Raw genomic sequence first — 56,095 nt, forward strand, 5'->3', positions numbered from 1 at the left:
CTCACCTTCCCGGTCTCGGCGGCGCAGCGCGCCGACGAGAAGGCCCGGGCGGCCCGTTACGGCACGGCCACCGGCCCCGACAGCCTTCCGCTGTCCGCGGAGGTCGTCAGCGCCGATCAGGGAGCGTCCCTCGCCCCCAACCGGCCCGCGCCTGGCAGAGGGCGGGTGGTCGACGCCTCCGAAGGCACGAAGCTCGACCCCCTGCTCGACAAGAGCTACGACCTGATGTCGGCCAAGACCGTGCCGAGCTTCGCGCCCCCGCCCGGGGCCGCCCCGGCGCGCCGCGCCGCCGCGGTCCGCTGACATGCCGGGACACGGCGGGACCCGGCAGGCGCGCCTGTCCAGCATGACGGGCTATGCGCGCAGCTCCGGCCAGGTCGGGGCCGCGAGCTGGAGCTGGGAACTCAAGTCCGTCAACGGCAAGGGACTGGAACTGCGGCTGCGGCTGCCGCCCGGTCTGGACGCGCTCGACGCGCCCTCGCGCGCCCGGCTGGCCGGCCGGCTGACGCGCGGCACCATCCAGGTGGGCCTCACCCTCCAGCGCCCCCGCCCCGAGCAATCCATCCGCATCGACGAGGCCAAGCTCGCCGCCCTGGTCGCCGCCGTGGCGGGCCTCGCCCTGCCGCCCAGCATTGCGCCGGCCACGCTCGACGGCCTGCTGGCCCTGCCCGGGATCGTGGAGGTGACGGAACGCGCCGAGGAGACCGGCGACACGCTGGTGCCGGCCGTGCTGGCGGGTCTCGACGCGGCGCTGGACTCGCTCTGCGCCATGCGGGCCGGTGAGGGGGAGGCGCTGGGCGGCATCCTGTCGGATCGCCTGTCCGGCATCGCCCGGCTGATCGCGTCCGCCGATGCCGTGCCCGGCCGCATGCCCGAAGCCGTCCGCGGGCGCCTCGCCCGCCGCGTGGCGGAGCTGTCCGGCGCCGTCCCGGGGCTGGACCCGGTGCGCCTGCACCAGGAAGCCGTGCTGCTCGCCGCCAAGGCCGACGTGCGCGAGGAGCTCGACCGCCTCGCCCTGCACCGGTCCGCCGCGGCGGCGCTGCTGGCGGAGGGCGGTGCCGTCGGGCGCCGGCTCGACTTCCTCGCCCAGGAGCTCGGGCGGGAAGCCGGGACGCTCTGCGCCAAGTCGAACGACGCTGACCTCACCGCCATCGGTCTCGCGCTGCGGACCGAGATCGAGCAATTCCGAGAGCAGGTGCAGAACCTGGAATGAGCGTGACCATGCCCATCGACGGGACCTCCGCCGCCTTGCCGCCGCGGCGCGGTCTGATGCTGATCCTGTCGTCGCCGTCCGGAGCCGGCAAGACGACGCTGACCCGCATGCTGCTGCAGATGGCCGACATCGACCTCACCCTGTCGGTCTCGGTGACGACGCGGCCGCGGCGACAGAGCGAGGTGGACGGCGTCCACTACCACTTCCTCACCCAGGACCGGTTCCGCGAACTGCGGGACGCGGGCGAACTGCTCGAATGGGCCGAAGTCCACGGCAATTTCTACGGCACGCCCAAGGGGCCGGTCGACGCGCTGCTGCGTGACGGGCGCGACGTCCTCTTCGACATCGACTACCAGGGCACGCAGCAGATCCGCGGACGGGCCCGCGACGACGTGGCGACCATCTTCATCCTGCCGCCCTCCATGCGCGAGCTGCGCGCCCGGCTGGAGCGGCGCGCCGAGGACAAGCCCGACGTCATCGCCCGGCGCCTCGAGGCGGCCCGCAACGAGATCACGCGCTGGACGCTCTACGATTACGTCCTCGTCAACGACGACCTGCAGCGCACGCTGCGGGACGTGGTCGCCATCCTGTCGGCCGAGCGCCTGCGGCGGCTGCGGACCGAACCCGCCGTGGCGGGCTTCGTGGCGGCGCTGGCCGCCGAAGGCTGACGGCGCCGCTCGCCGAAGCGTCAATCGTTCGGGGTGGCGGGCGGCAGGGGCTCGGCCCCGTCGGCCAGGCGGGCCAGGGTCACGAAGTCCGCCACCGTCAGGGTTTCGGCCCGGGCCGTGCCGGCGATGCCGGCCCGCTCCAGCAGGGCGGCCGCGTCCACGCTGCCGGCCGGCGTCGCCAGCCCCTTCAGCGACTGGCGCAGCATCTTGCGGCGCTGTCCGAAGGCCGCGGCCGTGACGCGCGACAGGCTCGCCACGCTGCAGGGCAGGGGCACCGGCCGGGGCACGAGCTCGACGATGCTCGACAGGACCTTGGGCGGCGGCACGAAGTTGGACGGCGCCACGTCGAACAGGATGCGGGCGCGGGTGCGCCAGCCGCAGAGCACGCCGAGGCGGCCGTAGTCGGCCCGCTCCTGCGGCGTCGCCACGATGCGTTCGGCGACCTCGCGCTGGAACATCAGCACCATCCGGTCGAACCAGGGCGGCCAGGGCTCGGCCTCGATCCACCCCGTCAGTAGCGGCGTTGCGACGTTGTAGGGCAGGTTGGCGACGATGCGCCAGGGCCGCCCGTCTGCCCGCACCGGCAGGCCGGACGGCAGCACGGCGAGCGCGTCGCCGGCGATGACGGTGAGGCGGCCGGGATAGCGCTCCGCGATGGCGGCCAGGGCCGGCAGGCAGCGCGGGTCGCGCTCCACCGCCACGACCTCGGCGCCTTCGGCCAGCAAGGCGCGGGTGAGGCCGCCGGGTCCCGGCCCGACCTCCACCACCGGGACCCCGGCGAGGGGACCGGCCGCCCGGGCGATGCGGCCCGTGAGGTTGAGGTCGAAGAGAAAGTTCTGGCCCAGCGCCCGGCTGGGCTCGATCCCGCAGGCCTCGACGACATCGCGGAGCGGCGGCAGTCCATCATCGGTCAAGGGGCTGGCGGCTCCCGCGCGGCCGGCGAAGCGCCGCTCAGTTCTTGCTGATCACGGCGGACTTGCGCAGGTCCCGGTACATCTGGGCCGATACCGCGACCAGCTTCTCGGCGATGAGGTTCTTCTGCACCTGCTCGTGCAGCGTCGTGTCGTCCTTGGCGTCGTCCTTGTCGCAGACCGCCACCATCTCGACGCCGTTGGTGCTGCGGTCGGGCACCGTCAGCATGCCCCGCTGCGTTTCGGCCAGGACCTTGCGCAGGCCGGGGCTGAGCGCGTCGGAACTGCGGTTCATCGGCTCTTTCACGGCGACGTTGGGCAGCGAGCGGGCCAGCTGCAGGCCGGTCTCGCACCCGTCGAAGCGGTTGCGCAGCGCCTTGGCCTCGGCGATCCGGCTTTCCACGATGGCCGGCGTCGGGTTGACGGGCAGGACGAAGATCACCTGCTGGAGCCGGTAGTTGGTGACCTTGTCGGTGCCGCCCCTGGCGATGGCGGCGGCGACCTCTTCTTCGGTGACGCCCACGCCCTTGTTGCGGGCCCGCACGAGGTTGTCCCACGCCGCCATGGACCGGAAATGCGATCGGATGGTTTCGAGGTCGATCTTGGCCTTGGCGGCACCCTGCGAGAAGGCCTGGGTGTCCATCTTCACCGCGGCGGAGGTCTTCTGCAGCACGGACGTGATGTCGCCGTCCGCCGCGTCGATGCCCCAGTGCCGGGCCTCGTCGTAGCGCAGGCGATCCGCCACCACGGCTTCCAACGCGTCGGCATGGGAGGCCGGCTTGTGCTCGAGCCGCAGGATCTTCTCGTATTCGGCGACGTCGAAGCTCGTGATCGGGTCGCCGTTGACGGCCGTGACGACGGCCTGAGCCGCCGCGGGCGACGCGCCGAGGCCGGCGCAGGCGCCCGCGGCGGCGAGAAGGATGGCGGCGCCGCGGACGGCGGCCGCGACGGAAGGATGGCGGTTCTGTTTCACGAGGTTCGTCCGTCGCCCTTGGGTCCTGATGGAAACCGAGCCGCCACCCATCTCAAAAGAATGGCGATTATTTGAACACGCCGTCCTGCACCGTGGAGGTCGAGCCGAGGTTCTGGTTGAGCTTGAAGTCCGCGAGGCTGCGGAGCGTCACGCTGAGCAGCACCGTCTGGTTGACGTTCTGGTCCGCCGCGGCGCCGGCGATGGAATCCGTGTAGGAGCGCGTGTAGCTCAGGCTCACCGTCGTGCAATCGTCCTGGTAGCCCAGGCCCGCCCCCAGGACGGCGATCTCCGGGTGGCCCGTCTTCAGGTCGTACTGGCGCGTGGTCAGGTCGTATTTGTAGGGATCGAGCTCCAGCGTCGCGCTGCCGTTGACGTAGTAGTGGTCGAGGAAGTCGAACCGTTCGCTGACCAGCACGCCGGACCGGTCGTGGACGTAGCCGATGTCGGGCTGAGCGGCGTACTGGGAATATTGCAGGTTGGTGGTGGTGCCGAAGAACCGGGCATTGCCGATGAGATCGATGACCTTGGTGTCGAAGGTCTTGCTGTCGAAGCGCCCCTTGGCCTCCACGGAGAAGTTCGACGTCGGCGCGACGAGCACGCGGCCGACGTAGTCCGACCGGTCGGTTTCGAGCCCGGACTGCAGGCCCGTGTTCGACACGTCGGGGATCGCGAAGGAGTTGCGGCCCGCGATGGCATAGGACTGGCCGAACAGGGCGTTGACGTAGCCGCCCGTCGGGAACGTCATGGTGTATTGCGCGCCGGCATTGGCCCGCACGCCGCCTTCGACGCGGTCGTATCCCGAATATTTGTTCCACTCGAACAGCGTCGTGTCGTCGAAGACGAGGCTTTGCGCGTCCTCGTTCGGCGTCTGCCCGGCCTTGGCGACATTGGGCCGGACGACCAGCTGGGCGATGGGCTCGAAGACCTGTCTCGACCAGCTCGTCGTGGCGAGGAACGGATAGCGGTATTCGAGGCCGACGCCCGGCACGATGTCGCCGCTGAGGTTCTCGTTATGCGTGCCGAAGAAGTTGGCCTGGTCGGCGTTGGCGATGGTGGACTGGCCGGACGCGCTGGTGAAGGTGAAGCTGTTCGACTCGTTGAGGTTCAGCCAGCGACCGTCGGCCCGCACGAAGGCGAAGGGCTTCCACACTTCCCCGATCGGATCGATGAACTTGCGCTCCCACGAGACCTGGGTCGAGGCGCGCGTGTAGTCGCCGGCGATGCCGCGCATGAAGCAGGACGGCGGCTTGTAGTTCGGCAGGGCCGCGACCGGCGTCGAGGAGGACGGGCACACGTCGTAGAGCGAGAAGGCCGAGTCGAGCAGTCGCGTGCCGGTGGCCTGGTAGGCCGCCGCCGTGCGCGTCAGGCTGGTCAGGTTGACGTCGACCTTCACCTCGCCGCCCACGCCCGCCGTGGCATCGGGGGCGAGGCCGAAGGTGCGGTTGTAGTCGAGCGTCGGCAGCACCAGCGGCTGCTGCTTGTTGAAGTCGAACTGCGACAGGCCGACGATGCGGTAGCCCTGCAGGTTGAAGTAGCTGCGGTCGCCCTGGCCGGTCAGGTAGGCGGTGGAGATCGACTCCTTGATGTAGTCCGAGCCGAGGCTGGACGAGCGCACGTTGTAGTCCTGGACGAAATACTTGTCGCTGAAGAGCGCGACGTCCCAGCCGTACTTCCAGTTCTGGTTGATGAAGAACTGGCCGTTGGATTCGACGGAGCCGCGGAACTGCCGGTTGCCGGTGCCGAAGGGCTGGGCGGCATAGGCTTTGGGGTCGAGTTGGTCGATGCCCGTCGCCAGCACCGAGTAGGATCCCGTGTCGAGGCGGTGACGCCACTCCGCCTCGCCGAAGAAGCCCTGCCGCGACAGGACGGTCGGCGTCAGGGTGAGGTCGTAGTTGGGCGCGATGTTCCAGAAGAAGGGCTGGGCGGCCCCGACGCCGAGGCGCGATTCCGTGATGTAGCGCGGCGGCAGGAAGCCGGTCTTGCGCGCCACGGTGGGGTCGGGTGCCGAGAAGTACGGCACGTAGGCGATCGGCAGGCCGTAGAGTTCGAGGGTCGCATCCTCGAAGTAGATCATCTGCTCGTCCGCCTTGTGGACGATCTTCATGGCCTTCACCTGCCACAGCGGCGGGCGCTCGGGGTGGGCCGCGCAGGGCGCGCAGGCCGTGTAGGTGCCCTTCTCGAACGTGGTGGTCTCGCCCTCGCTGCGCTCGGCGCGCGGCGCCGTGAAGAAGGTCTTGTCCTTCGAGACGGTCGACAGGCTGTCGACGAAGCCGGTCTTGAAGTCGTCCGTCAGCTCGAACTTGTCGCTGTAGGTCGTGGAGCCGTCGGCCTCCGTCATCTTGGCGCGGCCGCTCGCGAAGACGCGATTGGAATTGCGGTCGTAGATGACCTTGTCGGCTTCGAGGACGCGGCCCTGGTAGTAGAGCTGCACGTTGCCGTCCGCCGACACGATGTTGGTGTCGCGGTTGTAGACCAGCTGCTTGGCCTCGACGAGCAGGCGGTCCTTCTTGGCCTCGGGCTGGGCGGCGGCCGCCGCGACCTGACCGGCGGGCGCGCCTTTGGGCGCACCTTGGGCTGCCGCGGGCTGCGGCGCCGTGCCCATGAAGGTCAGGGCCAGGATCGTGCAGGCGCAGGCCCGCAACGCCGATCCGCCCCGCACCGTCGCCATGCTCGTCTCGATCAGGTGATCCACCACTGTCAGCTTCGTAAACCGAATCGACGCCTGCGGCAGGGTGGTCCCCCGCAGGCGCCGACGCCGGGAAGGATTGGCCTCACACACGTCGGGGCCAGAACGCCGCCCCATCAGCCATCCTCCTGGTACAGCAGCGCGAGCGAGCCCAGCATGCTCCCCACGACGGCGGGAGACCACGCCGCCACCGGGGCGCTGAGGAGGCCTGCGCCGCCGAGATCGCCGACAAGTTTCGTCGCGACGTAGAGCACGAAGCCCGCCGTCACTCCACCCGCCACCATGCGGGCGATCCCACCAAAGCGGAAGAATCTTAAGGAAAACGCCGCGGCCACGAGGATCATGGCCATGAACAGGAGCGGCCGGGCCAGAAGCTTCTGGTATTGCAGCTCGTAGCCGGTGGCGTTCAACCCGGCCTTCTCGGTGCTGTCGCGGATCTGCGGCAGGCTCCAGAAGGGGACGGCATCGGGGGCGGTGAACTTCTGCTGCACCTGCTGGGGCGTGATGTTGGTGGCGACGATCTCGGTCTTGACGTCCCGCGGCGGCTCGCCGGGGGCCATGATCTTGGCGTCGTCGAGCTGCCAATAGCCCTCGTGGAGCTCGCCGCGCTCGGCCTCGACGCGCTCCATGAAGCTGCCGTCGCGGTCGTAGACGAAGGCCGTGATGCCGCTGAGCACCGAGCCGCCGTCGCTGGCCCGGTCGGCGCGCAGGATCGTCTGCCCGTCGACCCCGTCCTGCTGGATCCAGAAGGCGGTGTCGACCTGCTCGGACCCCGTCTTGCCGAACATGCGCGTCTCGAGCCGCTCCGCGCGCTGCTTCGAGACCGCCGCCACGGGGTTGTAGACCGTGGTGGTGACGATGCCGAGCACCAGGGCCACGCCGAGCGGGGGCAGGATGAACTGCCACACCGACAGGCCCGCCGCCCGCGCCACCACGAGCTCGAGTTTCCGGGTCAGGTTCAGGAAGGCGAACATGGCCCCGAACAGGACCGAGAAGGGGAAGATCTGCTCCGTGATGGTGGGCACGCGCAGCAGGGACAGGAAGGCGACGCCCGCCGTGGTGGCGCCCTTCGCGTCGCCCGAGCGGCGCAGGAGTTCGACGAAGTCGCTGAGGTAGATGATGGCGAACAGCAGGCCGAAGACCATCAGGATGGACTTAGTGAAGTTGCGCGACAGGTAGAGGATGAAAGTGCGGCCGACCACGGCAGGCTCACGCGGCCTGCGGCACCGGCATGCGCGCCGGCTTGAGGCGCGGCAGGGTGATGCCGCTGCCGAAGATGTAGGCCAGCGCGCCGAGCAGGCCGGCGAGCGGCACCGCATATTCCGCCGGGACCCAGGCCGCCGACTTCGCCACGAAGCCCGAGGCCGCGAAGCCGGCGCCCCGCACGGCCGCCACCGCCAGGACGGCCGACACCATCGCCTTCCAGTTGCCCGACCGCGTGGTGCGGGGCTGCGACAGGGCCGCGAAGGCGATCATGCCGAAGGCCAGGGCGTAGAGCGGGTTGGAGAACCGGTCGTGCAGCTCGGACCGGTAGCGGCCCTCCTGGAACTTCACGGCGGGGTCGTTGAGGTCCGGATGCATCAGCTCGCGCGTTGAGCGTTCCCGCGGCCGCAGCGGCGCGCCTTCGCCTTCCGACCCGAACTGCGCGAGGTCGAGCGCATAGCGCTGGAACGCCACGATGGCGGCGTCCTTGCTGCCCGGCTGGTGGCGCTGGATGGAGCCGTTGTTGAGCACGAGGTAGTTGTTGTCGTCGCTCGACCAGGTCTGGCCGCTGTCGGCGACGTAGGACGAGATGTGGTTCGGGTCGCGCCGGTCCTCCATGAGGATGCCGTGCAGCGCCCCGTCCTGGCCGCGCTCGCGGTAATGGAAGATGAAGCCCTGGTCGAGGGTGGTGAACGTGCCCTCGCGCACCACGTGGGTGATGAAATCCGCCCGGATCTTCATGACGAGTTCGCGCAGCTCGCGGAAGCTCCAGGGCATGATGTAGAGCGACATGGCGCCGACGAGCAGCGTCACCACCACCGTGACGGTGGCGAAGGGACGCAACAGACGCAGCGGCGACACGCCCGCCGCGCTCATGACGATGAGTTCGCTGTCGCCGTTGAGCTTGTTCAGCGCGTAGAGCACCGCGATGAACAGCGCGATGGGGGCGATGACCATCACCAGCGCCGGCAGGCCCAGCGCCGTCACGCCGAGGAACACCAGCAGCGACTGACCCTTGGTGGTGAGGAGGTCGAATTCCTTGAGGGCCTGCGTCACCCAGATCACGGCCGTCAACACGCCCAGAGCGACCAGGAAGGACGAGCGCACGATGCGCAGGATGTAGGCCTCGACGAGCGACATGCTGCTCCGGTCAGTCTGGGACCCGGACGGGTCCGTGAGGGACGTCCCCCGCTCGTCCTGACCCCGAGGGGTAGAAGGGGCGGGGCGGCCGCGCAAGCCTTCCCGCCCACCCGGGGGAAGCCCCGGGGAATTTCGCCGGGCGCCGTTGCCGCGGGATCACTCTTGGCGGCCCGAGACGGTCATTTTGGGGCGAAAAAACGGAGCCGCGGGCCCATGCCCCTTGGCGCCCGGGATCGAACCGATATCTTCCGGGGCAAGAGCGCGGCCGCCCGCACCCCACCCGGGCCGCGCCGAGAGTCCGTCCGATGTCCGATTTCGTCACCATCGCATTCACCCCGTTGGAGGAGGCGCGAAGCGCGGCTCGACGGCCCGCCGCGGCCGGCGGGACCGAGACGCTCGTGGTCTTCGTGGGGGCCGACCTCCGTCCCGCGGCGGCCGTCGCGGAGATCCTGGGCGCCGCGTCGGCGTCGCTCGCCGCCGGGGCCGCCGCCGCCGCGTTCAAGGGCAAGGCCAAGACCGCGCTGGACCTCTTGGCACCTCCCGGCCTCGGCTTCGGCCGGCTCCTCGTCGTGGGGACGGAGGCCAAGCCCGGCGCCGCGCCCGACGGCACCGAGATGGTGTCGCTCGGCGGCTTCGTGATGGGCAAGCTGCGGGACGGTGCCAAGGCGACGGTCGTGCTCGACCTGCCGGGCGGCACCACGCCCCAGGCGGCGGCGGACTTCGCCCAGGGCCTGCAGCTCCGGGCTTACCGCTTCGACCGCTACAAGACCAAGAAGAAGGACGACGAGGAGAAGCGCGAGCCGGCTGCCGTGACGCTGGCGGTGGCCGATGTCGCGGCCGTGCGCGAGCGCGCCGCCGCGAGCGCGGGCGTCGCCGACGGCGTCGAGCTCGCCCGCACGCTCGTCAACGAGCCTCCGAACGTGCTCTACCCGGTCGAGTTCGCCCGCCGGGCCGCGGAGCTTTCCCGGCTCGGCGTCGAGGTCGAGATCCTCGACATCCCGGCGCTGGAGCGCCTCAAGATGGGGGCGCTGCTCGGCGTCGGGCAGGGGTCGGCGCATGAATCGCGGGTGGTCGTGATGCGCTGGAACGGCGGCGGCGGCGGCCGGCCTCCGGTCGCCTTCGTGGGCAAGGGCGTCACCTTCGACACGGGCGGCATCTCCATCAAGGGTGCCGCCGGCATGGAGGACATGAAGGGCGACATGGCGGGCGCCGCCTGCGTGGTCGGCCTCATGCATGCGCTCGCGGCCCGCAAGGCGAAGGTCGACGCCGTGGGGGTGATCGGCCTCGTCGAGAACATGCCCGACGGCAAGGCGCAGCGGCCCGGCGACATCGTCACCTCCATGTCGGGCCAGACGATCGAGATCATCAACACCGACGCCGAGGGCCGGCTCGTGCTGGCCGACGCGCTCTGGTACGTGCAGGAGCGCTTCAAGCCGCGCTTCATGATCGACCTCGCGACCCTCACCGGCGCCATCCTGGTGGCGCTGGCCAGCGAACATGCCGGCCTGTTCTCCAACGACGACGAACTCGCCGAGCGGCTGGGGGCGGCCGGCCGGGCGACGGGCGAGAAGGTGTGGCGCCTGCCGTTGACGCCCAACTACGACAAGCTCATCGACTCCAAGTTCGCCGACATGAAGAACACCGGCGGTCGCCACGCCGGCTCGATCACGGCGGCGCAGTTCCTGCAGCGCTTCACCAACGACACGCCCTGGGTCCACCTCGACATCGCCGGGACCGGCATGGGAGCGCCCTCCGACGACGTCAACCAGAGCTGGGGCTCGGGCTGGGGCGTGCGGCTGCTCGACCGGCTCGTGGCGGACCATTACGAAGGCTGAGGCGGCCGTGGCCGAGGTGTGGTTCTACCATCTCGACCGCTGGCCGCTGGACCGGGCGCTGCCGGCGCTGCTCGAGAAATCGGTGCAGCGGGGCTGGCGCGCCGCCGTCCAGGCGGCCAGCACCGAGCGGATGGACGCGCTCGACCAGGCGCTCTGGACCTACGACGAGGCGAGCTTCCTGGCCCACGGCACGGTGCGCGACGGCGACGCCGCGCTCCAGCCCATCGTGTTGACGACCGGCTCCGACAACCCGAACGGCGCCGCCATCCGCTTCATGGTGGACGGCACCGATGTCGTCGCGGCGCTCGAGGCCGGACCCTACGAGCGGGTCGTGCTCATGTTCGACGGCAACGACGCCGAGGAGCGGGCCGGCGCCCGGCTGCAGTGGTCCGCCTTGAAAAAGGCCGGCCACGACGTAGCCTATTGGCAGCAGAACGAGGACGGCCGGTGGGAAAAGCGCGGGTGAGTCGGGGGGCGGCGGGGCTCGCGGTGGCGGGGATGCTGCTCGCCGGGGGCGCCGAAGCGGCCGGACCCAGCCGCTTCGCCTCCTACGACACCGAGGCCGATTGCGTGGCGGCCCGCACGCTCGCGCCCGCCGTCTGCCACACCGCCTTCGCCAACGCGCGGGCCGAATACGAGGGCAAGACCCCGTCCTTCCCGAGTGCGGCCCTGTGCGTCCGGCGCTACGCCGCCTGCATGGCCTGGCCGCCCGGCGCCGCGGGGGCGGCGAGCTACCGGCCGCGCTGGGACGGCGTCGATATCGTCGATACGCCGACCGAGCACAGCGTCACGCCGTCGCCCGGCAGCACGGGACGCGCCGTGCGCTTCGCCGCCCGCCCGCTCGACGAGACGGCCGCCCCCCTCGTGATCCGCGGCGCCTCCATCCCGGTCCCGCCGCAGCGCTCCGCCCCGCGTGCCGCGGGGCGGCCGGGCCCGACGCCGGCCGTGGCGGAGCGGGCGCCTGCGCCGCCGCCGCCCGGATCGGGCTTCAAGCTGGAGGACGGCGTCCTCACCTATCCGGCGCCGGCCCGCTTCCAGCCCCGGAACCTGCCGAAGCCCTGACGCCCGCCGCCGGGCGCCCGCCCTGTGCTTCGGCGGCGAGCCGCTCGGTGAACCAGCGCCCGGCCGGGCCGGGCGGGGCTTCGGTGCGGTGGACGGCGAAGATCCGGTAGTCCTCCGGGCCGCGCCCGTCGATGTCGAGGGCGACGAGGCGCCCCGCCGCGACATCGTCCCCCAGCATGGGCTCCGGCATGCTGCCCCAGCCCAGGCCGGCGAGCAGCAGGGCGTGTTTGGCGCCGAGGTCCCCGAGCCGCCAGGTTTCGGGGGACAGGACGTTGAAGTCCTGCCCCTCGGTCAGGTCGGAGCGGTCGGTCAGCACCAGCTGGACATGGTCGCGCAGCGCGGAGAGCGGGATGGGGCCGCGCCAGCTCCCGAGAGGGTGGGCCGGCGCCGCGACCGGGATCATCCGCACCCCGGCGACCTGCCGCTGGCTCAGCCCCACGAGGGCGCGCGCCAGCGGCCCGCTGACCCCCACCGCGCAGGTGCCGTCGAGCACCAGCTTGGCGACGGCCCCGAGCGCCTCGACCGACAGCCGCAGCGTCACGGTCGGGAAGGTCGCCCGGAAGGCGACCAGGACGGCGACCAGCGTCGCGGTCGGCAGCATGACGTCCACCACCACCGTCAGCTCCGGCTCGAGCCCGGCCAGCAGGCCCGCCGCCCGGGCCCGCAGGCCGTCCACGCCGAGCGACACCTTGCGGGCCTCGGCCAGCAGCGTGATCCCGGCCTCGGTGAGGACGGGGCGGCGGCCCGTGCGGTCGAAGAGCGTCAGGCCGCCGAGCTGTTCCTCGAGGTTGGCGATCGTGTAGCTGACGACCGACTGCGTGCGGTTGAGCGAGCGGGCCGCGGCGGAGAAGCTCCCGTCCCGCGCCACGGCGAGAAAGGTGCGGAGCTGGTCGAGGGACGGGGACCCCAGGGCGGGCATGCGGGCGTGACATCCTCGGCGCAGGGGCGAAGTATCGGCGCGGCGCGGCCGCACCACGCCCGAACCTTAAAGCTTTCTGCCGTGAAGGTCGCTATGTGTGGCAGGCCTGCGAGCAGGCTCGCACGGTCGATCGGCGCGTGTCGGCGACAGCCTGCCACGCGCGAGTGCCCGCGTTCCTTCGGAGATGATCTTGGCGCGTCCCAGTCCCATTCCGGCCGTTCGGGCCCTCGTCCTGGTGCTGGCCGTCGGCGTGGCCCTGGCGGGATGCGGCCGGCGCGGCCGCCTCGAGCCCCCGCCGACGCCCGAATCGATCGCGGCGGCCCAGAAGGCGAAGGACTCGAAATCGGGCATCCACAAGCGGGTGCCCAACCCGGCGATCCGCGCCCCGAACCAGCCCTTCGTGCTCGACCCCATCCTGTAGAAGACCTCGCCGTGACGCCCTTCCCCTACCGCGACGGTGCCCTCCACGCCGAAGGCGTGGCCCTGGCCGAGATCGCCGCCGCCGTCGGCACCCCGTTCTACTGCTATTCCCGCGCCGCCATGGAGGCGCAGTACCGCGGCTTCGCCGACGCCTTCGCGCCGCTGCCCAGCATGGTCTGCTACGCCATGAAGGCCAATTCCAACCAGGCGGTGCTGCGGCTCTTCGCCGGGCTGGGCGCCGGCATGGACGTGGTGTCGGGCGGCGAACTGCGCCGTGCCCGCGCCGCCGGCGTGCCGGGCCGCCGCATCACCTTCTCGGGCGTCGGCAAGACCGAGGGCGAACTGGCGCTGGCGCTCGACGAGGACATCCACGGCTTCAACGTCGAATCGGAGCCCGAACTGCTGACGCTGTCGCGGATCGCGGCCGCCAAGGGCACGGTCGCCCGGATCGCCCTGCGGCTCAACCCGGACATCGACGCCGGCACCCACGCCAAGATCTCGACGGGCAGGGCGGAGAACAAGTTCGGCATCCCGATCGGGCGCGCCCGCGACGTCTATGCCGAGGCGGCGCGCCTGCCCGGCATCGCCGTCACCGGCATCGACATGCACATCGGCTCCCAGATCACCGACCTCGGCCCCTTCGACCGCACCTTCGCCGTCATGGCCGACACGCTGGCGATGCTGCGGGCCGAGGGACACGCCATCAACCACGTCGATCTCGGGGGCGGCCTCGGCATCCCCTACCGCGCGGGCCAGGACGCGGAAGCCTTCGGGCCCGAGCGCTACGCGGCCCTGGCGAAGGCGCATTTCGCCGGCGCCGGCGTCACGGTGGTGCTGGAGCCGGGCCGCTACCTCGTGGGCAATGCCGGCGTGCTGGTGGCGGGCGTCATCCTGGTCAAGCAGGGGGGCGACAAGCGCTTCGTGGTGGTGGACGCCGCCATGAACGACCTGATCCGCCCGACCCTCTACGAGGCGCATCACGACATCGTGCCGGTGCGGGAACCCCGGCCGGGCGAGCCGGACGAGCCGGCCGACATCGTCGGGCCGGTCTGCGAAACGGGCGACTACCTGGCCCGGGCGCGCCTCTTCCCGGCCGTCGTGGCCGGCGACCTCCTCGCCGTGAAGTCGGCGGGCGCCTACGGCGCCGTCCAGGCCGGCACCTACAATTCCCGCCTGCTGGTCCCCGAGGTGATGGTGGACGGGGACCGGTTCGCCGTGATCCGCCCGCGGACCGGCTACGACGACCTCATCGGGCTCGACCGGGTCCCCGACTGGCTGGCTTGAACTCTGCGAAGCACAACCGCTTTCCCTGGGAACCGAGAGGGCGGCATTTCCGGAGGCCGTGCCGGCACAGGTTCGGTGGAGCCACGGAGTTCGACGCGGCGGCGCCGGCGCGACGCCAGGGCGCAATGCATCCGCCACAATGGCGACTCGACGCCGTCCTAGCGTCCTGGCGTCGGCGGCGTCGGGACCGCCGCGGAAGGCCACGATGCGAGCGGCTTCGGGAACGGGATGGCGGGCACTGGTTCTCGCGTCGCTCTGCGTCGCGGGATGCGCCGGCCTGCCGGCCCGGGCCGCGGAGGGCGCCGCACCGGCCGACGACGCCCTGGCGGCGCGGCGCCACGACCTCGACGCCGCCAGCGCCGCCGCCGCCGCAGCGGAAGCCGACCGGCGCCGGGCCGAGGACCTCGTCGAAACGATCAGGGCCGACCGGGTCCGCCTCAACGCCGCCCTGATCGACACCACGGCCCGCGTCCGCGCCGCCGAAGCCAAAGCATCGGACACCGAGACGCGGCTCGACCTCCTCACCGGCAGCGCCGACGCCATCCGGGGGTCGCTGCTGTCGCGCCGGGCCGCCATCGCCGAGATCCTGGCGGCGCTGGAACGCATGGGCCTGCATCCTCTTCCGGCCCTGCTCGCCAACCCGGCCGACGTGCTGCGCGCCATCCGCACCTCCATGGTGCTGGGCGCGGCCGTGCCGGGCATGCGCGCCGCCGCCGAGTCGCTGGCGTCCGACCTCGCCGAACTGACCCGGCTCCGGGCCGCCATCGTGGACCAGCGCGACGCCCTCGCCGGCGAGGTGGCGTCGCTCGGCGCCGAGCGCACGCGCCTCGCCGCCCTCGTGGCGGCGCGGCAGGCCGCCCAGACGGCCGCCGAGGGGACGCTGGACCAGGACAGCCAGCGCTCGGCCGAACTCGCCCGCCAGGCCACGAGCCTGAAGGACCTCGTGTCCCGGCTCGAAAGCGACGTCGCCGCCGCGCGGCGCGCCGCCGATGCCGCGCGGGCCGCCGATGCGGCGCGGCGGAGCGCCGCGGTCGCCGATGCCGCCGGCGTCGAGGCCAAGGCTGCGGCGGCATCGCACGATCCCGCGCGCCTCGCCCCCGCCGTGGCCTTCGGCGACAGCAGGGGCCATTTGCCGCTGCCGGTCGCCGGCCGCGCCATCAAGAGCTTCGGCGCCGCGGACAGCTACGGTGGCCAGGAGCGGGGCCTCACCCTGGCGACGCGGCCCGGCGCCCTGGTGACGGCGCCGGCGGACGGCTGGGTGGCCTTCGCCGGAGCCTACCGCTCCTACGGCCAGCTCCTCATCCTCAACGCCGGCGACGGCTACTACATCGTCCTCGCCGGCCTGGTCCGGGTCGACGTGGTGCCGGGGCAGTTCGTCCTCATGGGGGAGCCGCTCGGCACCATGGGGGACGGATCGGTGAAGACGGCAGCGGCGATCGCCCTTGGCGCGGCCCAGCCCGTTCTTTATGTTGAGTTCCGAAAAGACGGGGCGGCGATCGACCCGAGCCCATGGTGGGCGAAAGCCGAGTTGGAAAAGGTCCGCGGATGATGCGCAAGGTTTCCATGGTCGTGGCGGGCGCGGCGCTCGGCGCGACGGCTGCGACGGTCGCCCTCCAGACGACGCTCCTGTCGGGGAGCCCGGCCCAGGCCGCCAATTCCGACACGTACCGCAACCTGAACCTGTTCGGTGACGTGTTCGAGAAGATCCGCACCGACTATGTCGAGAAGCCCGACGAGGGGAAGCTGGTCGAGGCGGCCATCAACGGCATGCTGACCTCGCTCGATCCCCATTCGAGCTACATGGACGCCAAGGCCTACCGCGACATGCAGGTGCAGACGCGCGGCGAGTTCGGCGGCCTCGGCATCGAGGTCAGCCAGGAGGACGGCAGCATCAAGGTCGTCACGCCGATCGACGACACGCCCGCATCCAAGGCCGGCATCCTGTCGGGCGACCTCATCACGGCGATCGACGGCGACGCCGTCTCGGGCATGACGCTGAACCAGGCCGTCGACAAGATGCGCGGCGCCGTCGGTACCCCGGTGACGCTGAAGATCGTCCGCGGCAAGGACAAGGACGGCACGGACTACAAGTTGAACCGTGCCGTCATCACCATCAAGTCGGTGAAGTTCGAGCAGAAGGACGATGTCGGCTACATCCGCATCACCCAGTTCAACGAGCAGACGTTCGACGGCCTGAAGCAGGCCATGGCCAAGTTCGCGACGGACATCCCGAACGACAAGTTCAAGGGCTACATCGTCGACCTGCGCAACAACCCGGGCGGGCTGCTCGACCAGTCGATCGAGGTATCGAACGCCTTCATCGACCACGGCGAGATCGTGTCGACGCGCGGCCGCAACGCCGACGAGACGCAGCGCTACAACGCCCGGCCGGGCTACGACCTCAGCCACGGCAAGCCCATGGTGGTGCTGATCAACGGCGGCTCCGCCTCGGCCTCCGAGATCGTCGCCGGCGCCCTCCAGGACCACAAGCGCGCCACCATCATGGGCACGCGCTCCTTCGGCAAGGGCTCGGTGCAGACCATCATCCCGCTCGGCCAGAACGGCGCCCTGCGCCTGACCACGGCGCGCTACTACACGCCCTCCGGCCGGTCCATCCAGGCCAAGGGGATCGAGCCCGAGCAGGTGGTGCTCGAGGACGTGCCGGACGACCTCAAGGGCAAGGACGACACGAAGGGCGAGGCGTCGCTCAAGGGGCACCTGATGAACGGCGCCACCTCTGACGAGAAGCAGGGTTCGCAGGCCTATGTGCCGCCGGACGCCAAGAACGACAAGCAGCTGATCGCGGCCCTGAACCTGCTGCGCGGCGTCACCACCAAAGCATCGACGGCGGAGGACGCCGCCAAGGCCGCCGCCATGACCAAGCCGGGTTCGGCACAGAGCGAAGCCGCCAAGGTCGAGGCCCCCAAGGTCGAGGCCCCCAAGGGCGACGCGCCCAAGACCGACGCGCCGAAGGCCGATATGCCCAAGCCGGACATGCCCAAGCCGGACATGCCCAAGACCGACGCGCCGAAGAACTGACCGGGACCGGGCCGGCGTTTCCGGCCCGGGTCCGGATCCCTTCACGACACCTCTTGCAGCCGCGGCCCGGAGCCTTCCGGGCCACGGCCATACCGACGGGAGATCGGATGGCGGGCGACGGACTCTTCGACCCGCTGGGGGTGAACCGCGCCGAGCCCGCCCGCTCCGTCCCGATCCTGTCACCACCGCTCGCCGTGGCGCTCCTGGCCGCCCTCGGCGTGGCGGCCCTGATCGGGGTCGCCTGGCTGCGCGACGACGGCGACCGGGGCCGCCCCCGGGCCGTCTCGCCGATCGAGCGCATCGCGCCGCCGCCCGCCCCGCCGCCGCCCGCCCCGCCGCCGCCCGCTGCTGTCCCGCCCGCCGCCGTGCCGCCGGTCGCGCTGCCGCCCGGCTTCCCCGACATCGCCGACCAGGACGTCGAGATCCAGAACGGCGTTCGGATCATCCGGCCGAGGCGCGATCGCGGCCCGCCGGTCTCCGGCCAATCGATCCCAGTGCCGCCCCCCACCACGTTCGGGGTGCCGGCCGCGAACCGCTGATTGAGGCGCCGCCCGCCGGCGGGCGGTCTGCTCTGGGCGCATGGCGGTCCGCCGTGAGTTGTTCCCGGCGCATGAACAAGTTTTTACTCGATGCCGCGTCGCGCCCGCCCTACCTATGATGACGAGAAGGATCGCCGAGCCCCGTGACGGCGGCTCGCGCCGTGCGGACCGGTGGTGGCCGCGACCGGGCGGGACGATCCACCCCTTCCCGGGCGCCACCGGTCCTGCCAGGCCCCATGGGGCCGCGGAGGAGCGGCGGGCCGATCGGGCTGCCGCCGTCGACGTCCACGCCGTTGCTGAGGAAAGCCCATGTCCGAGCGCCCGCGGCGCACCGCCCTGCGCCTTGTCCTGATCGCCGTGGCCTGCGTCGGCGTCGGCATGGCCGTCGCGTGGGACAGGGTCCGGCCCTATGTCGAGCCCGCCCTGGCGCGCCTCGGCCCGGTGGCCCAGGCCGCCATGGACCGGGTCGGGCCGCGGCACGAGGTGGCGAAGGCGGCCCCCAAGGAGGCTCCCGCCGTGCCGGTGAGCGCCGTCGACGCCCGCATCGGCGATTTCCCGCAGATCCTCACCAGCCTGGGCACCGTCCAGCCCTACAACACCGTCCTGGTCCGCAGCCGCGTCGACGGGCAGGTGATGACCATCAACTTCAACGAGGGGCAGATCGTCCACCAGGGCGACCTCCTCGTGCAGATCGACCCGCGGCCCTACCAGGCCGCGCTCGACCAGGCCAAGGCCAAGAAGCAGCAGGATGCTGCCAACCTCGACAATACCAAGCGGGACCTCGCCCGATCGCAGTCCCTGATCGGCAACAACTACGTGACGCGGCAGACGCTCGACACCCAGACGGCATCGGTGGCGCAGCTGACCGCGCAGGTCGCCTCCGACGATGCCGCCATCGAGAACGCCTCGGTGCAGCTCGGCTATGCCACCATCAAGGCGCCGATCACGGGGCGGGTCGGCTTCCGCCTCGTCGACCAGGGCAATATCGTCAACGCGTCGAGCGCCACCGGCATCGTCTCGATCGCCCAGATCGAGCCGATCTCGGTCGTCTTCACCGAGCCCGAGAATGCGCTGACCGACATCACCGAAGGCCGCAAGGCGGGACCGCTCGACGTCGGCGCGCTGTCCTCGGACGGCTCGAAGCCGCTCGCCGACGGCATGCTCGAGACGTTCAACAACGAGATCGACACGTCGAGCGGCACCATCCGGCTGAAGGGCACCTTCGCCAACACCGACCACAAGCTCTGGCCCGGCCTGTCGGTGTCGACGCGCCTCAAGGTCAAGACGTTGAAGGGCGTCGTGCTGGTGCCGTTCTCGGCCGTGCAGCACGGGCCGGACGGGCTCTACGCCTTCGTGATCGGTCCCGACAGCAAGGTCGAGATCCGCCGCATCAAGGTCAGCCTGTCGGACGACAGCACGGCAGTGGTGGCCGAAGGCATCAAGGGCGGCGAGAAGGTGGTGACGGCGGGCCAGTACCGGCTGCAGGCCAAGACGCCCGTTCGCGTGGTGCCCGACGCCGCCGCCCAGACCGCGCAACGGGATTCCTGAGCATGAGCGGCGACACCCGCGTGACCGCTCCCGGTGCCACCCGCGAGCCGCCCGCCCCCGCGGCGCCCATCAGCGGCGGAATCTCGGCCCCCTTCATCAGGCACCCGATCGCCACGACGCTGTTGATGCTGGCTGTGTTCTGCGTCGGCCTCGTCGCCTATCCGCTCCTGCCGGTCGCGCCGCTGCCTCAGGTCGACTTCCCGACCATCCAGGTGTCGGCGAGCCTGCCGGGCGGCAGCCCGGACACGATGGCCTCCTCCGTGGCGCAGCCGCTCGAGCGTCAGTTCGCCCAAATCCCCGGCGTGTCGCAGCTCACCTCGACGTCCTCGCTCGGCTCCTCCGCCATCACCATCCAGTTCGACCTCGACCGCAACATCGACGGCGCCGCCAACGACGTGCAGGCCGCCATCAACGCGGCCTCGGGGCAATTGCCCAAGAACCTGCCGAGCCCGCCCACCTGGCGCAAGGTCAACCCGGCCGACTCGCCAATCATGCTGCTGTCGGCGACGTCCGACATCCTGCCGCTGACGGTTGTGGACGACAACGCCGACACCAAGATCGCCCAGCAGATCAGCCAGATCGCCGGCGTCTCGCAGGTGTCCATCGGCGGCGAGCAGAAGCCGTCGATCCGGGTGCAGATCGACCCCGCCAAGCTCGTCACCAAGGGGCTGTCGCTCGAGGACGTGCGTAACGTCCTGTCCGTCACCACCGTCAATTCCGCCAAGGGCAACATCGACGGCGCGCGCCAGTCCTTCACCATCTATGCCAACGACCAGCTGCTCGACGCCAAGAGCTGGGACAACACCATCGTCGCCTACCGCAACGGCGGTCCCGTGCGGATCAGCGACATCGGCACGGCGGTGCCGGCGGCCGAGAACGCCAAGGAAGCGGCCTGGGCCAACGGCAAGCGCGGCGTCTTCCTCATCATCTTCAAGCAGCCCGGCGCGAACGTCATCGACATCGTCGACAAGATCAAGCACGAGCTGCCCCGCCTGCAGGCCTCCATCCCGGCCGGCATCCAGATCGGGATCCTGTCCGACCGGACGACGACGATCCGCGCCTCCGTCGACGACGTGCAGTTCACGCTGGCCCTCACCATCGGGCTCGTCGTGATGGTGATCTTCGTGTTCCTGCGCAACATGTGGGCCACGATCATCCCGTCCATCACGGTGCCGCTCGCGCTGCTCGGCGCGGTGGCGTTGATGTGGGTGGCGGGCTACAGCCTCGACAACCTGTCCCTGATGGCGCTCACCATCTCGGTCGGCTTCGTGGTCGACGATGCCATCGTCATGCTGGAGAACATCGAGCGCCACCTCGAGGAGGGCATGAAGCCCTTCGACGCCGCCATGAAGGGCGCGGGCGAGATCGGCTTCACCATCCTGTCGATCTCCATCTCGCTCATCGCCGTGCTGATCCCGCTCCTGCTGATGAGCGGCATCGTGGGGCGGCTGTTCCGCGAGTTCTCCATCACGCTGGCCATGACGATCCTGGTTTCGGCCTTCGTGTCCCTGACCCTGACGCCCATGATGGCGGCCAAGTTCATGAAGGACCACAAGCACGCCAAGCACGGCCGGCTCTACATGCTGAGCGAGCGCTTGTTCGACGCCATGCTGAACGGCTACGCGCGGGGCCTCGACGTCTGCATCCGCTGGCGCTTCGCGACGCTGCTGGTGTTCTTCGCCACCGTCGGCCTCACCGTCTATCTCTTCGCCATCATCCCCAAGGGCTTCTTCCCGAGCCAGGACACGGGCCTCATCATCGGCCAGGCGGAAGGCTCGCAGGACATCTCCTTCGCCGAGATGTCGCGCAAGGTCGAGGACCTCGGCGCCATCGTGCGCAAGGACCCCGGCGTGTTCTCGGTGGCCATGGCCACGGGCGGCACGGGCGCCACCAACAACGCCCGCATCTACATCACCCTCAAGCCGCGGGAAGAGCGCGACGCCTCTGCCCAGCAGATCATCGCCCGCCTGCGGCCGCAGATCGCCAAGGTCCAGGGCGCCGCCCTGTTCATGCAGGCCGCGCAGGACATCCGCGTCGGCGGCCGCTCGTCGCGCACCGAGTTCCAATATACGCTGCAGGACCCGAACTTCGACGAGCTCAACACCTGGTCGCCGCGGCTGCTCGCCAAGCTGAAGACCCTGCCGGAACTGCGCGACGTCGCCACCGACCAGCAGTCCGCCGGCACCACGCTGACGCTGACCATCGACCGCGACCAGGCGGCCCGCTACGGCATCTCGGCCCAGCTCGTCGACGACACGCTCTACGACGCCTTCGGCCAGCGCCAGGTGACGCAGTATTTCACCCAGGTGAACAGCTACCACGTCATCCTGGAGATCCTCCCGGAGCTGCAGGGCAAGGTCGATTCGCTGACCAAGCTCTACATCCACTCGCCCGTGACGGGCGGCGACGTGCCGCTTTCGGCCCTGGCACACTGGACCACGGACCCCACGCAGCCGCTGTCGATCAGCCACCAGGGCCAGTTCCCGGCCGTCACCATCTCGTTCAACCTGGCGCCGGGCTCGGCGCTCAGCCAGGCCACCGCGGCCATCTCCCAGGCGCAGGCCGAGCTGAACCTGCCGGCCACGGTCCAGGGGACGTTCCAGGGCACCGCCCAGGCCTTCCAGCAGTCGCTGAGCACGGTGCCGCTGCTGATCGTGGCGGCACTGGTCGTGGTCTACATCATCCTCGGCATGCTCTACGAGAGCTTCATCCACCCGCTCACCATCCTGTCGACCCTGCCGTCGGCCGGCGTCGGGGCGCTGGCGATCCTCATGGCGGCGGGCTACGACTTCAGCCTCATCGCGCTGATCGGCGTCATCCTGCTCATCGGCATCGTCAAGAAGAACGGGATCATGATGGTCGACTTCGCCATCGTGGCGGAGCGCGACGAGGGCCTGCCGGCGGCCGAAGCGGTGCGCAAGGCGGCGCTGCTGCGCTTCCGGCCGATCCTGATGACCACGATGGCGGCGCTGCTCGGCGGCATCCCGCTGATGCTGGGCACCGGCACGGGCTCGGAGATCCGCCAGCCGCTCGGCTACGCCATGGTGGGTGGCCTCATCGTCAGCCAGGCGCTGACGCTGTTCACCACGCCGGTCATCTACATCTACCTCGACCGCCTGTCGGAATGGCTCGGCGGCGGTGGGCTGCACCATGCCGACGTGGCGGCCGGCGAGCCCGACCTCCTGCCGCGCGAGCGCCCGGTGCCGCATCGCGAGGCCGCCGAGTGACCCGCCCGCCCGGCGCGACGCCGCGCCGGGCGGGCGGGGTCACGCCGCCATCGGGGCCGACCGGCCCTGGAACCGGTCGCGGGCCATGCGGCGGCGGATCGACTCGCAGAGCTGCCTGATCTCCTCCGCGGCGGGCCCGTGAGGGTCGAGTTCCGTCGGCCCGAGGCCGCGCTGCATCGCGTCCTGAAACTCCACCCGGGCCGTGATGAGAGGCTGAAGCAGGCCGCCCATGGCGGCGAGCGCCGCGGCCCCCTCGCGGACGCGCCGGCTGCCCTGCAGGCTGGAACATTGGTTCAGCACGAAAGCGCAGTCCCGGCCGAGGGCGCGGACGCGCTGCCAGGTCGCCTCGCTCGACCAGATGTCGAAGATCGTCGGGCGGACCGGGATGACGATGAGGTCGGCCGCCAGCATGGCGGCTTCGGACGCCGCCGAAAGGCTGGCGGGCGTGTCGATGATGGCGAGCGTCACCCCGCGGTCGGCGAGGGAGCCGAGGACCTCGGTGAGCTGGCCCGGGCCGACCGCAGCCCCGGCCAGGCGACGGTCCGTCCGCCCCCTGGCCCAGGTGGCGAGGGACCGCTGCGGGTCCATGTCGACGAGGAAGACCGTCTCGCCCCGCGCCTGCATCTCGACGGCGAGGGACGCCGACAGCGTGCTCTTGCCGGAACCGCCCTTCTGGGTGACCAGGGCTATGGTGCGCATGACCGACCTCGCGATCGCGGGAGCGGCACGGGGCCGCGATGCCGGACAGGATCGGCGAAGAGGTTGAGGGAAGTGTTAACCATGCGCGGCCCGGGACCGCCGGTCCGGCGCGTCGCGCGGGTTCAGGCGCGCTCGTCGAGCGTGAACAGTTCCTGCGCCCGGCCGACGCCGCGCAGCGCGTAGCGCCCGACCGAGACGATGTGGTGCCGCGCGGCATCCGGCGCGGCGGCGCGGAAGTCCGACGAGAGCAGGACGGAGCGGTCGGCGGAGCGGCACATGGCGGCGATGCGGCTCACCTCGTTCACGGCCGGGCCCACGACGGTGAAGTCGAGGCGGCTTTCCGAGCCGATGTTGCCGTAGAAGACCGTGCCGATGTGCAGGCCGAGGTAGACGGTGGTGACGGGGCGGCGCTCCGCCGCGCGCCGCAGGTTCAACTCCGCCAGCCGCCGCCTCAGGCCGGCTTCCGCCGCGAGGGCGCAGCGGCAGGCCTCGGCCCGGTCCTCGGCCTCGAAGATCGCCAGGATGCCGTCGCCGATCAGCTTGAGCACGTCCCCGCCCGCCTCGTCGATCGCCGACACCACGGCTTCGGCATAGTCGTTGAGCAGCGGGATGATCTCGCCCGGAGGCGCCGTGTCCGAGATGGCGGTGTAGCCCCGCAGGTCCGAGAACCACAGGACCGCCGTGATCTTGTCGGCGACGCCGCGCGAGATGCGGCCGCTGAGCACGCGCGCGCCCGCGTCGCGGCCGAGATACACCTCGACCAGCGTGCGGGCGATGCGGGCCAGCGAGGCGCTCTTCAGCGCCAGCGCCAGGACGGGCAGGAGCTGGCGCAGCGCCGCCACGTCGCCGTCGGAGAAACCCGCGGCCTCGCGCGTCATCCAGTGCGAATAGACGCAGTCCATCTCGCCGAACGCGCCGTCCCGCGCGAAGGGCGTCACCAGCGCGAGGTAGTCGACGTGGCCGTCGCCGCGGAAGTCCTCGAGGTTGGGGAAGTCGCAGGGGTCGCCGTGGCCGAGGCGCCGCCGCAGGTCGCCGCAGCCGGTCTCGACGATGTGGTGGAAGATCGAGCGCCGCCAGGTTTCGGCGGCCTCGCCGACGTTCGTCCGCCCGTATTCGCCCATCGTGGTCTCGCCGACGCCGTCGTTGCGCCAGTGGAAGGCCCGGCCCTCGTAGACGGGGTGCAGCGTATCGACGAGCGTGAGGGCGCGCGAGACCGGCAGGCCCACCTCCCCGAGACGGGAGCAGAACCCGTGCATCAGCTCGGTCTCGGAGGCGCCGGCCAGCCCGCGCTCGACGAGCCAGCCCGCGATGGCGGCGATTTCCCGGTCCTGCATGGTTGGTCATCCTCGGGGCGCCCGCGCCGTGGTAGGACGCCTCAGGATCCCGTCGATAGTCTGGAGCAGGGCCCGTGACGAGCCTCATCTACAAGATCGTGCCCGCGGCGCTGTGGCGCGACGCCGAGGCCGCCGGCCTGTTCCGCGGCGCGCCCGTGGACGAGGCCGACGGGTTCATCCACCTGTCCACCGCCGGGCAGGCGCGCGAGACGGCGGCCCGGCATTTCGCCGGCGTCGCCGACCTCGTGCTGGTCGCCGTCGCCGCCGAAGCGCTCGGGCCCGCGCTGCGCTGGGAACCCTCGCGGGGCGGCGCCCTGTTCCCGCACGTCTACGGGCCCCTCGCCCTCGCGGCCGTGCGGTGGGTCGTGCCGCTCCCGCTCGGGCCGGAGGGATCGCATGTCTTCCCGGAAGGCTTCGACGCCGCGGCGTGACGCGTCACCCACCCCGCGCCCGGCGCATGTGGCTCGGCGACTCCCGGTGGAAGCGGTTCCAGACCCGGCGGAACTGGCGCGTCGAGGCGAAGCCGCAGCGGTCCGCCACCCCGTCCATCGGCAGCCGCGACGCGACGACGAGGTCCCTCGCCAGCGCCAGCCGCATCCGATTGACGTAATCGGTGACGCTCATGCCGGAATGGGCGTTGAACAGCCGCGACAGGTGGCGGGGGCTCGCATGGGCCAGGGTGGCCAACGCCTCGACCGACCAGTCCCGCGCGGGGTCGGCCGCCACGGCATCCTGGGCCCGGTGGATCGCGGGGTGGATGTGGTTGCGGCCTTCCAGCCAGGGAGACAGCTGCGGGTCGTCGCCGCCGCGGCGGAGGTAGACGACGAGGTAGCGGGCGACGGCGAGGGCCGTCGCGGGCCCGGCCTCGCGGCCGACGAGATGCAGCATCAGGTCGATCCCCGCCGTGATGCCGGCGCTGGTCAGGCGCTCGCGGTCCTCCACGAAGAGGCGGTTCTCACGGATGCGGGCGCGGGGAGCGATGCGGGCGAGTTCGGCCACGGTCCCGTGGTGGGTCGTGCAGTCGTGGTCGTCGAGCAGGCCGGCGCGGCCGCAGAGCAGGGCGCCGGAGCAGATGGACAGCAGGCGCAGGCCCGGGCGGATCGCGCGCGTGAGCCAGGCGACGATCTCGGCCTCGGCGCGCAGGTCGTCGTCCCGCGCGCCGTGGTCTTCACCGGAGGGCTGGTCCGTCGCGCCCGGCACCAGGACGAGGGCGCCGTCCGGCAGGGTGTCGGGGAGGGGCGCGATGCCGGCCAGCGACAGGCCGATGGAGCTCCCTCCGGACCGGCAGGGGCCGACATAGCCGATGCGGAAGCGCACCCGCGTCTGGTCGAGGTTGGCCTTGCGCAGCACCTCCAGCGGCCCGGCGAGATCCAGAAGCAGCACGCGGGGCGGCACCACGACGACGACGGGGATCTCGCGCGCGGCGGCGTCGCTCATGGGGCAGGCACGTCGGTCCACCCGGCGAGGGCGGCGTCGACCGTGACGATCCGGGCGAAGCGACCGGCCAGGACGAGTTCGGTCCGGGCCCGGATCTCGGCGGCGCTCCAGACGCGGCCGGCAGCGTCGGTCATGGGGAACGTCAAGGTCGCCTCGCCCACGTAGTCCACGGCATAGCCGAGGTCGGACGCATGGCGCGCCGTCGTCTCGCAGCATTGTTCGGTGCGGATGCCGGAGACGACGAGGCGGCGCATGCGGGACGCCGCCAACCAGTCTTCCAGCCCCGTCCCGACGAAGGCGCTGTGCCGGCGCTTGTGGACGACCGTGTCGGGGCGGATGCGGAGCGGCTCCAGCGCGACGACGAGCCCGGAGGCTTCCGAGAAGGCCCCCTCGTCCTCGACGTGGAAGACCTGGACGATCGGCATCCCCGCCCGCATCGCCCCGTCGATGAGGGCCTGTTGACGCGACAAGTAGGCAGGGAGATCGGCGTCGGAGAAATAGGGACGGTGGCGGAAGGATTCCTGGGCATCGATCACGAGGAGGGCGCAGTCGTTGGAGGCCATGTCAGGACACCGTTGTGGCGAGGGGCGATGACGCGATCCTAGGCCTGCCGGAAGGCGGCGAAAGGCCTGGGCCGGACCGCTGCCGGACAGATCGCGCCATGATCGGCCCGCCTCCGTCAGGACAAGCGCAGTCCCGCGGCCGGCCTCCGACGACGCCAGAACAGTTCGTTTACCGAGTCTCTCAAGCTGGATTTTAGCATAAAGATTCCGACGTCGGATAGGTTATCGAGTTTTAACGCGACATGGTCCGGAGAAAGAGCCGGTTTCATCTTGCGATTACCATTTCGATTAGTGGGTCGTTGGCGAGGTCGTCGGCAGATTAGTGGTCAGATCCAGCCCTGACCGGAACACGATGATGGACATTCAGATCTCCTACGACGCCAGTACGACGTCTGCTCCGTCGTGGTTCAAGAGCGCCGTCGCCTATGTCGTGGCCCAGTACGACGCGCTGATCACCAACCCCATCTCGCTCACCATCGCGATGGGCTGGGGCGAGGAGAACGGCGCGGCCATCAAGGCCGGCACCCTGGCGCAGAACCAGTCCAGCGGGACCTATCTCAGCTACGCGGCCTTCACCGCCGCCCTCAAGAACAGCGCCACCACCGGCACCGACCAGGCCGCCTATGCGGCCCTGCCGGCGGCCGACCCGACGAACGGCGGCCAGTTCTACGTCCCCCTGGCCCTGCAGAAGGCGATCGGCACGCAGCCCGGTTCCACCCCCGGCACGGTCGACGGCTATGTCGGGCTCGACAGTTCCCGGCAATATACCTTCAGCCCCGGCGGACAGATCGCGGCCGGCACCTACGACGTGATCAGCGTCCTCGAACACGAGTTCTCCGAGGTCTTCGGCCGCGTCGGCTACCTCGGCGGCAGCACGCCGAACGTTTACGGGCCGGCGGACCTCTTCCGCTACACCGGTGCGGGCCAGCGCGACACCACGCCGGGCGCCGGCAGCTTCTCGGTCGACGGTCAGACCATGCTGCAGGCCTTCAACAACCCGCTCGGTGGGGGCGATGTGGCCGATTGGGCGTCGAGCGTCTACGGCGACACGTTCGGCGACACGACCGCGGGCCTGGCGAGCCACTTCTCGTCGACGGACTACGCCCTGCTCGACGTCCTCGGCTATTCCGTCAACGGCCAGGCCATGGCGGCCACGGCGACGAGCCTGTCGGCCGCGGCGGCCCCGGCGGCGGCTTCGGCGGACGGTGGGTCCGCCACCGCCACGGGTTCGTCTCCCCATCGCATCGTCGCGTCCTACGACGGCGAAGTCTCCGGCACCGGCAACGCCGACACCTTCGTGTTCCGCGCCCACCCCGGCCAGGCCTGGGTGCAGGACTTCCAGGCCCTGGGCGCCGACCACGACGTGCTGAGCTTCTCGAAGCAGAACTTCTCGTCGGTGGCCGACATCCTGCGCCACACGACCATGTCGGGCGGGGATGCCGTCGTCCACGTGTCGACGACCGAGAGCGTGGAGATCTTCGGCGTCACCAAGGCCCAGCTGCGCCAGAACATGAGCACCCTGTCGCTTCACGCCTGACGCCACCGGCCGGACAAGGCGCTGGCCGCGCCGGTCCGGGACGACCACGCAATCCTGCTGCGCCGCCGCCGGGTCGTTTCCAACGGTTCCGGGCGGTTGGCAACCCGGCCGGGCGCACCGCCGCAGCACCGATGTCGGGACGATGCCGGCGCGACGGGGCTCCGCCGGCAGTCCGGCCTTCGGCGCATTCGGTCCGACGTCCAATCGAGAGCGGTCTCGTTGCCTCGGGAAACGCCGAGGCGCCTCGGAGAAAGCCGATGCGGCTCTCGTCACGGACCCCGCGGCCCGCGCGCCGGCTCAGGGGTGGAACGCGACGGCGCCCGGATGCGTCCGGAGGTCCTGCCTGCTGACGCCGACCAGCGTGACGCTGTCGCGCGGTGACAGGTGGATGACGGCTCCGTCGCCCGACAGGGTGGTGTGGCGCAGCACGTCGGCGAACCCCGCGAAGCTGTGGCGGGAGAAGGACAGAAGGTCCGCCCCGGCGCCCGAAAGGCCGAAGCCCGTGACGGTGTCGTGCCCGGGATGCGCGGTGAACACGAAGGCTTCGGCGGCGCCGGCGGCCGACAGCGCGGCGCCGTGCAGCGGATGCACGCTGTCCTGGGCCGGCAACGCGATGCCGCCGCTCGGCGGGGACAGCACCGCCGTCAGCGTCAGCGTGACGGGCGCGCTCGCCACGGCCCGGCCGCCCGCGTCGGTCGTCCGGGCCGTGATGCCGTTCGCCCCGAGATGGGTGAGGAGCACGTCGCTCGACCACGTCCCGTCTCGCGCCACGACGGCGGTGCCGACCGTCGCGCCGTCGTCGTCGAGGGTCACGAGCCTGCCGGCCGCGCAGGCGCCTGCCATTTCGGTGAAGAGGCCCGTCACGGTCTGGGACGACGTCGACGTGACGCCGCCCGGGCTGGTAACGGCCAGCGTGGAGGAGGTGGAGAGAGATGGCGGCGACATGCGTGCTGACCTCGACTGGCGCGATCCGCGCGGCGACTTGGGGAGGTCGCACGGTCACACGGCGCGAGCCGTCGGGTCCACGAAAGCCTGAACGGAAGGTTAAGACGGCGCGGTTGTTCCGAGCCGTCCCACCCGGGGTGCCGGCGCCCTCACTCCGCCGCGAGCGCGGCCGAATGGGCCGACAGCGAGGCGCAGACCTCGTCCACCACGGTCTCGACCAGGAGCCGGTCGTCGCCCTCGCCCATGACGCGGATGACGGGCTCGGTGCCCGAGGGGCGGATGAGCAGGCGCCCGGACGCGCCGAGCCGCTCGCGGCCGCCGTCGATCGCCCGGATGACGCTGTCCTGGCCGAGGGTGCGGCGATCGACGAAACGCACGTTCTTCAGGACCTGGGGCAGGGGCTCGAAGCGGTGGCAGACCTCGCTGACCGCCCGGTCGCGCCGCTTCACCACGGCCAGCACCTGCAGGGCCGCCACGAGGCCGTCCCCCGTCGTCGAGAAGTCGGACAGGATGACGTGCCCCGATTGTTCGCCGCCGACGTTGTAGCCGTGCTCGCGCATGTGCTCCAGCACGTAGCGGTCGCCCACCGCCGTGCGAACCATGGAAAGGCCGAGCGACTCGATGTAGCGCTCGAGGCCGAGGTTCGACATGACGGTGGTGACGAGGCCGGGCTTGGCGAGCCGGCCGTCCTCCATCCAGCTTTGGGCGATGACCGCCATGATCTGGTCGCCGTCGACGACCGTGCCCTTCTCGTCCACCATCAGCAGGCGGTCCGCGTCGCCGTCGAGCGCGATGCCGACGTCGGCCCGCATCTCGCGCACCTTGGCGACCAGCGCCTCGGGCGAGGTCGAGCCGACGTTGTGGTTGATGTTGAAGCCGTCGGGCGCGACGCCGATCGAGAAGACCTCGGCGCCGAGCTCCCAGAGCGCGTCGGGCGCCACTTTGTAGGCGGCGCCGTTGGCGCAATCGAGGACGATGCGCAGGCCCTCGAGCGAGAGCTGGCGGGGAAGGGTGCGCTTGGCGAACTCGATGTATCGGGACTGGGCGCTGTCGACCCGCATGGCCCGGCCCAGCGCCGGCGACTTCGACAGGCGGCGGCCGAGGTCCTCGTCGAGCAGGGTTTCGATCTCCCCCTCGACGTCATCGGACAGTTTGAAGCCGTCGGGGCCGAACAGCTTGATGCCGTTGTCCTCGTAGGCGTTGTGCGAGGCCGAGATCATCACGCCGATGTCGGCCCGCATGGAGCGGGTCAGCATGGCGATGGCCGGCGTCGGCATGGGCCCGAGCAGCATCACGTCCATGCCGACCGAGGTGAAGCCCGCCACCATGGCGTTCTCGATCATGTAGCCGGACAGGCGCGTGTCCTTGCCGATGACGACGCGGTGGCGATGGCTGCCGCGCTGGAACAGCAGGCCCGTGGCCTGCCCGACCTTCATGGCGAGGTCGGGCGTGATGACGCCGTTGGCGCGCCCGCGAATGCCGTCCGTCCCGAAATACCTGCGGCCCATGGGGCTCTCCCGCTGATGAAAGCCGCGCCATGGTCCCGGCTGTGGCCTGGATAATTGCGACAGTCTTCGGCGACAAGCGTGGAGATTCGGTGAAGCCGCCGCATCACGCCGTCGTGCGCCCGCGCCCTTGTGCCACCGCGTCGCGGCGCTCACATGAGCCGGCGCGCCGGGGCGGTCCCGGCCGGAGCCCGTCGCCATGACCGACAACGTCGCCACCCGTGTCCTCGGCGGCTCGCCCCTGGCCGTCCTGCTCCGCCTCGTGGCGGTCTCGCTCCTGGTCGGTGCCCTCATGTCCTGGCTGGGGCTCGACGCGCTCGACATCGTCAACGACCTCGGGCGCGCCTTTACCCAGCTCTATGGCACCGGTTTCGCGGCGCTGCACGATATCGGCCGAACGCTGGTGGCGGGTGCCGCCGTGGTGGTGCCGGTGTGGCTCGTGCTGCGCCTGCTGAGCTATCGCGGCCCCAGGCGCGGGCCGGTGGCGGGGCCCGGGGTGGCGCCCGCGTCGCGGTGGGGCCAGGCCGAGCGCGTCGGCGACGACCGCCGGCCCTAGGGCGCTTTCACCAGGCCGACCGCCGGGCCTCCGTCAGACGCCCTCGACCAAGACCACCTCGCCGATGCCGGCCGGCGACCGGACGGCGACGGCGGCCTGGTACTCGGGCGAGAAATAATAGGTGCGGGCGGCCTCGTAGGATTCGAACTCCAGCACCACGTTGCGCGGCCGGGCCTCGCCCTCCACCGCCTCCTGGCGGCCGCCGCGCACCAGCGGCGTCGCGCCGTAGAGGCGCATGGCCTCAGAGGCCATGGCGGCATAGCGCTTGTAGGCGTCGGGGTCCGTCACGGTCATCCGGACGATCATGTAGCCCTTGGGCATGGGCGGCCTCCGCTTCGAGCGCCCCGTCAGGGCGGGGCAGGGCTTCATAGAGCCGGTCGGGCGGGTGTAGAAGCGGGATCTTCTCCCGCGACCCCTCGGGGCCGGCGGGCACCGGCGGAGGCGGCCCCTCGAGGCCTGTCCCCCTGGACCACCGGGCGCCGGCGCCGCGCCGTCACATGACGACGACGCGGGTCCCGACGCGCACGCGACCGTAAAGGTCGCTGACGTCCTCGTTGAGCAGCCGGATGCAGCCCGACGACACGTTAGTGCCGATCGTGTCGGGCTCGTTGGTGCCGTGGATGCGGTACAGCGTCGAGCCGAGATACATGGCGCGGGCGCCGAGCGGATTCTCGATGCCGCCCACCATGTGGCGCGGCAGGTCCGGCCGGCGCCCCAGCATCTCGGCCGGCGGCGTCCAGTCCGGCCATTCGGCCTTGCGCGTGATCGTGTGGGTGCCGGCCCACAGGAACCCTGGCTTGGCGACGCCGATACCGTATCGCAGCGCGTGGCCGCCGCCCTCGACGAGGTACAGGAACTTGGACGCCGTATCGATCACGACGGTGCCGGGCCCCTGGCCGCCCGCATAGGCGACCTCCTGGCGCCGGAAGGCGGGGTCGACCGCGGCATGGAAGGCGAGGGCGGCGCTCGGTCCGCCTTCGGCATCGTAGCTCGCCGGGGCATAGCCGGCCCGCACCCGGCCGCCGCCCGGCACCGGGGCCCCGAACCCGAAGCCGCCGTAGCTTCCGGAACCCTCGTCGACCGGTGCCCGGCCGCGCGGCGCCGGGCCGCCGTAGCCGCCGCCCGCATAGCCGCCGCCTTGGGGCGGTCGCGCATGGGTGGCGAGCCCGGAGCGCCCGTCGGGACCGTCCACCGGCGCCACCCGGGCCGGGAAATACGGCGGGGGGATGCGGGGATGCGGGGCCGGGCGGGTCTCGTTGCCGGTGATCATGTATTGCAGCGTGCCGCCGCCGTAGTCGCCCTGGGGCGGGGGCGGCTCGGTGCCCTGCGACCAGGCGATCGGGGTCTGCGGGTCCGGGTTCGGGATGTAGACGTCGACGCCCGTGCCGGGCCCGATGCCGGGGATCCCCACCGCATGCGGCCGCGCGCTGCCGGCCCGGGCGCCTCCGGCCGAGGCCGCCGTCAGCGCCGCCAGCCCCAGCAGGGCCCAGCCGCTCGATACCACAAAGCGCTTCATGAGGGTCGTCCGGATCGGTGAGGAGTGTTTCCGAGCCTGAACAATACACCTCAAATGCAATCCAGTATTCTTTATCCAGATCCATGGTTACGGATAGGATAAACTGAATGGACTCCTAAGCGACGTGGTCAACGGTCGGTAAAGGGCCGGGGTCGCCGGCGTCGCGGCGCCAGCGGGCCGGCAGGTGGGCCAGGCAGAGGCTGCGGAGGCCGGCGAGGTCGAAGGCCGCCACCACGCCGCCGTAGACCAGCGTCCCCAGCGCCACCTGGATGACCAGCGTGGACAGGCCGGGCGTCAGGGCGCGGAGCGGCAGCAGCGCCGCCGCCATGGCGGCCGAGCCGAGCAGGGTCAGGGCGAGGTCGCGCGGGGACGGCCAACTGGCCCGCACCAGCGTGGCGGCGGCGATCAGCGCCAGGAGCCCCGCGCCGAGTGCCGCCGACAACGCCACCGCATAGCCGATGGCGCCGGCTCCCGCCGGCATGGCGAGGCTGATGCCGACGTTGGCGGCCGCCGCCATGGAGGCGGTGGCGATGAGGGGACGCGTCCGCTTCCGGATCTGGAACACGGGATGCACGGCGTAATGGATCAGCGGGTAGCAGAAGAAGCCCGGCAGCAGCATGGTGAAGAACTGCGCGAAGGGGCCGCGGAACTCGGGCGGCACGACGAGCTGCTGAAACGAGGGCAGCACCAGCCAGGCGCCCACGCAGGTGGGGGCCAGGATGGCCACGACCACGCCCATGTTGCGGCCGATCTGGCGGCGGGACTGGTCCGGCCCGTGAAGCTCGTCGGTGCGCACGGCCAGCTGGAACAGCAGCACGTCGAGCGTCGAGCCGATGGCCAGCACGATGCGGATGCCGAGGTCGTAGGCCAGGGAGAACTGGCCCGACTCCGCGAAGCCGTAACGCTGCGCGATGAGGGCCCGGTCGACCAGGGGGATGACCTGGTAGAGCATGTTGGCCATGACGATCGGCAGGGCATAGCGCAGCGCCTGGGCGGCGAGGCCGCGGCGGGCGGCGGCGGGCGAGGCTCCGGCGTCGCTGAGCGAGCGCCGCGACGCGAGGAGCGAGCCCGTCATCGACAGGCAGACGCCGGTCAACGCCATGGCGGCGGAGCCGAACCACCACGCCCCGCCCACCGTCAACACGAGCGAGAGCAGGTTCTTGCCCATGATGATGCGGGCATAGAGCCCGTCCCTGAACCGCGCCCGGACCAGGGCGGTGTTGTAGTCGAACAGGCCGTTGGCGACGGCAGCGCCGACCGCGAGCCCCACCAGCGCATGCGACAGCGGCACCTCGATGCCGCTGACGAGGAAGAAGATGGTGCCGCCGCTGAGGAGGGCGATCAGCACCGCGAAGCTCGCGTCGAGCGTGGCCCGCAGCTCCGGCCGCTCGCGCCGGGCCCGCTCCGAATAGAAGCGCGTCGCCGCGAGTCGCAGCCAATCGAACATCAGCGTCTGGATGACCTGGCCCACCGCCAGGGCGAGCGCCATCCGGCCGTATTCCGCCGGCCCGAGGAAGCGGGCGAGCAGCAGGCCGATGACGAAGTTCATCAGCGTGTTGCTGATGAAGGGCAGGATGATCTTCATGGGTCAGCCCGGCGCCGCGCGAGGGGCGGCACGCGGCCCGCCAGCTTGGCGGGCAAGCCTCAACAAACCGTGCCGGGCCGTTCAGGAGGCCGGGGCGAGCGGGGACGCGCCGCCGCCATGGCCGCCCTGCAGCAGGTGGGGCTGCAGCGTGCCGTCGGGGCTGAGTCGGTCGATGAGGCCGGGCAGCACCTTGGCGAGCAGGCCGGACACCTGGTCGGGCTGCATCCCGTAGCGCGTCGCCATCTCGCCGATGCGGCCGTGGCCGATCGCCTGGGCCACGCCCTCCGCCGTCACCGGCTGGTTCGGGCCGGCGCCGAGCCAGGACTGGACGGCGTCGCCGTAGCCCGCTCCCTGCAGCTTCGTCACGATGCCCTGCACGCCGCCGGCCTGCTGCAGGGCCCCCTGCAGGATCGCTTCCGTGCCCCCATGCTGCGCGATGAGGTCGCCCAGCATGCCGCCGAGGTTGCCGAAGATGCTCATGAGGCCCATCCCGTCCTGGTGAGGGGCGACGTGTAGGGCCGAAGCCCGCCGCAGGCAAACGCCGTCCGCCGCCCGCCTCGGCGACGCGGCTTTTGCGCCGCGGCACCGCACCGGCGGTAGCGCCCGCTTCCGCCTCCGCCTAAGCTCGACCCATGCTCCTCTTCGAACTCCTCATCGGGCTGCTGCTCGGCGGCGCGATCCTGACGGCTCTCGCCGATCGGATCGGCGCGCCCTATCCGGTCCTGCTAGCCCTGGCCGGCACGGCGCTGGCCGTCTCCCCCATCGAGGTCCCGGGCATCCGTCTCGACCCCGACCTCGCGCTGACGCTCTTCGTCGCCCCGGTGATCCTCGACGCCGCCTTCGACGCGTCGCCGCGCGACCTGCGCGAGAACTGGCTGCCGGTATCGAGCCTGGTGCTGGTGGCGGTGGCGCTCACCATCGCGGCCGTGGCCCTCGTGGCCCGCTGGCTGGTGCCCGGCATGCCGTGGTCCGCCGCCATCGCGCTCGGCGCCGTCGTGTCGCCGCCCGATCCCGTCTCGGCCACCGCCATCCTGGGCCGGCTGTCGCCGCCCCGGCGCCTCGTCGTGATCCTCGAGGGGGAAGGGCTGCTCAACGACGTCAGCGCGCTGCTGGTCTACCGGCTGGCGGTCGGGGCGGCGCTCGGCACGGCCTTCACGGCCTCGCATGCCGTGCCGCTGTTCCTCGCCAACTCGCTGGGTTCGGTCGCGCTCGGCTGGGTGCTGGCGCGGCTCTACCTGCTGGTCACGGCCCGCATCACCGACCTGTCGATCTCGGTGGTGACGCAGTTCGTGGCGACCTTCGCGGTCTGGATCGTGGCCGAGAAGCTCGGCGTCTCCACCGTGCTCACCATCGTGGTCTACGCCCTGATCCTGGCCCGGCTCACGCCGACGCACCTCAACGCCGAGGTCCGGCGCGGGTCGCTCGCCGTCTGGGAAGTGGCCGTCTACGTGCTCAACGCGCTGGCCTTCATCCTCATCGGCCTGCAGCTGCAGGACATCGGCGACGCCATCCCGGGCGGGGTCGCCCGCTACGCCGCCTTCGGCGTCGCCATCCTCGGGACCGTGATCGCGGTGCGGCTCGCCTGGACCTTCACGTACAACGTGCTCGCCCGCCTCGTCGAGCGCTTCGCGCTGCCCGCCGAGCGGCGCACCCCGGCGCTGCGCAGCTACAAGAGCGCGCTGGTGGTGGGCTGGTGCGGCATGCGCGGCCTGCTCACGCTGGCCACCGCCCTGGCCCTCCCCTTCGACGGGGCGTTCGCCAACCCCGAGATCCGCGACCTCGTCATCGTGGCGGCCTTCGCGGTCGTGCTCGGCACGCTGGTGATCCAGGGCCTGACGCTGGGGCCGCTGCTCCGCTGGCTCGACCTCGGCGACGACGGGCGGGCGCTGCAGGAGCGCGCCGTCGCCCGCCAGGAGGCGACGCGGGCGGCCCTGCGCTCGCTCGACGGCAACCAGGAGCCCGAGGCCGCCATCCTGCGCAAAGAATATGCCGTCGTGCTGCAGGACGACGCCATGCGCCACCTGCGGCCCAAGGTCTTCGGCCGGCTCCGCATGGCGGCGATCGCGGCCGAGCGCGACGTGCTGCTGAGCTTGCGCCGGGACCGCCGCATCGGCGACGATGCCTATCGGGACGTCGAGGAGGAACTCGACTGGGCCGAGGGCAACGCGCGCCGGCGCGGGCGCGCCGTGCGGCCGCTGGACGGCAAGGACGGAGCGGCGGGATGAGCATGGAGATCCGCGAGGCCGAGGACGGCGATCTGCCCGCCATCCTGGCCATCCACAACCACGTCATCGCCACCTCGACGGCCAACTTCTCCTATCACGCGGTCGACCTCGAAGACCGGCGGGCCTTCCTGCACGACCGGCGGGCCCGGGGCTTCCCCTTCCTCGTGGCCGTCGAGGCGGACGCGCTCCTCGGCTACGCCTCGTTCGGTCCCTTCCGGCCGCACGACGGCTTCGCCCGCACCGTCGAGCATTCCATCTACGTGGCGCCCGCCCACCATCGGCGCGGCGTCGCGGCCCTGCTCATGCCGGCCCTGATCGCCCGCGCCCGGGATCTCGGCAAGCACGTCATGGTGGGGGGGCTCGATGCCGCCAATGCGGCCTCGATCGCGCTGCACGAGCGCCTCGGTTTCGTGCGCGTCGGCGTGATGCCGCAGGTGGGGTTCAAGTTCGACCGCTACCTCGACCTGCTCTTCATGCAGAAGATCCTCGCAGACTGACGCGGCTCGCGCCGTCGCGGGCTGCGGCGGCATGACGCGGTCTTGGCGAAGTCTTAGCATTCGACCGCCATTCTCCGCAGGAGCCTCGTGGGCTCGATCGGGATCGCCTCGGCGCTTCCAACCCGGTGACGCTGCCGTCGGCTTCGAGCCGAAGCGGCTTCGCCCGGGGTGAAGGCGCTCCGGCTGTGGGGCCTGCCGGTATGTCTTTGTCGGGTCTTCGATCGGTCGTGGCGGCGTGGACGCCCGATTCCGTGCTGATGCGGGCGCAACTCGGCGCCCTGCAGAAGCAGGTGCCGGTGCTGTTCCTGCTGCTCGGCACCAACGTGCTGGCCCTGGCCTTCACGCACTACGGCGTCTCGCCCGATGCCCTGACGCTCTACGTCCCGGGCGTGCTGCTCCCGGTCTGCGTGCAGCGCGGCGTCGCCTGGACGCGGTTCGACGTGCCGGCGATGTCGGACGACGTCATCCGGCGCCAGCTGCGCAGGAGCTTCTGCACCGTGGCGGTGCTGGGCGCGGCCTTCACGGCCTGGGCCCTGGCCCTCGCGCCCTACGGCGACGCCTATGCCCGCACCCACGTCGCCTTCTTCATGTCCATCACGGTGATCGGCTGCGTGTTCTGCCTCATGCACCTGCGGTCGGCGGCCCTTGTCCTCACCGTCATCGTGACGGTGCCGTTCCTGGCGGTGTTCCTCCGCTCGGGCAATACCGTGCTGGTGGCGATCGCGCTGAATTTCGCGCTCACCACGGTCATCATGGTGATCATCATGTACCGGCATTTCGGCGAGTTCAGCGCGCTGATCCGCTCGCGCCGCGCCCTGGCGAAGCTCAGCGACGAGAACAGCAGGATCGCCTTCCTGGATGCGCTGACGGGGCTGGCGAACCGGCGCAGCTTCTTCCGCGACCTCGCCACGCTGATCGAGGCCGCGGCGTCGGACGGGCGCAGCTTCGCCCTCGGCATGATCGACCTCGACGGCTTCAAGCCCGTCAACGACGTCTACGGCCACGGCGCCGGCGACCTCGTGCTCGTCGAGGTCGGGCGCCGCCTCGTCGAGGTGCTGGGGCCGGACGCCAAGCTGGCCCGGCTCGGCGGGGACGAGTTCGCCTTCATCCTGTCGGGCGAGCACGGTCCTGACGCCATGGCGGCCGCCGGCCGGTCCGTCTGCGACGCCATCGAGGCGCCGATCGCGCTGCCGGCCGGCCTCGCCCGGATCGCGGCGTCGGTGGGCTACGCGGTCTTCCCCGACATGGCCGGCACCCGGGAGCAGCTGATCGAGCGGGCCGATTACGCCCTCTACTATGCCAAGGAACACCGGCGTGGCCGGCCGGTGGTGTTCACGGCCGACCACGAGGACGCCATCAGGGCCCGCAGCATCCTGGAACAGGAACTGCGGCAGGCCGACCTCGAGGCGGAACTGACGCTCGAATACCAGCCCATCGTGGACGTGGCCGCGGGACGCGTGGTGGCCTTCGAGGCCCTGGCGCGCTGGACCAACCCGCGGCTCGGCCGGGTCCCCCCGGGCGTCTTCATCGTGGCGGCGGAGCGCATCGGCCTCATCGGCACCATCACGGCCATTCTGCTCGGCAAGGCGATCGCCGCCATGCGGGGCTGGCCCGACGCCATCGGCCTGTCGTTCAACCTGTCCGCCCACGACATCGCGTCGCCGGCCGCCGTGGCCCGCCTCGCCGCGCTGATCGAGGCGGGCGGCGTCGCGCCCGAGCGCATCGCGCTCGAGATCACCGAGACGGCCCTCATGCACGACTTCGACGCCGCCCGGGATGCCCTGCTGGCCCTCAAGGCCATCGGGGCCCAGATCTCTCTCGACGATTTCGGCACCGGCTATTCCAGCCTGGGCTACGTCCGCCGCCTGCCCATCGACAAGATCAAGGTCGACCGCAGCTTCATGGCCGACCTGCTCGTCGACAAGGCTAGCCGCGACATCGTCAAGTCCATCGTCGACCTGTGCCGCAACCTCAACCTCGACTGCATCATCGAGGGCGTCGAGACGGCCGACCACCTGTCGATCCTGCGCGGCCTCGGCTGCCGCAGCATGCAGGGCTACCATTTCAGCCCCCCGGTCCCGGCCTCCGAAGTGACGCGGCTCGCCGGCCCAGTCGACGCCGCGAGCGCGGAGGCAGTGGACGCGGAGGTCAGCCTGGTCGCCTGACGGGACCCGAACCCCGCCGCCCCGCCCACCCTGCGGCACCGTCGCGCGCGGTCCGCGCCGCGATCCCGTGAAACCCGCGCCCGCCGCCGTCGTAACATCGGGCAGGCGGCGATCGGGCCGCGGGAGGAACCGCCATGGCTGTCCACAGACGATCCGTCCTCGGGCTCGGCGCCCTGCTGGTCGGCGCGGCGGCGCGCCTGGGCTTCACCCGTGCCGCACGGGCGGCCGACGGCAGCTTTCCGGTGGCGATGAGCGACGCCGAATGGCGGGCGCGCCTGTCCGGCCCCGCCTACGACGTGCTGCGGCACGAGGGCACGGAGCGGCCCTACGCGAGCCCGCTGAACCGGGAGCACCGGGCGGGGCGCTTCGCCTGCGCGGGCTGCGGCACGCCGCTGTTCTCCTCCGCCACCAAGTTCGACAGCCACACCGGCTGGCCCAGCTTCTGGCAGCCGCTCGACGGCGCCGTCGGCGAGAACCGCGACACCAGCTTCGGCATGGCGCGGACCGAGATCCATTGCGCGTCCTGCGGGGGCCACCTCGGCCACGTGTTCAACGACGGCCCCCGTCCCACCGGGCTGCGCTACTGCATGAACGGCGCCGCCCTGAGCTTCCGGGCCGGGGCGGCATGAGGGAGGGCGGGCGCTTGCGGTCGACCGCGCCGCGGGGCAAACCTGCCGCCATGCAATGCAACATCTGCGGCGGCACCGCCTTCACCGACATGCCCAAGCGCCCCGCCGTGCGCTGCACCGACTGCGGCTCGCTGGAGCGCACCCGCGTGGCGGCGCTCCACATCGCCGAGGACCTGCGGCCCGCCTCGGGGAGCCACATCCTGCACTTCGCCCCCGAGCGGGGATTGAGCGTGCTGCTGCGGGAGATCGGCGGCCCCAACTACCGCGCCGTCGACATCGACCCGCCCCGCTACCCGGGCCTCGGCGTGGAGCGCTTCGACCTCTGCGAGGACGTCTACGACCTGCCGCTGGACCGCTACGACCTCATCGTCCACAACCACGTCCTCGAGCACCTCGAGGGCAATTATTCCGCCATCCTGCTGCGGCTCGCCCGCTCGCTCAGCGACACCGGGACCATGCTGTTCAGCGTGCCGATCCTGCCCGGAGGCTTCACGGACGAACTCATGGTGGGCACGCTCGACGACAAGCTGCAGCGCTTCGGGCCGTCGCTCCACGTGCGGCGCTTCGGGACCGAAACGCTGCAACGCACGCTCGGCATGCTGTTCCCGATCCCCGACAGCCACGACCTGCGCGACAGGTTCGACGAAGCCCTGCTGGCGAGGTGCAACATTCCGCCTCACCATTGGACCAATTTCACGGGTGCGACGGTTTTCCGCCTGCGCAAGCAGGACCTTCGCTGCTGACGCGGGGCGGCGACGCCCGGAAGCGGCATGTCCGCGGCGGAGGGACGGATGGGCTTCGCCTGGCATGACGCATCACAGGGGTCTCACGGCGGACGATAGCGTCGCCACGGCGGCGGCCGTCGCCGAAACGCTCTTCGCCGACGCGGCCGAGCGCGACGTCGCCGCCGCCTTTCCCGCCGCGGCCCTGCGCCTTCTGCACGAGTCCGAGCTGATGATGGCGCCGTTCCCGGTGCGGCTCGGCGGCACCGGGCTGGTCGAGCCCGCCGCCGTCGACGCGCTCGTGTCGGTGCTCCGGCTGGTCGGCGGGGGGGACCTGTCGGTCGGCCGCCTCTACGAGGGCCACGTCAACGCCGTCGCGCTCGTGGGCCGCTACGGCAGCGCCGCCCAGCTTGAGCGCCTCGCCGAGGACGTGCGGGCCGGCGGCATGTCGGGCGTCTGGAACGCCGAAGGCGCCGAGCCCGCCGGGCTCGTGCCGGAGGATGCGGGTTGGCGCCTGGCCGGCCGCAAGATCCTGGCGTCCGGCGTCGGCTCGGTTTCCCGCCCGCTCGTGCCGGTGGCGCGGGACGGCGTGACGCTGATGACGCTGCCGCGCCTGGCCCCGGGCGAGCGCGCCGACCTGTCGCGCTGGACCGCGCAGGGCATGCGCTCCACGGCGACCGGCACGGTGGACCTCGCCGGCCTGCCGATCGGCCCCGACGATATCGTCGGGCGCGACGACGACTACCGGAGGCAGCCGACCTTCTTCGGGGGCGCGTGGCGGTTCTGCGCCGTGCAGCTCGGCGCCATCGACCGCCTGCTCGACCTTTACCGCGCCGACCTCGTGCGCCTCGGCCGCGGGGCGGACCCCTACCAGCGCCAGCGGGTCGCGGCCTGCGCCACCGCCGCCGAGACGGCGGCGCTGTGGGTGGGGCGGGCGGCCGGCATGGTCGCCGCCGAAGCGCGCCCCGTGGCCGAGATCCTGGCCTATGTCGGCCTGACCCGCGGCGTCGTCGAGCGGGCCGGCCTCGACACGATGGAGGCTGTGCACCGCGGACTCGGCCTCGGCGCCCACCTGCGGCCCCATCCCGTCGAGCGGGTCTGCCGCGACCTCGCCACCTACCTGCGGCAGCCGGCGCCGGACGGCGCCATGGCGGATGCGGCCGCGACCGTCCTGGCCAGCCCAGAGCCGGCCCGGACGCTGTGGAGGCCGGCATGAGGGTCGGGGACTTCATGGCGGCCCTGGCGACCTTCCCGGACGGCGGGCTCGACGATCTCGTGGGACGCGAGCCCTTCCTGGTGTTGTCGCCCCATCCCGACGACGAGACCCTGGGCTGCGGCGGCCTGCTGATCGCCGCCGAGCGGGCCGGCGTGAAGGGTCACGTGCTCATCCTGACCGACGGCGCCGCCTCCCACCCCGGTTCGGCGAGCTTCCCGCCGCCGCGCCTCACGGCCCTGCGCCGCGACGAGGCCCGGCGCGCCCTCGGCCACCTCGGCCTGCCGGAGGCACGCCTGGCCTTCCTCGACCTCCCCGATGCCGCGACGCCGAGAGCCGGGACGGCTTTCGAGGACGCCGTCGACGCCATTGCGCGGCAGGCCACGGCGGTCGGAGCCCGCACGCTCTTCGTCACCTGGGGCCACGACCCGCATTGCGACCACGAGACTGCTGCCGCCATGGCGCGGGCGGCGGCGGACCGGCTCGGGCTCCGGCTCTTCGCCTACCCCGTGTGGGGCCTGCACCTGCCTGCCGGAACCGAGATCGACGCGCCGCCACCGCGCGGCTTCCGCCTCGACATCGCGGCGGACCGGGCCACTAAGCGTCGGGCGCTCGACTGCTACGCGTCGCAGATGACCCGGCTCATCGACGACGATCCCGACGCCTTCTGCTTCACCGAGGCCCAGCTCGCGCCGTTCCTGGGCGACGTCGAGGTCTTCATCGCGGTGACGCCATGACGACGCGCCGGCCGACTCTCGACGGGGCCTATTTCGAGGACCTCTACAGCCGCTCGCCCGACCCCTGGGGGTTCCGGACCAGCCCCTACGAGCGGGACAAATATGCCGCCACCCTGGCGATCCTGCCGCGCCCGCGCTACGGGGCGGCGCTGGAAGTGGGCTGCTCCATCGGGGTCTTCACCCGCCTGCTGGCGGCGCGCTGCGACCGGCTGCTCGCCCTCGACGCGTCGCCGAGCGCGCTGGCCCAGGCCCGCCGGGCCAATGCCGACCTCGCCCACGTCGAACTCGCCGAGGCCGTGCTGCCCGGCGGCTTCCCCGACGGCCGCTACGACCTCATCGTGCTGTCGGAAGTGCTGTATTATTTCGCCGAGGACGACCTGCGCGCGGTGGCGGCCCAGTGCCGGGCGGCGCTCGCGCCGGGGGGCCAGATGGTGCTGTGCCACTGGCTCGGCGAGACCGACTATCCGCTGCCGGGCGACGCCGCGGCCGACATCTTCATCGCGGCATCGGCACCGCAATGGCGCCAGGCCGCGTCTCGGCGAGAGCCTGAATATCGATTGGACCTGTTGACCGCCGCGACCTGAGCCCATCCAGCCGGGCGAGCAGCCGCTCGACGGCGTCGATCTCGCGCGGCAGGTCGGAGGGGCGCAGCGGCGTGCCGAGCGCCAGCGCCGTGCCCTCCGCCTCGACCCGCCGCCACAGGCGGGAGAAGGGCAGGTCGGAGGCGGCGAGGGCGGCGGCGGCGTCGCGCGACAGGCCCAGCCGGCGCCGCCAGCCGAGATCGTCGCCGAGTCGACCCGCGGCATGCAGGCGCCGCAACAGGCCCCGCGCCCGGGCGCGCCGGAACAGGCGGTCGGCAGGCTCGAGGTCGCCGTCGCAGGGAGCATCGAGATCCTCGTGGCGGGCCCGCATCGTGTCGCCGGCGCCGCCGGGTGCCCGGCTGTCGAAACGGCAGGACGTCGTGACGACGGCCTCGAGGCTGTGGCGGATGTGCCGTCCCGCATCCTCCAAGGCTTCGGCCAGTGCGCTGTCCTCGCCGAGCGGCCGCATCGGCAGGCCGCCGATGGCCCGATAGGCCGACAGCCGAACCGCCAGGGCGGCGCCGGAATGGACGCGGTGGTTCGGCCAGGGGTCGTGGCGCCGGGGATCCAGCAGCGCATAGAGTTCGGCGACGCGCGCGAGGTAGCGGTCCTCGAGGCGGCCCCGCCGTAGGAACCCGGCGCCGAGGGCCAGGTACTCGCCAGCATGCGCTTCGATATAGCCCGCCACCGCATCGACACCGGGGACGAAGGCCGCGAGCGTCGCCGCCATGAAGGTGGGCTGGGCGTGGCTGTCGGCATCCGTCGTGACGATGATGCCGTCCTGGGCATCCTCGGCCGCGAGGAGGTCGGCGGCACGGTCCATGGCGGCGCGCCGGGCGCCTCCGGCATGGGCCTCGGCCGGCGGAAGCTGGCAGTCGACGATATGGAGCGGGAAAGGGGCGACGTCGGCGAAGGCCCGTGCCACCGCGACGGTCGCGTCTCGGCAGTTGTTGGCCAGCACCAGGACCGAGAAGCTCCCCGCCGGGAGCGGTGCTCCGGCCGCGTCGCGCTGCATGGCCAGCGCCGCCAGGGCGGCGCCGATCCGCTCCTCCTCGTCATGGGCCGGTATGGCCACGATGGCCGGGATCGGGAAACTCGTCACGCGCAAGCCGCTGTCCTTCTCAACCTCACCATCGCTGCCCCGGTGGGTCGTCTCGACCCGGCGGGCCGGCGGAGCCGCCGGCCCTCCTTCGCGTCGCGCGGACCGTGGGTGCGCGATCGAAGCGCAACTCCGACCGCGATCCGACAGGCTCAGGCCCTCGCCCGAGGGCCTGAGCCGTCGCCTTACCGCAGTGAGACGCGCTCGTGCTCGCCGACGTTGCCGGGCTTGTGGCCGGTCAGGGCGGCCTTCGCATAAGCGTAGAGCACCACCATCTTGCGGCTCGGCGCGTCCCAATATTCGGCGTCCTCGACGTCGACCGAGATCAGGGCGATGTCGGGGTCGTCGACGCCCTTGGGGAACCAAGCCTTGGCGCTGTCCGTCCAGTGGTCACGGATGGCGGTCTTGTCCGTGGTGAGCTTGCCCCGGCCGCGCATCGCCACGTACTTCTGGGCCTTGGGGTCCGAGAAGGTGACGATCGTCTCGGGATCGGTCTCGAGGTCGTGGACCTTGCCGGAGCGCACGTCGGTCAGGAAGTGGAGCGTGCCCTTGAACTCGGCATCGCTCACCGCCATCGGGCGGCTGTGGAACTTGCCGTCCGTGCCGCGGGTCGACAGCATGGCGATGCCGAGCTCCTTGACCATGTCGACGACCTTGGTGCGGGCCGCCTCTTCGTGCTGATCCATGCCGCTCTCTCCTTCGTCGCTGCATCCGACCCGCAATGCCGGCGGCGGGGAGGCGGTTCCAAGGCAGGGGTGCGACTCGTGCGCCGGCGAAGGGGCCGGCGTCAGTTCCGGTCGTCCGGCAGGGCCGGGATCGGCAGCACGCCGATGCCGTCATCGACCAGCGCGCGGACCTGGGCGTCGGTGGCGGTGCCGTAGATGGCGCGCTGCGGCGCTTCGCCCTCGTGGATGGCACGGGCCTGCTCGGGGAAGGCCGGCCCCACGTCCACGGCGTCGCGCTTCAGCTTCGCGTGCATCTCGCGCAGGGCCGCCCGGAGGCGCTGGAAGCCCTCGTCCGCCACGGCTGGGGCGGGCGCGGCGACGTCGGCGGCCGGCGCGGCGGGCTCGGGCGCCGCCGGCGCATCGACACGCTTCTGGCTCGAGCGCCGCACGGCCGGCGCCATCACGGCCTTGCGGACCATGGGATCGCCGCAGGACGGGCAGGACACCTGGCCGGCGTCGCGCTGCAGGTCGAAGGTCGCGCTGTCGCGGAACCACGCCTCGAACGGGTGGTCGCTCGGGCACAGGAGCGCGTAACGGATCATCGCGCGGTCAGGCGGCCAGCAGCCGGTCGAGGGTGCCGGCGTCCTCGAGCGCGAACAGGTCGTCGCAACCCCCGACATGGGTCTCGCCGATGAAGATCTGCGGCACGCTGGTGCGCCCCCCGGCCCGCGCCGTCATGGCGGAGCGGCCGGCGTGGTCGCCCGACACGTCGATCTCGTCGAAGCTCACGTTCTTGCGGCGCAGCAGGCCCTTGGCCTCGGTGCAGTAGGGGCAGAAACGCGTGGTGTAGATGGTGACGGGAGTCATCGTCCGCGGCCTCGGGCATGGGGGTTCTTCCCCATATGGACCCGTCAACTTTCCACAACAACCCGGGCGAACACCAGCACGTCGACGCCGGCGGCGCCGGCACGCAGCAGGGCGCGCGCCGCGGCGTTGAGCGTCGACCCGGTGGTCAGCACGTCGTCGACGAGCAGCACGCGCCGGCCCGCCACCGCCCAGGCCCGCTCCGGCACCACCGCGAAGGCCCCCTGCACGTTGGCGATGCGCTGCGGCCGGGTCATGCCGACCTGGCTGGCCGTGGCCTTGACGCGCCGCAGCGCCATCGGGTCCCAGGCGACCCCGGACAGGCGCGACACTTCGCCGGCCAGTACCGCGGCCTGGTTGAACTGGCGGCGCCACAGCCGGCCGCGGTGGAGCGGGATCGGCACGATGATGTCGGATTCGGCGAGGAGCTCGGCCCCGGCCCGCGCCATCCAGGCGCCGAGCGGGCGGGCGAGGTCCAGCCGGTCGCCGTATTTCAGCCCGTGCATCAACCGCCGCGCCGGGCCGTCCTCGAACCGCTCCACGGCCCGTGCCCGGCCGAAGACGGGCGGGTGGGCCATGGCGTCGGGCGACAGCAGTCCCGTGCCGAGGTCCTGGGCGAAGGGGAGGCCGAGCCGCTCGCAGAAGGGCCGCTCGATGAAGCGCGTGGCGCCCCAGCAGGCGCCGCAGAGGCCCCGGCCCCCGCCCTCCGTGGCGCGCCGGCACGCCAGGCACACGGGGGGGAACACGAGGTCGAGCGCCGCCCGGCCGAGCCGCGCCGCGGCCTCGGCCAGGCGTCGCCCGCCGTCAGGCCGCATGCGGCTGCCGCCCGCGGGGACCGGTGCCGGCACGCGGGTCGCGAAACCGCCGGAGCCTCGCCGCGCCTTCGCCATGATGGCGCGCCCCGGTGTGGCGCCGGGCCGACAGGGAACGAAACGGACCTTTCCAACGGACCGGGCCGCCGTTAAACCTTTCGACGGCCGCGACAGCGAGGCGTCGTGTCCGATCCATGCCGTCCCTTCGGAATGTCCCTCGATGAATTTCACCCAAGCGTGCTGGCGGTCGGCCCTGTCGACCCTGGCGCTCGGCGTCGCCCTGATCGGCCCGGCCGTCGCCAACCCGACCCTGGTGGTGGATGCCGCGAGCGGCGAAGTCCTGTACAAGGACATGGCGACGGCGCCCTGGTTCCCGGCATCCACCACCAAGCTGATGACCGTCTATGTGGCGCTCAGCAAGGTCAAGGAAGGGCGCATCAGCCTCAACACGCCGTTGCGCGTCTCGGCCTACGCGGCCAGCATGGAGCCCTCCAAGATGGGCTTCCGCCCGGGCACGCTGGTGACGCTCGACAACGCGCTGAAGATGCTGATGGTGAAGTCGCCCAACGACATCGCCGTCACCATCGCGGAGGGGATCTCGGGTTCGGTGCCGGCCTTTGCCGAGGAGATGAACGCCTACGGCCAGCGGCTCGGCCTGCACGAATCGCATTTCGCCAACCCCAACGGCCTGCCCGATCCCAACCATTATTCCTCGGCGCGCGACATGGCGATGATCGCCCGCGGCCTCATCCGTGAGTTCCCCGAGGAACAGGACCTCTTCAACATCGGCGCCCTGCAGTTCGGCGGCAAGCTGATCCCCAACCACAACGGGCTGCTCGGGCGCTACCCGGGCGTCGACGGCATGAAGACCGGCTACACCTGCTCGGCGGGCTACAACGTCGTCGAGAGCGCGACGCGCGGCGACCGTCGGCTGCTCGTGGTCATCATGGGGGCGCCGTCCACCAACGAGCGCAACCTGCGCGCCGTGTCGCTGTTCGAGAAATACTTCTCCAACCCGGGGTCGGGCCTCGGCAACGTGGCCGACCTGCCGCAGAGCGACGTCGTGGCACCGCCCGACATGCGCGGCCAGATCTGCGGGCCCGGCCGTCACAACGCCATCCAGGAGGCCGAGGCCGAGGACGCCGCCATCCTGCCGGCGTCGTCCGCCCCGGCCGCCGCCGTCCCGCTGTTCGGCCGCGCGCCCGAGCGGGCCGACGTCGTCAACATGGCGGCGACGCCCGCGACGGCGCTCGGCGGCCTGGCCGCCCTGCTGCATGCCCGCGACGCCGTCGTGCCCGTGCGGGTCTTCGTCGGCCCGGCACCGGGGACCGACATCGCCGCCGTCGGCGCCATCGAGGAGGCGGTGCCGGGCCCCGGCGCCAGGGCCATCGGCAGGGCCGCCGCGGCGGATGCCGCCAAGGACGGGACGGGCGCGCCGGCCCTGGCCCAGGCCGTCGACCCCAGCGACCCGACGGTCGGCACGGTCGCACCGCTGGCCCTCGCCGGCGCCGCGACCCCGGCCGCGCTCGCGGCCGCCAACAAGGTGGTGAAGGGCCACGGCCGCCTGATGGCCCGGCCCTCGCGCGGCGGCCACGCGCCGACCGCCGCTCCGGCGAAAGCCGAACCCAAAGCCGTCGCCGTCAAGCCCCAGGCTGCCAAGCCCCAGGCCGCCAAGCCCAAACTAAAGGCCAGCCAGTCCAAGGCCGGCAAGGCGGCTCCCGCCGCGAAGAGCCGGGTCGCCGCCAAGCCCCCGGCGAAGGGCCGGAAGAAGACGGCCGGGCGGTGAGGCCCGCCGTTCCGGCGACGGCGGTCCGCGCGCCGTGATGTCGCCGGACAGGCCGGCTGCCGTGCCGGTCGGCATCCTCACCGGCTTCCTCGGTGCCGGCAAGACCACGCTGCTCAACCGCATGCTCGCCGCGCCCGGCTTCGGACGGACGGCCGTGATCGTCAACGAGTTCGGGGAGGTCGGCCTCGACCATCTCCTCGTCGAGGCCGTGACCGGGGACATGCTGGTCCTCACCACGGGCTGCATCTGCTGCGCGGCGCGCGGCGACCTGCTGGCCGCCGTCGACGGCCTGATGGCCCGCCGCGCCACGCTCGGCTTCGACCATATCGTGGTCGAAACCACGGGCCTCGCCGACCCCGGCCCCGTGCTCAACGCCCTGCTGCTCGGGCCCGGCCTCGCCGGGAACTCCAGCATCGACGGCGTGCTCACCCTCGTGTCGGCGCCGGACGGCGCCGCCGCTCTGGCCGGCCACGCCGAGGCCGGCCATCAGGTGGCGCTGGCCGACCGCATCCTGCTGAGCAAATGCGACCTCGCCGGGCCGTCGCCGGAGCTGCTGTCGCGGCTCGCCGCCCTGAACCCGACGGCGCCGGTGGCGGAGGCCCGAGCGGTGGCGATGACGCGCGACCTCTTCGCCGCCGATGCCCGCCACACCGCCAGGCCGGCCCCGGACCACCGTCACCATCACCATGCCGCCGACGCCCGCATCCGCGCCGTGGTGCTCCGGGCAGGGGTGCTCGAGGCCGGGCGCCTCGGCGCCTTCATCGCCGACCTCCAGGGCCGGCACGGCGCGGCGCTGCTGCGCCTCAAGGGGGTGGCGGCCCTGCATCACGCGCCCGAGCGGCCTACCGTGGTGCAGGCCGTCGGGCACCTGCTGCATCCCGGGCGCCACCTCGACGGCTGGCCGGGCGGGGAGCCGCGGACCGAACTCGTCGCCATCCTCGATGGGGTCGATGCAGCCGCCGTGACGGCGCTGTGGGACGGCTATTGCGGCGGGCCCGCCATCGACAGGCCCGACGCCGCCGCCCTCATGCCGGACGGCGGGCCCGGGCTCTTCGGCTGAGACCGGCCCGGCCCCCGCCCTTCGGCGCCGTCACTCCATGACGGGCGCCAGCTTCTGCACGCTTTCGACCTCCTCGCCCAGCCAGGCATTGGTCTTGGCGGTGCCGTCGAAGGTCGAGCTCGTCTTGAACAGCTCGTACTTGCCTTCGATGGCATAGGGGCGCGAGCGCGACAGGAGTTCGGCGACGGCGGCCTTGTCCATCGGCTGGAAGCTCGCCACGGCTGCGAAGGCCTGGTCGAGGTCGGACTGCCGCTCCATGCCGGTGATGACGACCGACGTCGGCAGGTTCAGGCAGTAGTGCAGGTATTCGATCGGCTCGATCGGGGCCCCGCTCTTCAGCAGCACCGAATCGGCGAAGGTCTTCATGCCGAGAACGCCGATGCCGTGCTGCACCAGATAGGGCAGCACGAGATGGGCGAAGGACCGGAAATGAGCGTCCATGACGTTTAACGGCATCTGCACGGCGTCGAAGTGGAAGGCGCGTTCCGCCGCGACGTCGAGCATCTGCAGGTGGATGCGGGGGTCCTTGTGGCCGGTGAAGCCGATGTGGCGGATCTTGCCGGCCTTCTGGGCCTCGACGAAGGCCTCCATGGCGCCGCCCTCGCCGAAGATGCGGTCCGGATCGTCGTAGCGCAGGATCTCGTGGTGCTGCACGAGGTCGATGCGATCGGTTCGCAGGCGCTTCAGCGACGTGTCGATCTGCTTGGTGGCTTCCGCCTTGGAGCGGCCGTCCATCTTCGACATGAGATAGACCTTGTCGCGATAGCCGCCCTGATCGAGCGCCACGCCCATGCGCAGTTCGGAACGGCCCTCGTTGTAGTCCCAGCAATTGTCCAGGAAGGTGATGCCGCGGTCGACGGCCTGGTGGATCAGCTTGACCGAATCATCGTCGGTGAGGACGCTCTTGCCGATGTGGAAGCCGCCGAGGCCGATGGCCGACACGGTCTCGCCGGTGCGCCCGAGCTTGCGGTACAGCATCTCGCCGCGCTTCTCGCCGGCATGCCCGACGAAGGGAAGGTCGGCCGGGTCGACGGGACGGTTCAGGCCCTGGGGCAGGGCCGGCGGCAGCGTGGCGGCGTTTTGCGGGGCGGTCGACATGGGCGTCCTCTCCTGAAAGACCGGACCGCGGCGATGCGCCCCCGCGCGATGGCGGGGACGCCGTGGATCCGGCACGGCCGGTCAACGTTGTCGTCGCGTTAAGGTTTGGGGCGTCGGAGTCGCGGTTGGACATTCATCTGGATCCGCTCGGCGGATGGTCGGGCGACATGTTCGCGGCGGCATTGCTGGACGCCTTCCCGCAGCACTGGCCCGCCGTGCGGGACGCGGTGGCGACCCTCGGCCTCGGATCGGGCGCCGAAGTGCGGCTCGTGGCCCACCGCGACGCCGCCGGCCTCACGGGGCGGCGCTTCCTGGTGGCGGCCGAAGGCGGCTGGCATGCCGGCCACGGCGATCATGGGCACGATCACCGCCATGGGCATGACCATGATCACCACCATGGGCACGATCAGCACCATGAGTACGGGCACCACCACCACCACGACAACGACCACCGGCATGGGCACCGTCATCCTGCGGAGGATCGCGCCCACCAGCATCGCGCGTGGTCGTCGATCCGGGCCCTGATCGAGGCGTCCGGCCTCGACGTGCGGGTCAAGCGCGAGGCCGTGGCGATCTTCGCCGGCCTCGCCGCGGCCGAGGCCGAGGTTCACGGCGTCGCCGTCGACGAGGTCGCGTTCCACGAGGTGGGGGCGGTGGATTCGATCGTCGACATCGTGGCGGCGGCCCAGCTCATCGCCCTGGTGGATGCCCGCCGCTGGAGCGCGGCACCGCTGCCGCTCGGCTCCGGCCGGGTGCGGACGGCGCACGGCATCCTGCCGGTCCCGGCGCCCGCCACCGCGCTGCTGCTGCGCGGCCTCGACACGATCGACGACGGTGTCCCGGGCGAACGCGTCACCCCGACGGGCGCGGCGGTGGCACGCCACCTGCTGCTCGGCGCCGGCCCGGCCGCAGCGCGGCCGCGCCGCCTCGCGGCGAGCGGCACCGGTTTCGGCACCCGGACGCTGCCGGGCCTGTCGAACTGCCTGCGCGTCCTCGCCTTCGCGCCCGCCGAGGCGGCGACGCCGGGGCCCGCCAGCGCCTTCGCGCATCGCGAGCTCGGCGTCATCGCCTTCGAGGTCGACGACCTGTCGGCCGAGGACCTGTCCAACGGGCTCGACCACATCCGCGCCATGGCGGGCGTCCATGACGTCGTGCAGGGCGTCGTCTTCGGCAAGAAGGGGCGGGTGGCGACCCACGTGCAGGTGCTGGTGGCGCCCGACCGGCTCGACGCCGCCATCGCGCTCTGTTTCGCCGAAACCAGCACCATCGGGCTGCGGTTCCACACCGTGCAGGGCGCGGCCCTGCCGCGCGGCTTCGACACGGTCGCGGTGGGGGAGCGTTCGCTCCGCACCAAGCACGTGACGCGGCCCGACGGCAGCCGCACCGCCAAGACCGAGGCCTCCGACGTCGCCGCGGAGCCGGGTCACGCGGCGCGACTGAAACTGCGGCGGGACGCGGAGGACGTGGCCCTCGGCCGCCTCGCCGCGCAGGGGGAGGACGGGGCTTGACGGACATCGGTACGGGCGCGGCGGCGGAGCGCCTGGAGGCTGTTCTGCGCGGCATGGCCGACGGCGTCGCGGTCGCGGTGAGCGGCGGCATCGACAGCCTGACCCTGGCGGCCCTGGCCCATGCGGCTGGCCCGAAGGCGACGATGTTCCACGCCGTCTCGGCGGCGGTGCCGGGCGACGCCACGGCCCGTGTCGAGCGGCTGGCCGCCGAGCGGGGCTGGCGGCTGCGCGTGGTCGAGGCCGGCGAGTTCGACGACGCCGATTACGTCGCCAACCCGACCAACCGCTGCTTCTTCTGCAAGACCAACCTTTACGGCACCATCGCCCGGCACACGGCGGTGCAGATCGTGTCGGGCGCCAACACCGACGACCTCGGCGAATACCGGCCCGGCCTCGACGCCGCCCGCAACCAGGCCGTGCGCCACCCCTACCTCGAGGCCGGCATCGACAAGCGGACCGTGCGGGCGCTGGCCCGTCGGGCCGGGCTCGGCGACCTCAGCGAACTCCCGGCCGCGCCCTGCCTGTCGAGCCGCGTCGAGACCGGGATCGCCATCCGGCCCGAGGTCCTGCGCGCCATCCATGCGACCGAGCGCGACCTCGCGGGCGACTTCCCCCGCGGCACGGTGCGGTGCCGCGTCCGCGCCGCCGGCGTGGTGGTCGAACTCGATCCCGCCACCCTGGCGGCCCTCGGGGTGGAGCGGCGGGAAGCCGTGGCCAGCGGCGTGGCACGCCGCTTCGATGGGCTGCTGCCCAGCGCCGCCCTCACCTTCGCGCCCTATCGCAACGGGTCGGCTTTCCTGCAGGGGCACGAGCACTGATGGCGGAGTTCAAGCTCGACCTCGCCCGCCACGAGCGCATCGGCCTCGACGAGGCGATCTTCTGCGCCGGCAAGACCGCCGACCAGATCGCCGCCATCCTCGACGCCTTCCCGGCCGGGGGCGGCCTGTTGCTGACGCGGCTCGATGCGGCGAAATTCCAGGCGCTCCCGCCGCGCCTTCGCGACGCGCTCGACTACGAGCCCCTGTCGCGCACGGCCGTGCACGGAGCCCCGCGGGTGCCGCGCCGCGGCGACCCTGTCGCCGTGGTGATGGCCGGCACGTCGGACGTGCCGATGGGGCGGGAAGCCTGCCGGACGCTGGCGTTCAACGGCCAGCCCCACACCGCCTTCACCGACATCGGCGTCGCGGGCCTGTGGCGCCTGCTCGACCGGATCGAGGAGATCCGCCGCGCGCCCGTCGTCATCGTGGCGGCCGGCATGGATGCCGCCCTGGTCAGCGTCGTGGGCGGCCTCGTCCGGTCGCCCGTCGTGGCACTGCCGACCTCGGTGGGCTACGGCGTCGCCGAGGGCGGCATGCCGGCGCTGCATTCGGCGTTGGCGAGTTGCGCGCCCGGCGTGGCGGTGGTCAATATCGACAACGGCTATGGCGCGGCCTGCGCGGCGCTGCGCATCTGCAGCCTGCTGGCGCGGCGCGAGGACGGCCCGGCGGCCGCGGCCGGCGCCGCCCATGCCGTGACGCCGTGAGCCGTGACGCCTTGAGCCATGACGCCGTGAGCCGGGAAGGGACCGGGATGCTGTCGCGCTTTTCGCCCGGGTCGGTCCGCCTGCGCACCAGGGTGGCGGGCATCTACGCCCTGCTGATCGGCGCCAACATCGGAGCCTGGCTCTGGGCCTTCGTGGCCTTTCGCGGCCACCCGACGCTGCTCGCCCTGGCGCCGCTGGCCTATAGTTTCGGGCTGCGCCACGCCTTCGACGCCGACCATATCGCCGCCATCGACAACGTCACCCGCAAGCTCATGGCGGAGGGGCGCAAGCCGCTGTCGGTGGGCCTGTGGTTCTCGCTCGGGCACTCGACCGTCGTGGTGGCGCTGTCGCTGCTGATCGCCGCAACGACGGCGGCCCTGCAGGACAGGTTCGAGGCCATGCGGGCTATCGGTTCGCTGATCGGCACGGGCGTGTCGGTCGCCTTCCTGTTCCTCATCGCGGCCGCCAACATCGTGGTGCTGGCCGGCGTATGGCGCACCTTCCACAGCGTCAAGCGCGGCGGGCCGCTGGTCGAGGAGGACGTGGACCGCCTGCTGGCGGGCCGGGGCCTCCTGGCCCGGGTATTCCGCCCGGTCTTCGGCATCGTCCGCCGCTCGTGGCACATGTACCCGCTGGGCCTGCTCTTCGGCCTCGGCTTCGACACCGCCACGGAGGTGGGCCTGCTCGGCATCTCGGCCAGCACGGCGAGCCAGGGGCTCTCGGTGTGGAGCATCATGATCTTTCCGGCCCTGTTCACCGCCGGCATGACGCTGCTCGACACCACCGACAGCGTGCTGATGGTGGGCGCCTACGGCTGGGCCTTCGCCAAGCCGATTCGCAAGCTCTACTACAACATGACCATAACGCTGGTGTCGGTGGTGATGGCGTTGCTGGTGGGCGGCCTCGAGGCCCTCGGCCTCGTCGCCGACCGGTTGAAGCTCGACGGCGCCTTCTGGGCCGGTGTCGGGGCGCTCAACGACAATTTCGGCATCCTCGGCCTCGTCATCATCGCCCTCTTCGCCGTCAGCTGGGCCGTCTCGGTCGCGGTCTACCGCTACAAGCGCTACGACGAGGCGGAAGCCGAGGCGGCCTGACGCTTCGACGAGGCGGAAGCCGAGGCGGCCTCGAGCTACGACGGGGCGCGATGCGACCCCGCGGCCGGGACCTGCGGTCCCGGGCCGGACGTTGCCATCCCGAACGCGTGGGAGGCCCGCAATGGAACGTCGGACATTCATCAAGACCGCCCTGGCCGGCGTCGCCGGCATCGGCGCCGCAGGCGAGGGTGCCGCGGCACAGGCGGCGACGCTGGCGGGCGAAACGCTGCCCTCGACCGGCTCCGAGCAGACGCCGGCCGCCGCCGCCTCGGCCCTGCCGCGGGTCTCCGACCCGGGCGAACTCCGGGGCGAGATGCTGTATCGCAAGCTCGGCACCACGGGCGAGACCGTGTCGGCCATCGGCCTCGGCGGCTCGCATATCGGCAAGCCGAAGCTGTCGGAGGCCGAAGCCGTCCGGCTCATGCACGAGGCGATCGACCGCGGCATCACCTTCCTCGACAACAGCTGGGACTACAACGAGGGCCAGAGCGAGCTCAGGATGGGCAAGGCGCTCGCCGAGGGCGGTTACCGGAACAAGGTGTTCCTGATGACCAAGATCGACGGCCGCACCCGCGAGGCCGCCGCGAGCCAGCTCGACGACAGCCTGAAGCGCCTGAAGGTCGACCACCTCGATCTGGTGCAGTTCCACGAGATCCTGCGCTTCGACGATCCCGACCGCGTCTTCGCCGAGGGCGGTGCGCTCGACGCCGTGATGGCGGCCCGCAAGGCCGGCAAGGTCCGCTACGTCGGCTTCACCGGCCACAAGGATCCCCGCATCCACCTCTACATGCTCGAGGTGGCCCGCAAGCGCGGCTTCCACTTCGACACCGTGCAGATGCCGCTGAACGTCATGGATGCGCATTTCCGCTCCTTCGGCCAGCTCGTGGCGCCGGTGGCGGTGCGGGAGGGCATCGGCATCCTGGGCATGAAGGCGCTCGGCGACACCGTCATCCTGAAGAGCGGCACCGCCTCGGCGGTCGAGTGCCTCACGTTCTCGCTGAGCCTGCCCGTCTCGGTGCTGATCACCGGCATCGACGACCGCCGGTCGCTCGATCAGGCCTTCGCGGTGGCGAAGGGGTTCAAGCCGCTCACCGAGCCCGACATGGTGGCGCTGCTGACCCGCACCCAGGCGGCGGCGGCCGATGGGCGCTACGAGCTGTTCAAGACGACGGCGTTCTTCGACACCACCGCCAAGCACCCGGACTTCCTCGGCGGCCAGACGACGCCGGTCCTGGACCTCGCGCCGATCGGCAACGGCTGACGCTCGCCACCCTCCGCCCGACAGCGTCGCGGGCCGGCGCCGCCTTCCCGAAAACGGGAAGGGGTTGCCGGCCCGCCGGGCGCGTCGGAGCCGATCTTAGTTGACGGCCGGCAGGTCCGCGGCGTCGAGCACGAAGGCGGCCGGAATGTGGAGGGACCACCGCAGGCCGGACGGTGGGAAGGTGAGGCTAACCTCGCCGTCCAGCGCCCGCGC

General features: G+C 71.8%; 54 protein-coding genes (2 of these 54 only partly in view). 31 read left to right on the plus strand and 23 right to left on the minus strand.

Going from position 1 to position 56,095, the window contains the following annotated elements:
- The 3 genes in view from mltG to gmk are tightly spaced (at most 8 nt apart) and all read left to right on the plus strand, a layout consistent with a single transcriptional unit that may run on beyond the window.
- Nucleotides 1-303: the 3' end of an endolytic transglycosylase MltG gene (gene mltG, locus D3272_RS06085; RefSeq protein WP_129218260.1), read on the plus strand. Its footprint begins 1,506 nt before the window's first position; only the last 303 of its 1,809 coding nucleotides appear in the window; its start codon lies off the left edge, out of view; it ends in the stop codon at nt 301-303.
- A 1-nt stretch (nt 304) separates the two neighbouring features.
- Complete coding sequence (locus tag D3272_RS06090; protein WP_207210135.1) at nt 305-1,213, plus strand: YicC/YloC family endoribonuclease; 909 nt, start codon at nt 305-307, stop codon at nt 1,211-1,213.
- Nucleotides 1,214-1,221: 8 nt separating this feature from the next.
- Complete coding sequence (gene gmk, locus D3272_RS06095; protein ID WP_245496426.1) at nt 1,222-1,881, plus strand: guanylate kinase; 660 nt, start codon at nt 1,222-1,224, stop codon at nt 1,879-1,881.
- Nucleotides 1,882-1,901: 20 nt separating this feature from the next.
- Here gmk and rsmA read toward each other — a convergent pair whose 3' ends face one another.
- The 5 genes from rsmA to lptF all read right to left on the minus strand — a co-directional run bounded on the left by rsmA (nt 1,902) and on the right by lptF (nt 8,794).
- Nucleotides 1,902-2,795 carry a 16S rRNA (adenine(1518)-N(6)/adenine(1519)-N(6))-dimethyltransferase RsmA gene (rsmA, locus tag D3272_RS06100; protein WP_129218261.1) on the minus strand — a complete coding sequence of 298 codons (894 nt, stop codon included), beginning with the start codon at nt 2,793-2,795 and terminating at the stop codon, nt 1,902-1,904.
- Nucleotides 2,796-2,832: 37 nt separating this feature from the next.
- Complete coding sequence (locus D3272_RS06105) at nt 2,833-3,765, minus strand: hypothetical protein (RefSeq protein ID WP_129218262.1); 933 nt, start codon at nt 3,763-3,765, stop codon at nt 2,833-2,835.
- Nucleotides 3,766-3,832: 67 nt separating this feature from the next.
- Entirely contained in the window at nt 3,833-6,457 is a 2,625-nt protein-coding gene (locus tag D3272_RS06110; RefSeq protein WP_129218263.1) for an LPS-assembly protein LptD, read from the minus strand.
- A gap of 110 nt (nt 6,458-6,567) precedes the next feature.
- The gene (lptG, locus tag D3272_RS06115) at nt 6,568-7,653 is read right to left on the minus strand and encodes an LPS export ABC transporter permease LptG (RefSeq protein ID WP_245496415.1); all 1,086 of its coding nucleotides are present in this window, start codon (nt 7,651-7,653) and stop codon (nt 6,568-6,570) included.
- A gap of 7 nt (nt 7,654-7,660) precedes the next feature.
- Nucleotides 7,661-8,794, minus strand: a complete 1,134-nt coding sequence (gene lptF / locus D3272_RS06120) for an LPS export ABC transporter permease LptF (RefSeq protein ID WP_129218265.1) — start codon at nt 8,792-8,794, stop codon at nt 7,661-7,663.
- Nucleotides 8,795-9,099: 305 nt separating this feature from the next.
- Between lptF and D3272_RS06125 the strand changes: the two genes are divergently transcribed.
- The 3 genes from D3272_RS06125 to D3272_RS06135 are packed head-to-tail and all read left to right on the plus strand — an operon-like array spanning nt 9,100 to nt 11,691.
- Nucleotides 9,100-10,629, plus strand: a complete 1,530-nt coding sequence (locus D3272_RS06125; RefSeq protein ID WP_129218266.1) for a leucyl aminopeptidase — start codon at nt 9,100-9,102, stop codon at nt 10,627-10,629.
- 7 nt (nt 10,630-10,636) lie between these two features.
- On the plus strand, nt 10,637-11,095 hold the full coding sequence (locus D3272_RS06130; protein ID WP_129218267.1) for a DNA polymerase III subunit chi: 459 nt from the start codon (nt 10,637-10,639) through the stop codon (nt 11,093-11,095).
- Nucleotides 11,092-11,691, plus strand: a complete 600-nt coding sequence (locus tag D3272_RS06135; RefSeq protein ID WP_129218268.1) for a DUF1190 domain-containing protein — start codon at nt 11,092-11,094, stop codon at nt 11,689-11,691. The genes D3272_RS06130 and D3272_RS06135 overlap by 4 nt, the downstream gene beginning before the upstream one ends.
- Here D3272_RS06135 and D3272_RS06140 read toward each other — a convergent pair.
- A complete protein-coding gene (locus D3272_RS06140; RefSeq protein ID WP_129218269.1) occupies nt 11,639-12,610 on the minus strand; it encodes a LysR family transcriptional regulator in 972 nt (323 codons plus the stop codon). The genes D3272_RS06135 and D3272_RS06140 overlap by 53 nt on opposite strands.
- Nucleotides 12,611-12,800: 190 nt before the next feature.
- On the opposite strand from D3272_RS06140, the gene lptM reads away from it, so the two are divergent.
- The 7 genes from lptM to D3272_RS06175 all read left to right on the plus strand — a co-directional run bounded on the left by lptM (nt 12,801) and on the right by D3272_RS06175 (nt 22,667).
- Nucleotides 12,801-13,031, plus strand: a complete 231-nt coding sequence (lptM, locus tag D3272_RS06145; protein WP_129218270.1) for an LPS translocon maturation chaperone LptM — start codon at nt 12,801-12,803, stop codon at nt 13,029-13,031.
- A gap of 11 nt (nt 13,032-13,042) precedes the next feature.
- Nucleotides 13,043-14,314: a diaminopimelate decarboxylase gene (gene lysA / locus D3272_RS06150; protein ID WP_129218271.1), complete on the plus strand. Its 1,272-nt coding sequence runs from the start codon at nt 13,043-13,045 to the stop codon at nt 14,312-14,314.
- Nucleotides 14,315-14,519: 205 nt separating this feature from the next.
- Nucleotides 14,520-15,863, plus strand: coding sequence for a murein hydrolase activator EnvC family protein (locus D3272_RS06155; protein ID WP_129218272.1), 1,344 nt, complete (start codon nt 14,520-14,522; stop codon nt 15,861-15,863).
- Nucleotides 15,860-17,353, plus strand: a complete 1,494-nt coding sequence (locus tag D3272_RS06160) for a S41 family peptidase (protein ID WP_129218273.1) — start codon at nt 15,860-15,862, stop codon at nt 17,351-17,353. The genes D3272_RS06155 and D3272_RS06160 overlap by 4 nt, the downstream gene beginning before the upstream one ends.
- A 107-nt stretch (nt 17,354-17,460) precedes the next feature.
- On the plus strand, nt 17,461-17,892 hold the full coding sequence (locus D3272_RS06165; protein WP_129218274.1) for a hypothetical protein: 432 nt from the start codon (nt 17,461-17,463) through the stop codon (nt 17,890-17,892).
- Between the two features lie 309 nt (nt 17,893-18,201).
- Complete coding sequence (locus D3272_RS06170) at nt 18,202-19,440, plus strand: efflux RND transporter periplasmic adaptor subunit (protein ID WP_129218275.1); 1,239 nt, start codon at nt 18,202-18,204, stop codon at nt 19,438-19,440.
- A gap of 125 nt (nt 19,441-19,565) precedes the next feature.
- Nucleotides 19,566-22,667, plus strand: coding sequence for an efflux RND transporter permease subunit (locus D3272_RS06175; protein ID WP_245496427.1), 3,102 nt, complete (start codon nt 19,566-19,568; stop codon nt 22,665-22,667).
- A 39-nt stretch (nt 22,668-22,706) separates the two neighbouring features.
- Here the strand turns inward: D3272_RS06175 and D3272_RS06180 are convergent, their stop codons facing one another.
- A complete protein-coding gene (locus D3272_RS06180; RefSeq protein ID WP_129218277.1) occupies nt 22,707-23,366 on the minus strand; it encodes a ParA family protein in 660 nt (219 codons plus the stop codon).
- Nucleotides 23,367-23,488: 122 nt separating this feature from the next.
- Nucleotides 23,489-24,700, minus strand: coding sequence for an adenylate/guanylate cyclase domain-containing protein (locus D3272_RS06185; RefSeq protein WP_129218278.1), 1,212 nt, complete (start codon nt 24,698-24,700; stop codon nt 23,489-23,491).
- Between the two features lie 74 nt (nt 24,701-24,774).
- On the opposite strand from D3272_RS06185, the gene D3272_RS06190 reads away from it, so the two are divergent.
- Entirely contained in the window at nt 24,775-25,131 is a 357-nt protein-coding gene (locus tag D3272_RS06190; protein WP_207210136.1) for a DUF952 domain-containing protein, read from the plus strand.
- 4 nt (nt 25,132-25,135) lie between these two features.
- Here D3272_RS06190 and D3272_RS06195 read toward each other — a convergent pair whose 3' ends face one another.
- Together D3272_RS06195 and D3272_RS06200 are read right to left on the minus strand one after the other, a co-directional pair.
- Nucleotides 25,136-26,137: a GlxA family transcriptional regulator gene (locus D3272_RS06195; protein WP_129218279.1), complete on the minus strand. Its 1,002-nt coding sequence runs from the start codon at nt 26,135-26,137 to the stop codon at nt 25,136-25,138.
- Entirely contained in the window at nt 26,134-26,700 is a 567-nt protein-coding gene (locus D3272_RS06200; RefSeq protein WP_129218280.1) for an isochorismatase family protein, read from the minus strand. Before D3272_RS06200 ends, D3272_RS06195 begins: the two co-directional genes overlap by 4 nt.
- A gap of 352 nt (nt 26,701-27,052) precedes the next feature.
- On the opposite strand from D3272_RS06200, the gene D3272_RS06205 reads away from it, so the two are divergent.
- A complete protein-coding gene (locus D3272_RS06205; protein ID WP_207210137.1) occupies nt 27,053-28,237 on the plus strand; it encodes an NF038122 family metalloprotease in 1,185 nt (394 codons plus the stop codon).
- A 297-nt stretch (nt 28,238-28,534) separates the two neighbouring features.
- On the opposite strand, the gene D3272_RS06210 is transcribed toward D3272_RS06205, so the two are convergent.
- On the minus strand, nt 28,535-29,182 hold the full coding sequence (locus tag D3272_RS06210; RefSeq protein ID WP_129218282.1) for a hypothetical protein: 648 nt from the start codon (nt 29,180-29,182) through the stop codon (nt 28,535-28,537).
- Between the two features lie 149 nt (nt 29,183-29,331).
- On the minus strand, nt 29,332-30,690 hold the full coding sequence (glmM, locus tag D3272_RS06215) for a phosphoglucosamine mutase (RefSeq protein WP_129218283.1): 1,359 nt from the start codon (nt 30,688-30,690) through the stop codon (nt 29,332-29,334).
- 196 nt (nt 30,691-30,886) lie between these two features.
- Between glmM and D3272_RS06220 the strand changes: the two genes are divergently transcribed.
- Complete coding sequence (locus D3272_RS06220; RefSeq protein WP_207210138.1) at nt 30,887-31,243, plus strand: DUF6460 domain-containing protein; 357 nt, start codon at nt 30,887-30,889, stop codon at nt 31,241-31,243.
- Between the two features lie 33 nt (nt 31,244-31,276).
- Here D3272_RS06220 and D3272_RS06225 read toward each other — a convergent pair whose 3' ends face one another.
- The 4 genes from D3272_RS06225 to D3272_RS06240 form a co-directional block, all read right to left on the minus strand.
- Nucleotides 31,277-31,564 (minus strand): DUF1330 domain-containing protein, encoded by a 288-nt coding sequence (locus tag D3272_RS06225; RefSeq protein ID WP_129218284.1) that lies wholly within the window; start codon nt 31,562-31,564, stop codon nt 31,277-31,279.
- Between the two features lie 172 nt (nt 31,565-31,736).
- Nucleotides 31,737-32,513 (minus strand): L,D-transpeptidase, encoded by a 777-nt coding sequence (locus D3272_RS06230; RefSeq protein ID WP_129218412.1) that lies wholly within the window; start codon nt 32,511-32,513, stop codon nt 31,737-31,739.
- Between the two features lie 361 nt (nt 32,514-32,874).
- The gene (locus D3272_RS06235) at nt 32,875-34,344 is read right to left on the minus strand and encodes a lipopolysaccharide biosynthesis protein (protein ID WP_129218285.1); all 1,470 of its coding nucleotides are present in this window, start codon (nt 34,342-34,344) and stop codon (nt 32,875-32,877) included.
- 81 nt (nt 34,345-34,425) lie between these two features.
- On the minus strand, nt 34,426-34,824 hold the full coding sequence (locus D3272_RS06240; RefSeq protein ID WP_165361246.1) for a YidB family protein: 399 nt from the start codon (nt 34,822-34,824) through the stop codon (nt 34,426-34,428).
- A gap of 152 nt (nt 34,825-34,976) precedes the next feature.
- Between D3272_RS06240 and D3272_RS06245 the strand changes: the two genes are divergently transcribed.
- The 8 genes from D3272_RS06245 to D3272_RS06280 all read left to right on the plus strand — a co-directional run bounded on the left by D3272_RS06245 (nt 34,977) and on the right by D3272_RS06280 (nt 43,116).
- Entirely contained in the window at nt 34,977-36,569 is a 1,593-nt protein-coding gene (locus D3272_RS06245; RefSeq protein WP_129218287.1) for a cation:proton antiporter, read from the plus strand.
- Nucleotides 36,566-37,066, plus strand: coding sequence for a GNAT family N-acetyltransferase (locus D3272_RS06250; RefSeq protein WP_207210139.1), 501 nt, complete (start codon nt 36,566-36,568; stop codon nt 37,064-37,066). The genes D3272_RS06245 and D3272_RS06250 overlap by 4 nt, the downstream gene beginning before the upstream one ends.
- 227 nt (nt 37,067-37,293) lie before the next feature.
- Entirely contained in the window at nt 37,294-39,231 is a 1,938-nt protein-coding gene (locus D3272_RS06255) for a putative bifunctional diguanylate cyclase/phosphodiesterase (protein WP_207210140.1), read from the plus strand.
- A 134-nt stretch (nt 39,232-39,365) separates the two neighbouring features.
- Nucleotides 39,366-39,860 (plus strand): peptide-methionine (R)-S-oxide reductase MsrB, encoded by a 495-nt coding sequence (gene msrB / locus D3272_RS06260; protein WP_129218289.1) that lies wholly within the window; start codon nt 39,366-39,368, stop codon nt 39,858-39,860.
- A 14-nt stretch (nt 39,861-39,874) separates the two neighbouring features.
- Nucleotides 39,875-40,603, plus strand: coding sequence for a class I SAM-dependent methyltransferase (locus D3272_RS06265; RefSeq protein ID WP_129218290.1), 729 nt, complete (start codon nt 39,875-39,877; stop codon nt 40,601-40,603).
- Between the two features lie 64 nt (nt 40,604-40,667).
- Nucleotides 40,668-41,798, plus strand: a complete 1,131-nt coding sequence (locus D3272_RS06270) for an acyl-CoA dehydrogenase family protein (RefSeq protein WP_129218291.1) — start codon at nt 40,668-40,670, stop codon at nt 41,796-41,798.
- Nucleotides 41,795-42,532, plus strand: coding sequence for a PIG-L deacetylase family protein (locus tag D3272_RS06275; protein WP_129218292.1), 738 nt, complete (start codon nt 41,795-41,797; stop codon nt 42,530-42,532). Before D3272_RS06270 ends, D3272_RS06275 begins: the two co-directional genes overlap by 4 nt.
- Nucleotides 42,529-43,116 (plus strand): class I SAM-dependent DNA methyltransferase, encoded by a 588-nt coding sequence (locus D3272_RS06280; RefSeq protein ID WP_129218293.1) that lies wholly within the window; start codon nt 42,529-42,531, stop codon nt 43,114-43,116. The genes D3272_RS06275 and D3272_RS06280 overlap by 4 nt, the downstream gene beginning before the upstream one ends.
- Here the strand turns inward: D3272_RS06280 and D3272_RS06285 are convergent.
- From D3272_RS06285 to D3272_RS06305, 5 genes are all read right to left on the minus strand, one after another.
- Entirely contained in the window at nt 43,028-44,215 is a 1,188-nt protein-coding gene (locus D3272_RS06285) for a glycosyltransferase family 2 protein (protein WP_165361247.1), read from the minus strand. The genes D3272_RS06280 and D3272_RS06285 overlap by 89 nt on opposite strands.
- A 182-nt stretch (nt 44,216-44,397) precedes the next feature.
- Nucleotides 44,398-44,898 (minus strand): pyridoxamine 5'-phosphate oxidase family protein, encoded by a 501-nt coding sequence (locus D3272_RS06290; RefSeq protein ID WP_129218295.1) that lies wholly within the window; start codon nt 44,896-44,898, stop codon nt 44,398-44,400.
- Between the two features lie 101 nt (nt 44,899-44,999).
- Complete coding sequence (locus D3272_RS06295) at nt 45,000-45,479, minus strand: DUF1178 family protein (protein ID WP_129218296.1); 480 nt, start codon at nt 45,477-45,479, stop codon at nt 45,000-45,002.
- Between the two features lie 7 nt (nt 45,480-45,486).
- Nucleotides 45,487-45,744, minus strand: coding sequence for a glutaredoxin 3 (grxC, locus tag D3272_RS06300; protein WP_129218297.1), 258 nt, complete (start codon nt 45,742-45,744; stop codon nt 45,487-45,489).
- Between the two features lie 44 nt (nt 45,745-45,788).
- Nucleotides 45,789-46,556 carry a ComF family protein gene (locus D3272_RS06305; protein ID WP_129218298.1) on the minus strand — a complete coding sequence of 256 codons (768 nt, stop codon included), beginning with the start codon at nt 46,554-46,556 and terminating at the stop codon, nt 45,789-45,791.
- A gap of 217 nt (nt 46,557-46,773) precedes the next feature.
- On the opposite strand from D3272_RS06305, the gene D3272_RS06310 reads away from it, so the two are divergent.
- Both D3272_RS06310 and D3272_RS06315 read left to right on the plus strand, forming a co-directional pair.
- Nucleotides 46,774-48,339 carry a D-alanyl-D-alanine carboxypeptidase family protein gene (locus D3272_RS06310; RefSeq protein WP_165361248.1) on the plus strand — a complete coding sequence of 522 codons (1,566 nt, stop codon included), beginning with the start codon at nt 46,774-46,776 and terminating at the stop codon, nt 48,337-48,339.
- A gap of 61 nt (nt 48,340-48,400) precedes the next feature.
- Nucleotides 48,401-49,399, plus strand: a complete 999-nt coding sequence (locus tag D3272_RS06315; RefSeq protein ID WP_245496416.1) for a CobW family GTP-binding protein — start codon at nt 48,401-48,403, stop codon at nt 49,397-49,399.
- 30 nt (nt 49,400-49,429) lie between these two features.
- Here D3272_RS06315 and D3272_RS06320 read toward each other — a convergent pair whose 3' ends face one another.
- On the minus strand, nt 49,430-50,497 hold the full coding sequence (locus tag D3272_RS06320) for an aldo/keto reductase (protein WP_129218300.1): 1,068 nt from the start codon (nt 50,495-50,497) through the stop codon (nt 49,430-49,432).
- Between the two features lie 125 nt (nt 50,498-50,622).
- Between D3272_RS06320 and larC the strand changes: the two genes are divergently transcribed.
- The 5 genes from larC (at nt 50,623) to D3272_RS06345 (ending at nt 55,882) form a co-directional block, all read left to right on the plus strand.
- Nucleotides 50,623-52,005, plus strand: a complete 1,383-nt coding sequence (larC, locus tag D3272_RS06325) for a nickel pincer cofactor biosynthesis protein LarC (RefSeq protein ID WP_129218301.1) — start codon at nt 50,623-50,625, stop codon at nt 52,003-52,005.
- On the plus strand, nt 52,002-52,823 hold the full coding sequence (larE, locus tag D3272_RS06330; RefSeq protein WP_342634165.1) for an ATP-dependent sacrificial sulfur transferase LarE: 822 nt from the start codon (nt 52,002-52,004) through the stop codon (nt 52,821-52,823). The genes larC and larE overlap by 4 nt, the downstream gene beginning before the upstream one ends.
- A complete protein-coding gene (larB, locus tag D3272_RS06335) occupies nt 52,823-53,527 on the plus strand; it encodes a nickel pincer cofactor biosynthesis protein LarB (RefSeq protein WP_129218302.1) in 705 nt (234 codons plus the stop codon). Before larE ends, larB begins: the two co-directional genes overlap by 1 nt.
- Nucleotides 53,528-53,574: 47 nt before the next feature.
- Nucleotides 53,575-54,621 carry a HoxN/HupN/NixA family nickel/cobalt transporter gene (locus D3272_RS06340; protein WP_129218303.1) on the plus strand — a complete coding sequence of 349 codons (1,047 nt, stop codon included), beginning with the start codon at nt 53,575-53,577 and terminating at the stop codon, nt 54,619-54,621.
- Between the two features lie 121 nt (nt 54,622-54,742).
- On the plus strand, nt 54,743-55,882 hold the full coding sequence (locus D3272_RS06345; RefSeq protein ID WP_129218304.1) for an aldo/keto reductase: 1,140 nt from the start codon (nt 54,743-54,745) through the stop codon (nt 55,880-55,882).
- 96 nt (nt 55,883-55,978) lie between these two features.
- On the opposite strand, the gene D3272_RS06350 is transcribed toward D3272_RS06345, so the two are convergent.
- Nucleotides 55,979-56,095, minus strand: partial view of a sensor histidine kinase gene (locus D3272_RS06350; RefSeq protein WP_129218305.1) — the final stretch only. 957 nt of this gene lie beyond the right edge of the window; the window shows 117 of its 1,074 coding nt (coding positions 958-1,074); its start codon lies off the right edge, out of view; its stop codon occupies nt 55,979-55,981.

The organism is Lichenibacterium ramalinae (assembly GCF_004137085.1).
GTDB lineage: Bacteria > Pseudomonadota > Alphaproteobacteria > Rhizobiales > Beijerinckiaceae > Lichenihabitans > Lichenihabitans ramalinae.

What these genes read in the sequence shown, in the direction of transcription:
- msrB (WP_129218289.1), top strand. Translation starts at nt 39,366, where the DNA reads ATGGCTGTCCACAGACGATCCGTCCTCGGGCTCGGCGCCCTGCTGGTC.
- larB (WP_129218302.1), top strand. Translation starts at nt 52,823, where the DNA reads ATGGCGGAGTTCAAGCTCGACCTCGCCCGCCACGAGCGCATCGGCCTC.
- D3272_RS06250 (WP_207210139.1), top strand. Translation starts at nt 36,566, where the DNA reads ATGAGCATGGAGATCCGCGAGGCCGAGGACGGCGATCTGCCCGCCATC.
- D3272_RS06170 (WP_129218275.1), top strand. Translation starts at nt 18,202, where the DNA reads ATGTCCGAGCGCCCGCGGCGCACCGCCCTGCGCCTTGTCCTGATCGCC.
- D3272_RS06275 (WP_129218292.1), top strand. Translation starts at nt 41,795, where the DNA reads ATGAGGGTCGGGGACTTCATGGCGGCCCTGGCGACCTTCCCGGACGGC.
- D3272_RS06310 (WP_165361248.1), top strand. Translation starts at nt 46,774, where the DNA reads ATGAATTTCACCCAAGCGTGCTGGCGGTCGGCCCTGTCGACCCTGGCG.
- lptF (WP_129218265.1), bottom strand. Translation starts at nt 8,794, where the DNA reads ATGTCGCTCGTCGAGGCCTACATCCTGCGCATCGTGCGCTCGTCCTTC.
- D3272_RS06295 (WP_129218296.1), bottom strand. Translation starts at nt 45,479, where the DNA reads ATGATCCGTTACGCGCTCCTGTGCCCGAGCGACCACCCGTTCGAGGCG.
- D3272_RS06320 (WP_129218300.1), bottom strand. Translation starts at nt 50,497, where the DNA reads ATGTCGACCGCCCCGCAAAACGCCGCCACGCTGCCGCCGGCCCTGCCC.
- D3272_RS06305 (WP_129218298.1), bottom strand. Translation starts at nt 46,556, where the DNA reads ATGCGGCCTGACGGCGGGCGACGCCTGGCCGAGGCCGCGGCGCGGCTC.
- D3272_RS06140 (WP_129218269.1), bottom strand. Translation starts at nt 12,610, where the DNA reads ATGCCCGCCCTGGGGTCCCCGTCCCTCGACCAGCTCCGCACCTTTCTC.
- D3272_RS06090 (WP_207210135.1), top strand. Translation starts at nt 305, where the DNA reads ATGCCGGGACACGGCGGGACCCGGCAGGCGCGCCTGTCCAGCATGACG.
- D3272_RS06125 (WP_129218266.1), top strand. Translation starts at nt 9,100, where the DNA reads ATGTCCGATTTCGTCACCATCGCATTCACCCCGTTGGAGGAGGCGCGA.
- D3272_RS06340 (WP_129218303.1), top strand. Translation starts at nt 53,575, where the DNA reads ATGCTGTCGCGCTTTTCGCCCGGGTCGGTCCGCCTGCGCACCAGGGTG.
- gmk (WP_245496426.1), top strand. Translation starts at nt 1,222, where the DNA reads ATGCCCATCGACGGGACCTCCGCCGCCTTGCCGCCGCGGCGCGGTCTG.
- grxC (WP_129218297.1), bottom strand. Translation starts at nt 45,744, where the DNA reads ATGACTCCCGTCACCATCTACACCACGCGTTTCTGCCCCTACTGCACC.
- D3272_RS06345 (WP_129218304.1), top strand. Translation starts at nt 54,743, where the DNA reads ATGGAACGTCGGACATTCATCAAGACCGCCCTGGCCGGCGTCGCCGGC.
- D3272_RS06290 (WP_129218295.1), bottom strand. Translation starts at nt 44,898, where the DNA reads ATGGATCAGCACGAAGAGGCGGCCCGCACCAAGGTCGTCGACATGGTC.
- D3272_RS06225 (WP_129218284.1), bottom strand. Translation starts at nt 31,564, where the DNA reads ATGCCCAAGGGCTACATGATCGTCCGGATGACCGTGACGGACCCCGAC.
- D3272_RS06180 (WP_129218277.1), bottom strand. Translation starts at nt 23,366, where the DNA reads ATGCGCACCATAGCCCTGGTCACCCAGAAGGGCGGTTCCGGCAAGAGC.
- D3272_RS06270 (WP_129218291.1), top strand. Translation starts at nt 40,668, where the DNA reads ATGACGCATCACAGGGGTCTCACGGCGGACGATAGCGTCGCCACGGCG.
- D3272_RS06280 (WP_129218293.1), top strand. Translation starts at nt 42,529, where the DNA reads ATGACGACGCGCCGGCCGACTCTCGACGGGGCCTATTTCGAGGACCTC.
- D3272_RS06205 (WP_207210137.1), top strand. Translation starts at nt 27,053, where the DNA reads ATGATGGACATTCAGATCTCCTACGACGCCAGTACGACGTCTGCTCCG.
- D3272_RS06230 (WP_129218412.1), bottom strand. Translation starts at nt 32,513, where the DNA reads ATGATCACCGGCAACGAGACCCGCCCGGCCCCGCATCCCCGCATCCCC.
- D3272_RS06195 (WP_129218279.1), bottom strand. Translation starts at nt 26,137, where the DNA reads ATGAGCGACGCCGCCGCGCGCGAGATCCCCGTCGTCGTCGTGGTGCCG.
- D3272_RS06200 (WP_129218280.1), bottom strand. Translation starts at nt 26,700, where the DNA reads ATGGCCTCCAACGACTGCGCCCTCCTCGTGATCGATGCCCAGGAATCC.
- D3272_RS06155 (WP_129218272.1), top strand. Translation starts at nt 14,520, where the DNA reads ATGCGAGCGGCTTCGGGAACGGGATGGCGGGCACTGGTTCTCGCGTCG.
- D3272_RS06210 (WP_129218282.1), bottom strand. Translation starts at nt 29,182, where the DNA reads ATGTCGCCGCCATCTCTCTCCACCTCCTCCACGCTGGCCGTTACCAGC.
- D3272_RS06220 (WP_207210138.1), top strand. Translation starts at nt 30,887, where the DNA reads ATGACCGACAACGTCGCCACCCGTGTCCTCGGCGGCTCGCCCCTGGCC.
- D3272_RS06185 (WP_129218278.1), bottom strand. Translation starts at nt 24,700, where the DNA reads ATGCAGGACCGGGAAATCGCCGCCATCGCGGGCTGGCTCGTCGAGCGC.
- D3272_RS06240 (WP_165361246.1), bottom strand. Translation starts at nt 34,824, where the DNA reads ATGAGCATCTTCGGCAACCTCGGCGGCATGCTGGGCGACCTCATCGCG.
- D3272_RS06160 (WP_129218273.1), top strand. Translation starts at nt 15,860, where the DNA reads ATGATGCGCAAGGTTTCCATGGTCGTGGCGGGCGCGGCGCTCGGCGCG.
- D3272_RS06245 (WP_129218287.1), top strand. Translation starts at nt 34,977, where the DNA reads ATGCTCCTCTTCGAACTCCTCATCGGGCTGCTGCTCGGCGGCGCGATC.
- D3272_RS06235 (WP_129218285.1), bottom strand. Translation starts at nt 34,344, where the DNA reads ATGAAGATCATCCTGCCCTTCATCAGCAACACGCTGATGAACTTCGTC.
- glmM (WP_129218283.1), bottom strand. Translation starts at nt 30,690, where the DNA reads ATGGGCCGCAGGTATTTCGGGACGGACGGCATTCGCGGGCGCGCCAAC.
- D3272_RS06175 (WP_245496427.1), top strand. Translation starts at nt 19,566, where the DNA reads ATGCTGGCTGTGTTCTGCGTCGGCCTCGTCGCCTATCCGCTCCTGCCG.
- D3272_RS06165 (WP_129218274.1), top strand. Translation starts at nt 17,461, where the DNA reads ATGGCGGGCGACGGACTCTTCGACCCGCTGGGGGTGAACCGCGCCGAG.